The sequence below is a fragment of the Comamonas sp. F1-6 genome, assembly GCF_039581415.1.
GTDB classification, from domain to species: domain Bacteria; phylum Pseudomonadota; class Gammaproteobacteria; order Burkholderiales; family Burkholderiaceae_C; genus Comamonas; species Comamonas thiooxydans.
This window is the reverse complement of sequence record NZ_JBCPWN010000015.1, coordinates 1-57,146: the sequence shown is the minus strand read 5'-3', so window position 1 is coordinate 57,146 and position 57,146 is coordinate 1. Positions and strand designations below refer to the sequence as shown.

General features: G+C 62.3%; 49 protein-coding genes and 1 tRNA gene (1 of these 50 running past the window's edge). 18 read left to right on the top strand and 32 right to left on the bottom strand.

The window, feature by feature from the left end:
• Positions 1-1,954: the 5' portion of an EAL domain-containing protein gene (locus AAIL66_RS15805; RefSeq protein WP_343497170.1), read on the bottom strand. Its footprint begins 1,178 nt before the window's first position; the window shows 1,954 of its 3,132 coding nt (coding positions 1-1,954); its start codon is at positions 1,952-1,954; the stop codon falls past the left edge of the window.
• Between the two features lie 552 nt (positions 1,955-2,506).
• Here AAIL66_RS15805 and AAIL66_RS15800 point away from each other — a divergent pair.
• The gene (locus AAIL66_RS15800; RefSeq protein ID WP_034380827.1) at positions 2,507-3,007 is read left to right on the top strand and encodes an NAD(P)H-dependent oxidoreductase; all 501 of its coding nucleotides are present in this window, start codon (positions 2,507-2,509) and stop codon (positions 3,005-3,007) included.
• A gap of 171 nt (positions 3,008-3,178) precedes the next feature.
• Positions 3,179-3,817, top strand: a complete 639-nt coding sequence (locus AAIL66_RS15795) for a TetR/AcrR family transcriptional regulator (RefSeq protein WP_034354146.1) — start codon at positions 3,179-3,181, stop codon at positions 3,815-3,817.
• A gap of 125 nt (positions 3,818-3,942) precedes the next feature.
• Here the strand turns inward: AAIL66_RS15795 and AAIL66_RS15790 are convergent, their stop codons facing one another.
• From AAIL66_RS15790 to AAIL66_RS15770, 5 genes are all read right to left on the bottom strand, one after another.
• On the bottom strand, positions 3,943-5,385 hold the full coding sequence (locus AAIL66_RS15790) for an efflux transporter outer membrane subunit (protein ID WP_343497169.1): 1,443 nt from the start codon (positions 5,383-5,385) through the stop codon (positions 3,943-3,945).
• Positions 5,382-8,549 (bottom strand): efflux RND transporter permease subunit, encoded by a 3,168-nt coding sequence (locus AAIL66_RS15785; RefSeq protein WP_343497168.1) that lies wholly within the window; start codon positions 8,547-8,549, stop codon positions 5,382-5,384. Before AAIL66_RS15785 ends, AAIL66_RS15790 begins: the two co-directional genes overlap by 4 nt.
• Before the next feature lie 18 nt (positions 8,550-8,567).
• A complete protein-coding gene (locus tag AAIL66_RS15780) occupies positions 8,568-9,866 on the bottom strand; it encodes an efflux RND transporter periplasmic adaptor subunit (RefSeq protein ID WP_343497167.1) in 1,299 nt (432 codons plus the stop codon).
• A gap of 288 nt (positions 9,867-10,154) precedes the next feature.
• On the bottom strand, positions 10,155-11,588 hold the full coding sequence (locus tag AAIL66_RS15775) for an MFS transporter (RefSeq protein WP_343497166.1): 1,434 nt from the start codon (positions 11,586-11,588) through the stop codon (positions 10,155-10,157).
• A complete protein-coding gene (locus AAIL66_RS15770; RefSeq protein WP_034354161.1) occupies positions 11,581-12,780 on the bottom strand; it encodes a multidrug effflux MFS transporter in 1,200 nt (399 codons plus the stop codon). The genes AAIL66_RS15775 and AAIL66_RS15770 overlap by 8 nt, the downstream gene beginning before the upstream one ends.
• A 266-nt stretch (positions 12,781-13,046) precedes the next feature.
• Between AAIL66_RS15770 and AAIL66_RS15765 the strand changes: the two genes are divergently transcribed.
• Complete coding sequence (locus tag AAIL66_RS15765) at positions 13,047-13,604, top strand: DUF1566 domain-containing protein (protein WP_343497217.1); 558 nt, start codon at positions 13,047-13,049, stop codon at positions 13,602-13,604.
• 45 nt (positions 13,605-13,649) lie between these two features.
• Here AAIL66_RS15765 and AAIL66_RS15760 read toward each other — a convergent pair whose 3' ends face one another.
• The 5 genes from AAIL66_RS15760 to AAIL66_RS15740 all read right to left on the bottom strand — a co-directional run bounded on the left by AAIL66_RS15760 (position 13,650) and on the right by AAIL66_RS15740 (position 18,184).
• A complete protein-coding gene (locus AAIL66_RS15760; protein WP_343497164.1) occupies positions 13,650-14,555 on the bottom strand; it encodes an SDR family oxidoreductase in 906 nt (301 codons plus the stop codon).
• A gap of 201 nt (positions 14,556-14,756) precedes the next feature.
• Positions 14,757-15,773: an NADP-dependent oxidoreductase gene (locus tag AAIL66_RS15755; protein WP_343497163.1), complete on the bottom strand. Its 1,017-nt coding sequence runs from the start codon at positions 15,771-15,773 to the stop codon at positions 14,757-14,759.
• 135 nt (positions 15,774-15,908) lie between these two features.
• A complete protein-coding gene (locus tag AAIL66_RS15750) occupies positions 15,909-16,331 on the bottom strand; it encodes a PaaI family thioesterase (protein WP_012838708.1) in 423 nt (140 codons plus the stop codon).
• A gap of 126 nt (positions 16,332-16,457) precedes the next feature.
• A complete protein-coding gene (locus AAIL66_RS15745; RefSeq protein ID WP_003062433.1) occupies positions 16,458-17,249 on the bottom strand; it encodes an SDR family oxidoreductase in 792 nt (263 codons plus the stop codon).
• A gap of 218 nt (positions 17,250-17,467) precedes the next feature.
• Positions 17,468-18,184 carry an MGMT family protein gene (locus AAIL66_RS15740; RefSeq protein ID WP_343497162.1) on the bottom strand — a complete coding sequence of 239 codons (717 nt, stop codon included), beginning with the start codon at positions 18,182-18,184 and terminating at the stop codon, positions 17,468-17,470.
• Positions 18,185-18,301: 117 nt separating this feature from the next.
• Here AAIL66_RS15740 and AAIL66_RS15735 point away from each other — a divergent pair, with 117 nt between their 5' ends.
• The 5 genes from AAIL66_RS15735 (at position 18,302) to AAIL66_RS15715 (ending at position 22,662) form a co-directional block, all read left to right on the top strand.
• Positions 18,302-18,607 carry a hypothetical protein gene (locus AAIL66_RS15735; protein ID WP_034380842.1) on the top strand — a complete coding sequence of 102 codons (306 nt, stop codon included), beginning with the start codon at positions 18,302-18,304 and terminating at the stop codon, positions 18,605-18,607.
• 150 nt (positions 18,608-18,757) lie between these two features.
• Positions 18,758-19,714 (top strand): class I SAM-dependent methyltransferase, encoded by a 957-nt coding sequence (locus AAIL66_RS15730; RefSeq protein WP_343497161.1) that lies wholly within the window; start codon positions 18,758-18,760, stop codon positions 19,712-19,714.
• Entirely contained in the window at positions 19,711-20,712 is a 1,002-nt protein-coding gene (locus tag AAIL66_RS15725) for an alpha/beta hydrolase fold domain-containing protein (RefSeq protein WP_343497160.1), read from the top strand. The genes AAIL66_RS15730 and AAIL66_RS15725 overlap by 4 nt, the downstream gene beginning before the upstream one ends.
• Before the next feature lie 180 nt (positions 20,713-20,892).
• Positions 20,893-21,333 (top strand): nucleoside deaminase, encoded by a 441-nt coding sequence (locus AAIL66_RS15720; protein WP_224651163.1) that lies wholly within the window; start codon positions 20,893-20,895, stop codon positions 21,331-21,333.
• Between the two features lie 96 nt (positions 21,334-21,429).
• Positions 21,430-22,662, top strand: coding sequence for a cyanate transporter (locus AAIL66_RS15715; protein WP_343497159.1), 1,233 nt, complete (start codon positions 21,430-21,432; stop codon positions 22,660-22,662).
• 72 nt (positions 22,663-22,734) lie between these two features.
• On the opposite strand, the gene AAIL66_RS15710 is transcribed toward AAIL66_RS15715, so the two are convergent.
• Together AAIL66_RS15710 and AAIL66_RS15705 are read right to left on the bottom strand one after the other, a co-directional pair.
• Entirely contained in the window at positions 22,735-23,880 is a 1,146-nt protein-coding gene (locus AAIL66_RS15710) for an AAA family ATPase (RefSeq protein ID WP_343497158.1), read from the bottom strand.
• 73 nt (positions 23,881-23,953) lie between these two features.
• Positions 23,954-24,790 (bottom strand): RNA ligase family protein, encoded by an 837-nt coding sequence (locus AAIL66_RS15705; RefSeq protein WP_034380860.1) that lies wholly within the window; start codon positions 24,788-24,790, stop codon positions 23,954-23,956.
• Between the two features lie 488 nt (positions 24,791-25,278).
• On the opposite strand from AAIL66_RS15705, the gene AAIL66_RS15700 reads away from it, so the two are divergent.
• The 4 genes from AAIL66_RS15700 (at position 25,279) to phnE (ending at position 30,843) form a co-directional block, all read left to right on the top strand.
• Positions 25,279-27,255: a choice-of-anchor I family protein gene (locus tag AAIL66_RS15700; RefSeq protein ID WP_343497157.1), complete on the top strand. Its 1,977-nt coding sequence runs from the start codon at positions 25,279-25,281 to the stop codon at positions 27,253-27,255.
• Positions 27,256-27,479: 224 nt separating this feature from the next.
• Entirely contained in the window at positions 27,480-28,361 is an 882-nt protein-coding gene (locus tag AAIL66_RS15695; protein ID WP_034354197.1) for a putative selenate ABC transporter substrate-binding protein, read from the top strand.
• Between the two features lie 74 nt (positions 28,362-28,435).
• Positions 28,436-29,278, top strand: coding sequence for an ATP-binding cassette domain-containing protein (locus AAIL66_RS15690; protein WP_059439680.1), 843 nt, complete (start codon positions 28,436-28,438; stop codon positions 29,276-29,278).
• The gene (phnE, locus tag AAIL66_RS15685; RefSeq protein WP_343497156.1) at positions 29,269-30,843 is read left to right on the top strand and encodes a phosphonate ABC transporter, permease protein PhnE; all 1,575 of its coding nucleotides are present in this window, start codon (positions 29,269-29,271) and stop codon (positions 30,841-30,843) included. Before AAIL66_RS15690 ends, phnE begins: the two co-directional genes overlap by 10 nt.
• A 176-nt stretch (positions 30,844-31,019) precedes the next feature.
• Here phnE and AAIL66_RS15680 read toward each other — a convergent pair whose 3' ends face one another.
• The 6 genes from AAIL66_RS15680 to AAIL66_RS15655 all read right to left on the bottom strand — a co-directional run bounded on the left by AAIL66_RS15680 (position 31,020) and on the right by AAIL66_RS15655 (position 38,340).
• Positions 31,020-31,475: an Lrp/AsnC family transcriptional regulator gene (locus AAIL66_RS15680; protein ID WP_003062481.1), complete on the bottom strand. Its 456-nt coding sequence runs from the start codon at positions 31,473-31,475 to the stop codon at positions 31,020-31,022.
• A 370-nt stretch (positions 31,476-31,845) separates the two neighbouring features.
• Positions 31,846-33,225 carry a cytochrome c gene (locus AAIL66_RS15675; RefSeq protein ID WP_343497155.1) on the bottom strand — a complete coding sequence of 460 codons (1,380 nt, stop codon included), beginning with the start codon at positions 33,223-33,225 and terminating at the stop codon, positions 31,846-31,848.
• Between the two features lie 12 nt (positions 33,226-33,237).
• Positions 33,238-35,007, bottom strand: a complete 1,770-nt coding sequence (locus tag AAIL66_RS15670; RefSeq protein WP_343497154.1) for a GMC family oxidoreductase — start codon at positions 35,005-35,007, stop codon at positions 33,238-33,240.
• Between the two features lie 3 nt (positions 35,008-35,010).
• A complete protein-coding gene (locus tag AAIL66_RS15665; RefSeq protein WP_034406096.1) occupies positions 35,011-35,709 on the bottom strand; it encodes a gluconate 2-dehydrogenase subunit 3 family protein in 699 nt (232 codons plus the stop codon).
• 451 nt (positions 35,710-36,160) lie between these two features.
• Complete coding sequence (locus tag AAIL66_RS15660) at positions 36,161-37,627, bottom strand: HAMP domain-containing sensor histidine kinase (protein WP_054075121.1); 1,467 nt, start codon at positions 37,625-37,627, stop codon at positions 36,161-36,163.
• The gene (locus AAIL66_RS15655) at positions 37,624-38,340 is read right to left on the bottom strand and encodes a response regulator transcription factor (RefSeq protein ID WP_034382042.1); all 717 of its coding nucleotides are present in this window, start codon (positions 38,338-38,340) and stop codon (positions 37,624-37,626) included. Before AAIL66_RS15655 ends, AAIL66_RS15660 begins: the two co-directional genes overlap by 4 nt.
• Before the next feature lie 177 nt (positions 38,341-38,517).
• Here AAIL66_RS15655 and msrB point away from each other — a divergent pair, with 177 nt between their 5' ends.
• The 4 genes from msrB to AAIL66_RS15635 all read left to right on the top strand — a co-directional run bounded on the left by msrB (position 38,518) and on the right by AAIL66_RS15635 (position 42,086).
• Positions 38,518-39,009 carry a peptide-methionine (R)-S-oxide reductase MsrB gene (gene msrB / locus AAIL66_RS15650; RefSeq protein WP_343497153.1) on the top strand — a complete coding sequence of 164 codons (492 nt, stop codon included), beginning with the start codon at positions 38,518-38,520 and terminating at the stop codon, positions 39,007-39,009.
• Positions 39,010-39,022: 13 nt separating this feature from the next.
• Positions 39,023-40,855: a cytochrome c biogenesis protein DipZ gene (locus AAIL66_RS15645; protein ID WP_343497152.1), complete on the top strand. Its 1,833-nt coding sequence runs from the start codon at positions 39,023-39,025 to the stop codon at positions 40,853-40,855.
• A 4-nt stretch (positions 40,856-40,859) separates the two neighbouring features.
• The gene (gene msrA, locus AAIL66_RS15640; RefSeq protein WP_343497151.1) at positions 40,860-41,600 is read left to right on the top strand and encodes a peptide-methionine (S)-S-oxide reductase MsrA; all 741 of its coding nucleotides are present in this window, start codon (positions 40,860-40,862) and stop codon (positions 41,598-41,600) included.
• 129 nt (positions 41,601-41,729) lie between these two features.
• Positions 41,730-42,086, top strand: coding sequence for a hypothetical protein (locus AAIL66_RS15635; RefSeq protein ID WP_343497150.1), 357 nt, complete (start codon positions 41,730-41,732; stop codon positions 42,084-42,086).
• Positions 42,087-42,113: 27 nt separating this feature from the next.
• Here the strand turns inward: AAIL66_RS15635 and AAIL66_RS15630 are convergent.
• The 10 genes from AAIL66_RS15630 to uvrB all read right to left on the bottom strand — a co-directional run bounded on the left by AAIL66_RS15630 (position 42,114) and on the right by uvrB (position 51,067).
• A tRNA-Val gene (locus AAIL66_RS15630) sits at positions 42,114-42,188 on the bottom strand.
• Positions 42,189-42,204: 16 nt separating this feature from the next.
• Positions 42,205-42,936, bottom strand: a complete 732-nt coding sequence (gene dnaQ, locus AAIL66_RS15625; RefSeq protein WP_003067586.1) for a DNA polymerase III subunit epsilon — start codon at positions 42,934-42,936, stop codon at positions 42,205-42,207.
• Positions 42,937-43,109: 173 nt separating this feature from the next.
• Positions 43,110-43,448: an ISC system 2Fe-2S type ferredoxin gene (gene fdx, locus AAIL66_RS15620; protein WP_003054218.1), complete on the bottom strand. Its 339-nt coding sequence runs from the start codon at positions 43,446-43,448 to the stop codon at positions 43,110-43,112.
• Positions 43,449-43,463: 15 nt separating this feature from the next.
• Positions 43,464-45,323 carry a Fe-S protein assembly chaperone HscA gene (gene hscA, locus AAIL66_RS15615; RefSeq protein ID WP_034406145.1) on the bottom strand — a complete coding sequence of 620 codons (1,860 nt, stop codon included), beginning with the start codon at positions 45,321-45,323 and terminating at the stop codon, positions 43,464-43,466.
• Positions 45,324-45,417: 94 nt separating this feature from the next.
• Positions 45,418-45,936, bottom strand: a complete 519-nt coding sequence (gene hscB / locus AAIL66_RS15610; protein WP_003067580.1) for a Fe-S protein assembly co-chaperone HscB — start codon at positions 45,934-45,936, stop codon at positions 45,418-45,420.
• A gap of 147 nt (positions 45,937-46,083) precedes the next feature.
• Entirely contained in the window at positions 46,084-46,407 is a 324-nt protein-coding gene (gene iscA, locus AAIL66_RS15605) for an iron-sulfur cluster assembly protein IscA (RefSeq protein ID WP_003054214.1), read from the bottom strand.
• Between the two features lie 4 nt (positions 46,408-46,411).
• A complete protein-coding gene (gene iscU / locus AAIL66_RS15600) occupies positions 46,412-46,807 on the bottom strand; it encodes a Fe-S cluster assembly scaffold IscU (protein ID WP_003054213.1) in 396 nt (131 codons plus the stop codon).
• Between the two features lie 34 nt (positions 46,808-46,841).
• Complete coding sequence (locus tag AAIL66_RS15595) at positions 46,842-48,062, bottom strand: IscS subfamily cysteine desulfurase (RefSeq protein WP_034354231.1); 1,221 nt, start codon at positions 48,060-48,062, stop codon at positions 46,842-46,844.
• 173 nt (positions 48,063-48,235) lie between these two features.
• Positions 48,236-48,772, bottom strand: coding sequence for a Fe-S cluster assembly transcriptional regulator IscR (gene iscR / locus AAIL66_RS15590; protein WP_003054211.1), 537 nt, complete (start codon positions 48,770-48,772; stop codon positions 48,236-48,238).
• A gap of 228 nt (positions 48,773-49,000) precedes the next feature.
• Positions 49,001-51,067 carry an excinuclease ABC subunit UvrB gene (gene uvrB / locus AAIL66_RS15585; protein WP_012838731.1) on the bottom strand — a complete coding sequence of 689 codons (2,067 nt, stop codon included), beginning with the start codon at positions 51,065-51,067 and terminating at the stop codon, positions 49,001-49,003.
• 175 nt (positions 51,068-51,242) lie between these two features.
• On the opposite strand from uvrB, the gene AAIL66_RS15580 reads away from it, so the two are divergent.
• Entirely contained in the window at positions 51,243-52,439 is a 1,197-nt protein-coding gene (locus AAIL66_RS15580; protein ID WP_003067573.1) for an amino acid aminotransferase, read from the top strand.
• 190 nt (positions 52,440-52,629) lie between these two features.
• On the opposite strand, the gene ygiD is transcribed toward AAIL66_RS15580, so the two are convergent.
• The gene (gene ygiD, locus AAIL66_RS15575; protein WP_343497216.1) at positions 52,630-53,556 is read right to left on the bottom strand and encodes a 4,5-DOPA dioxygenase extradiol; all 927 of its coding nucleotides are present in this window, start codon (positions 53,554-53,556) and stop codon (positions 52,630-52,632) included.
• A 272-nt stretch (positions 53,557-53,828) separates the two neighbouring features.
• On the opposite strand from ygiD, the gene AAIL66_RS15570 reads away from it, so the two are divergent.
• Positions 53,829-54,722: a CoA transferase gene (locus AAIL66_RS15570; protein WP_343497149.1), complete on the top strand. Its 894-nt coding sequence runs from the start codon at positions 53,829-53,831 to the stop codon at positions 54,720-54,722.
• Between the two features lie 174 nt (positions 54,723-54,896).
• Here AAIL66_RS15570 and AAIL66_RS15565 read toward each other — a convergent pair whose 3' ends face one another.
• A complete protein-coding gene (locus AAIL66_RS15565; RefSeq protein WP_045839485.1) occupies positions 54,897-55,919 on the bottom strand; it encodes an aldo/keto reductase in 1,023 nt (340 codons plus the stop codon).
• Between the two features lie 146 nt (positions 55,920-56,065).
• Positions 56,066-57,025, bottom strand: coding sequence for a Gfo/Idh/MocA family oxidoreductase (locus tag AAIL66_RS15560; RefSeq protein ID WP_034392030.1), 960 nt, complete (start codon positions 57,023-57,025; stop codon positions 56,066-56,068).
• Positions 57,026-57,146 lie beyond the last annotated feature (121 nt).

The following is a 57,146-nucleotide window of genomic DNA, read 5'->3' as shown; positions in this document are numbered from 1 at the left end:
CCTGATCCAGGCCATAGGTCTCGTTGAAGGCTTTGAAGTTGTCGATATCCAGCAGCACCACACCGCCAAAATGGGCCTTGCGTTGCGCCACGGCCAGAGCCTGTTGCAGCCGATCAGCCAGCAGGCGCCGGTTGGGCAGGCCAGTCAAGGCGTCGTAGAAGGCCAGACGGCGGACCTCCTGCTCGGCCGCCATGCGCTGGCTCTGATCCTGGAGCACCATCAAGCACCCTTCAGCTTGCAACACGGCACTGACCGCGACCGGGCGGCGCAGACCGTCTACCCCACTGAGCATCAATGTCTGCGCAGACACCGTGCAGGCCGACGCCTCGGTGGCGAGCTCGTCCCACTGAGCCTGCACATCGTCGACACGCTCGGATTGGCGCAGCTGCAACGTCCGGCGGGCCTGAGCCTTGGCGACTTCCCAGCGCTGGATGACGCGCTCGCGCTCAGCGGCATCGGGGAACATGCGCTCCCACCACTGCTGGGTTGATACGCCGGGCTTGCCCCCATGGCCGGCCAGACGCAGAAACTCTTCGTTCCAGTAGACCAGGCGCCCATCCAGATCCTCCATGACCAGACCCACCGGAAGTCTTTGCATGAGATTGCGCAACTGCTGATGACCCAGCCGCTCCATCTGCTCGAGGCGCTTGCGCCCGCCGATGTCCTGCACCAGCACCTGCAGGCGCCGCGATTCATGACGTCCGGTCAGAAACGCATTGAGTTCAACCCAGACTGGCGCCCCCTCCCTGGAACGCAGACAGAACTCGCCCGCGTTGTGCTGGAACTGCTGCAAGTCCAGTCCTTCAAGCAGTTGCGCACAGTGCGCCTGGTCTTCGGGCATGACCAGCTCCAGCACGCTACGTCTGTGAATCTCCTGGGCCTCATAGCCCAGCAACTGACAGAAATGCTGGTTGACCTTGAGTACGCTGCGCGTGGCGATATCAAGCTCGAGCACGCCCATGGCAGCCTGCTCGCACATGGCATGAAAACGCGCATCACTATCCTGCCTTGCCTGAGCACTGAACTTGAGGCGCCGGCTCCAGCTCCAGCGGCTTTGCCACCAGCCCGAGACCCAGGCTGCCAGCACCAGCCCCGCCAGCAGACCCAGGCCCAATACCAGCCAGGGCAGATACCTCTCAAACCTTCTCTGAGTGCTGAGCGCTGGCTTGAACTGCAGCGACCAGATGCGGTCATACACCTGTATCTGCCGCTCCAGCGGCTTGATCAAGGCAAATTCAGGATGGGTTTCCGCCTCCGCCCACAGCGAGCCAGTGAACAAGATCTCCGAGCCGCCAGCAAGCATCGACAGCGGCGTGGTCAGTCTCCTGTGGTCCCCACCGGCCTTTGGCGATGGGTCGGCTGGGCTGAGATCCACCAGCTTGAAGGCGACCTGAGGGTAGAGGTTGGCCGGAACCAGCCCCCTCGCAAATTCGCCCAGACGGATCCGGGCATTGAGCGTCCCGAGCGGCTTTACTGAAGATTTGGCGGCGCCGCCCTCCTCTGCTGCAGCCCACAACGGAGCCCGCAACACCACGCCCTTGGGACTATCGGGCAGTTGCAGAAAGCGAAATGGAGCCGACATCGACATCTGGCGAGAGTTCCACGCCTGCATCAAGGAATGAAATGCCGCCGCCGGCTGACGCGCGTTGCTTCCCGCCAGTGCCTCGTTGCCTATCAGCGGCCAGACGTAGGAAACCTCGAAGGCCTGTGAATCACGCGCAAGATCGGTGTGCTGCTCCGCAGTCAGCGCACGGGTCAGACTCAGGGCCTGCAGCCCCACCAGACTATCCTGACTGAGCAGAGCATGGGCATGCTGGGCAAACACCTGCTGGCCCGCATCCGCATTGCTGGCCATTTGCTCGGCGAGCTTGACGAGCAGACGGTCATAGCTGCCCAGGCGTTGCTCCAGAGCTCGCGTCGCCATATCGGCACTGAGCTGCAAGCGCTGTTGCATGCGCGACTCCTGGCGTTGATGGAGCATCCAGCCCCCCAAACTGCCACAGGAAATTCCAAAACCCAATGCCAGCAGCGCCAACCAAGGTTTACGCACTTTCATCACTGGCTGCGTTGCGAATTGCGACATGCAAAAGACACAAGATTCCTGAGTTGCGAGGCGGCTCCAGTCGACAGTGGCACCTTGCAGCAAAGGCTGCAGCACCATGAGCCAACATGAGGAGCGACATAGTTTGTAGGAGCAAACCTACATCCAAAGAACATTCACACCAAGTGATTACCCTGAAAGCCTTGGCATGATTGCGTCTAGATTTAGATCAAATCATAGGCATAAGCTTGTATATCCATTACAAAGCGCTGCAAAATCAAGAGCAACCTCAGGTCGCAAAATTGACAAATGTCAATATTTGTCGGAGCTTAGTCCCATTCAGGCCGCATCACAAACCACGACAGCCCGTATCTTTTTAGCAACAATCAAGCAGAACCACAGCGCTGTACCCGGTTATTCCCGCCTGCAAGCGCCTGCGGTTCGTCCACCGGCAATAAAGCAACCATGTCACAACGCACGACCCTGCTGATCGTCTACCACTCACTGACCGGCGGCACGCTCCAGATGGTTGAAGCGGCCAGCACCGGCGCCCGGCAGGAGGAATCCGTCGAGGTCCGCGTGCTGCATGCCTCCCAGGCCGGCCCGCAAGACCTGCTGCAAGCTCAGGGCTATCTGTTTGCCACGCCGGAGAATCTGGCCGCCATCAGCGGTCTGATGAAGGATTTCTTCGATCGAAGCTATTACGGCGTGCTCGACCGGATACAGGGCCGCCCCTATGCCAGTTTGGTCTGCGCCGGCAGCGACGGTCATAACGCAGCAAGGCAGATGGAACGCATTGCCACTGGCTGGCGTCTGAAGGCCGTGGCAGAACCGCTCATCATCTGCACCCATGCCCAGACGCCGGAGGCCATACTCGCCCCCAAACAGATACCGGCCGCCGATTTGCAGCGCTGCGAAGAATTGGGGCAATCGCTGGCCACGGGACTGGCCTTGGGCATTTTTTAGAAAAACAAGGGTTTGCCCGCATCATTCCGGGCAGGACAGGCTCCATACAAAGGCAAGAATGGAGCCTTCGAATCGAGTTGTATAAATGTGCCATCATTGCTCGCGCATGCTTTGCCCCCGAAGCGCGCTCCCAAGCAGGCATAGTCTGCGACTTCACCAGCTCTTGCGTCCATGATTGAACCAGACACCGAACGCCCCAAGCGCACGCCACGCGGCCCCAGTCCGCAAAAGACCCAGGCCACACGCCGCTCCATCGTGGCGGCTGCGTTTGCAGAATTTCTGGAACACGGCTATGCGCGTGGCACCACGGCGTCGGTTGCACAGCGCGCAGGACTGTCCAAGGTCACGCTGTTTCGCTATTTCGACAGCAAGGAAGCCCTGTTCGAGGCCGTGATCCAGACACATATCGCCTCGGCCGCCGTGGCCTTGCAGTCCAGCCCCATGCACGAGCATGAATCCGTGGGCGAGTATCTGCTGCGCACAGTGGGAGCCGCGGCGGAAGTCATAGACAGCAGCGGCCGCTCCGCAACGGCCAGGCTGGTCGTCGCCGAAGGCCTGGAATTTCCACTGCTGGCGCAGATGTATCGTCGTTACGTGCACGATGCCTTGCTCGAGCATTTCACCCGGCTCGCGCAGCTGGCCGCCAAACGCGGCGAACTCAAGGCGCCGGAGCTGGTGCAGCACCCCGAATTGCTGCTTGCGCCGCTGTGGCTGGCCATGATGAACAACACCGTCATCCATCCCGAAGTGCCCATGAATGCCGGAACCCTGTTCCGGCTTCAGGTGGCTCTGCTGTTCAAGATGCCTTGAGTGTTGGCGCGTTGAAAATTCAATGAAATCCGGCTCAATCGCTTGCTGGTAAAGCGTGAGAAGCTATCAAAAACAAAGCCGCAGTCCGAAAGACTGCGGCTTTGTTCATCGGGCGAGTTCGTCCATCAACCCTGCTGTGCGGCCTCTTCTTCTCCACCCAGTGCCTTCCACAAGGTCACGCGGTTGAGCTGCTCCGACAGGCGCAGGCCTATCAAGGTCTGCTGCGCGGTATAGAGGCTGCGCTGCGCATCCAGCACTGTCAGATAGTTATCCACGCCGGCCTTGAAGCGAGCGTTCGACAAATCGAAGGCTTTCTGCGTATTGGCCACCATGCTGGTCTGGGCCGCCAGCCGCTCACCCCACTGGGCTCGGTCGGCCAGCACATCCGCCACCTCCTTGAAGGCTGTCTGCACGGACTTCTCGTACTGACTCAGTGCAATGCGCTGATTGCTTTCGGCCACCTGTACATTGGCGCGGTTGCGCCCACCATCAAAAATCGGCAGCTTGACCAGAGGGATGAAACTCCAGGTGCTGTTGTTGTTGCCGAACAAACGATCCAGCTCGTTGCTGCCGGTACCGACACTGCCGGTGAGCGTGATGCTGGGAAACAGCGCCGCTCTGGCTGCGCCGATATTGGCGTTCATGGCCTGCAGATTGCGCTCGGCGGCCTGTACATCGGGACGCTTGAGCAGTACCGATGATGGCAGAGGTACGGGAACGGCCTTGAGAGCCGCCGTGTCTGCCGCGCCCGCCAGGGTCTGCGCAGTGGGCAGCAGTTGCACGGGCACCGCGCCCCCCACCAGCAGTTGCAGGGCATTGCGGTCCCTGTCGACCTGGGAGGTGTAGCTGGCCACATCGCCGCGCGCCGTATCGACCGTGGTCTGGTTCTGGGCCAGCACCAGGCCGGAGGTCGAGCCCAGCTCATGCATGCGCCGTGTCAGCTCGAAAGCCTTGATGCGGCTGTCCAACGTGTCCCTGGCCAGCTGCAGGCGCGCCTGATCGGCCGCCAGCGTCAGCCAGGCATTGGCGACATCAGCCACCAGACCGATCTGCACATTGCGCCGGTTATCCTGGCTTTGCAGAAACTGCTGCAGCGAGGCTTCGCTCAGATTGCGGATGCGCCCCCACAGGTCCAGCTCGTAGCTGGCGAAACCCAGCTGGGCCGTGTATTGCTCGGTGACGCTGGAGCGCCCTGCCGTCGTCAGATCCCCTGCGGTGCGCGTGCGATTGCTCTGCGCCTGGGCCGTGATGCCCGGCAGCAGATCGGCTCTGGTGATGCCGTACTGGGCCCGGGCCTTCTCGATGTTTTCCAGCGCGATGCGCAGATCGCGATTGTTGCTCAGCGCCAGCGCCACCACCTCGCGCAGCTGCGGCGACTGCAACCATTGCAGCGCCTGGGCCTGTTGCAGCGCCGCCTCGCTGGCCTGGGCCGGCGCGGCGTTGCCGGACACGGTCTCTGGCACGGGCAGATCAGGCGTTTTATAGGCAGGGGCCAGATTGCACCCCGCCAGCAAGGCCGTCACTGCGGCGGCCGCCATGGTCGAAAATTTCATGCTCGGGCGCCTCATGCTGCGCTTTCCTTGTTGACGTCAGCCGCCTCATCGCTGCGCGAGCGGCTCTTGAACCAGCTGCGAACCAGCAGGAAGAACACCGGCACGAGGAAGATACCCAGCACCGTCGATGCCACCATGCCGCCCAGCACGGCCGTGCCGATGGCATTGCGACCACCAGCGCCAGCGCCGGTGCCGATGGCCAGCGGGATCACACCGAAACCAAAGGCCAGAGAAGTCATCAGGATGGGACGCAGACGCAGACGCACGGCTTCCACCGTCGCATCGAACAGCTTCTTGCCCTGCTCCTGCAACTGCACGGCAAACTCCACAATCAGGATCGCGTTCTTTGCCGCGAGACCCACGGTGGTGAGCAGACCGACCTGGAAATACACATCGTTGGTCAGGCCACGGGTATAGGTCGCCAGCAGCGCGCCCACCACACCCAGCGGCACGGCCAGCATCACCGACAGCGGCACCGTCCAGCTTTCATAGAGTGCGGCCAGGCACAGGAAGACGAACAGAATCGAGATGGCATACAGCATGGGCGCCTGCGCACCGGACTGGCGCTCCTGCAGAGAAGCGCCCGTCCATTCGTAAGCAATGCCGTTGGGCAGCTTCTTCAAGATATCTTCCACCGTCTCCATGGCTGTGCCCGAGCTGATGCCCGCTGCGGCACGGCCTTCGAACTCATAGGCCGGGCTGCCGTTGTAGCGCAGCAGCTGGGGCGAGCCGTAGGCCCAGTAGCTTTTGGAGAAAGCTCCGAAAGGCACCATCTCGCCCTTGTTGTTGCGCACCGTCCATTTGGCGATATCAGTGGGCAGCATGCGGTACTGGGCATCGCCCATGATGTAGACACGCTTGACGCGACCATTGTTCAAGAAGTCGTTCACATAGGTGCCACCCATGGCGCTGGAGAGCACGCTGTTGATGTCGCTGTACGCCAGCCCCAGCGCGGCGGCCTTGCGGTCATCCACATCCACGCGCAGCTCGCTGGCGTCTTCCAGATTGGTCGTGCGCACGGCAGTCAGCAGATTGTTGGCGCGCATTTCGCCAAGCACCTGATCACGCGCGGCGAGCAGTGCTTCATGGCTCACACCATTGATGTCCTTGATCATGAAGTTGTAGCCCGAACTCGAACCCAGGCCGCGCACTGCAGGCGGCAGCACCACTTGCACGCGTGCATCACGGATGCTGGCCAGCTCCCTGGTCGCCTTGTTTGCAATGGCCGCGGCCGATTGAGAAGGCAGCGGACGCATGCTCCAGGGCTTCAGACGGATGAAGCCGCGCGCCGAACTCTGGTCGCCGTTGAGACCGGACACCTGGTTGAAGCTGATTACATCCGGCTGCTTGGCCAGGTACTCGCGCACCTCGTCCAGCACTTCCTGAAGACGGGCATTCGAAGCACCGGAAGGCAGGTTCACGTTGACGTAGACAAACCCCTGGTCCTCATCGGGCAGAAAGGAAGTGGGCAGCTTGGCCATCAGCAGCCAGACCGCAGCCAGCACAGCCAGGAAGATCAGCATCATGCGCTTGGCCCGGCCCAGGCTGAAGGCCACGGTGCTTTGGTAGCGATTGGCGGCGGCATCGAAATTGCGGTTGAACCAGCGGAAGAACCGGTCGTTGATGCCCAGCACCCCGGAGCGTATGGGACGCTCATGGCTGTCGCCATGGCTGCGATCCGGTGCCTTGAGAAGCGTCGCGCACAGCGCCGGTGTCAGCGTCAGGGCCACAAACACGGACAGCGCCATGGCCGCCACGATGGTGATGGAGAACTGGCGATAGATCACACCCGTGGAGCCGCCAAAGAAGGCCATGGGCACAAACACCGCCGACAGCGTGACCCCGATGCCGACCAGCGCAGGCGTGATTTCCTTCATGGACTGGCGCGTCGCCTCCTTGGGAGACTTGCCCGTCTCGTGCATCACCCGCTCCACGTTTTCGACCACCACGATGGCATCGTCCACCAGCAGGCCGATGGCCAGCACCATGGCAAACATGGTCAGGGTATTGATGGAGAAGCCCGCGACGGACAGCACGCCGAAGGTGCCCAGCAGCACCACCGGCACGGCAATGGCGGGAATCAGCGTGGCGCGGAAGTTCTGCAGGAACACGAACATCACGATCACCACCAGCACCATGGCCTCGCCCAGCGCATGCACCACTTCGCTGATCGAGGCCCGCACGAAGGGCGTGGAGTCCGAGCTCACGAAATAGTCGATCTGATTGGGAAAGAAGGGCTTGAGCTCGGCCAGCTTGGCCGCCACGGCATCCGACACCGCCATGGCGTTGGCACCATCGGCCAGGATGATGCCCATGCCTGCGCCCGGCATGCCATTGAGCTTGGCCTGGATGGACAGATTGTCGGCCCCCAGTTCCACCCGGGCCACGTCCTTGATGGTGACGACAGAGCCGTCATTCGAGGATTTGAGCACGATGCCCTCGAACTGCTCCACGGTCTTGAGCTTGGTGCGCGCCGTGATGGTCGCGTTCAGCTGCTGGTTCTGCACCGCAGGCAAGGCCCCCAGCTGACCTGCCGAGACCTGGGCATTCTGCGCGTTGAGCGCGCTGCTCAGATCGGAGGGAATCAGCCCGTACTTCTCCATCTTGGCGGGGTCCATCCAGATGCGCATCGCATACGGCGTGCCGAAGACGTTGATGTCGCCGACGCCTTCGATGCGACCGATGATGTCCACCAGATTGCTGTTGATGTAATCGCCGATGTCCACTGCGGTCACATCTTCATCGGGCGAATAGAAGCTGTAGGTGACCAGAAAATCCTGGCCGCCCTTGTTGATGAATACGCCACGCGTCTTCACGGAGTCCGGCAGGCGGTTGACCGCGCCCTGGATCTTGTTTTGCACCTGCACCTGGGCCACGTCGACATTGGTGCCCGGAGCAAAGGTCAGCGTGATGCGAGCCTGACCGGAGGCATTGCTGGTCGAGCTCATATAGAGCATGTTGTCGATGCCCTTGATCTGCTGCTCGATGATCTGCGTCACCGAGTTTTCGACCGTCTCGGCCGAAGCGCCCGTGTACTGGGCGCCGATGGTCACGCGGGGAGGAGCGATCTCGGGGTACTGCTCCAGCGGCAGCAGCTTGATCGACAAAGCCCCGGCCAGCATGATGATGATGGCGATGACCCACGCAAAGATGGGCCGGTTGATGAAGAACTGAGCCATGTGTGTCGCCTGCCTTGCTTACTTCTTGGCAGGTGCATCGGCAGCGGCCTGCACGGGCGGCTCGCCCCGCTGGCTCTTGCGCTCGGCCTTGGCCTTCAGATCCACCTCCACGGTCTGAACCTTGTCGCCGGGCTTGATACGCTGAAAGCCATCCACCATCACACGCTCGCCTGCTTTCAGGCCCGTCTTGAGCAACCAGAAAGCGCCCACGGCGCGGTCCAGTTCCACATCGCGCTTTTCGACCACATCGCCGTCCTTGACGACCATGACGTTGGCACGCCCGGTCAGATCGCGGGTCACCGACTGCTGCGGCACCAGCAATGCATCGGGTGCCAGAGCCGTTGGCAGCAAGGCCTTCACATACATGCCGGGCATGAGCATGCCGTCGGGATTGGGCACCTCGGCGCGCAAAGTCAGTGTGCCGGTCGTGTCGTTGACGATCACGCCTGCAAAGGCCAGCTTGCCCTGATGCGGGTAGTCGCTGCCGTCGTCGAGCTGGATGTGCACGGGAATCTTGTTGCCTTCCACCTTCTGGTAGCGGCCGGAATCCAGATCGCGCTTGAGCTGCATCAGATCGGTGCTGGACTGGGTGAAGTCCACATACATGGGGTCCAGCCGCACGATGGTGGTGAGCGCCGTGGCCTGATTGGCCGTGACCAGCGCACCGGGCGTGACGGCAGACAGCGCGATGCGACCGCCGATAGGGGCTTCGATCCGGCTGTACTTGAGATTGATGCGTGCGGTTTCCAGATTCGCCTTGGCCACGGCCACATCCGATGCGGACTGGGCCGCCGCCGCCTGGCTTTCGTCAAACGCCTGTTTGCTGATCGCGTCGATCTTGACCAGCTCGGCATTGCGCCGTGCCGTTGCAGCCAGCGTGCGCTGGCTGGCTTCGGCCTTGGCCACGGCAGCCGCAGCGCTGGCCTCGGCAGCCTTCAACGATGCGGCGTCGATCTGATAGAGCTGCTGGCCCTGTTTGACCAGCGCACCTTCGGTGAACAAGCGCTGCTGAATGATGCCCGAGACCTGGGGACGCACTTCGGCCGTCATGAAGGCACGGGTGCGCCCCGGCAGGCTGGCATCCAGCTGCTGGCTTTGCGACTGCAAGGTAACCACGCCGACCTTGGGTTCGGACTTGGGCGGGCCTTTTTGCTCCGCCTCGGGCTTGGAGCAGCCCGCCAGAGCAGCGGCAATCAGCATGGCTCCCACAGCCAGTGTCCAGCGCTGCTGGCGATGACCTTGCTGGCTTGCACTGGGAAGGCAAGAAAAATGCGCCTCTCGGCGCGGGCTCAGCGAAGCGGGCTGGTCAATCTTCATACGTGGAGCGGTCTGAACTAAAGAACTTGTCAACATTGTGCGCCGACAATATTAATAAAATGTAAAGCAGCCAAAGGCGCAATGACATGCCGGCAATCACCCGCTTGCCATTCTCCTGTCATGCGGGCATGCGGCGTCGCAGCGGTCTCTGGCTTGAGACACCACTGTAGAAAACCTTGGCAGCAAGGCTCCTCGTCATAACGGACTAGAGCCAGAACCCGCAAAACCCCGGAATCGGCAACTGGCTGCGCTCTCAATATCAGGACAGAAGCCGCTTTTGCTGCCAAATCAATGCTGCTGCTTGCCCGGGCGTACGCGCAAGATGCTGAAAACTCCGGCCAGCGCCGCAAAACAGCCGGCCACAGCCAGCGCCAGCAGTTCAGCATTGCCACCATGCCCGCCCGAGATGGCAAAGATGGTGGCCAGCACCACGGCACCGAGCGTCTGCCCGGTCATGCGGGCAGAACTCAGCATGCCGCCCGCCGCGCCGCTGCGCGACATGGGCGCCGAGGTGACGATGGTGTGATTGTTGGGCGACTGGTAGAGCGCGAAGCCGCTGCCCGCCAGCAACATGCGCCAGACCATGTCCCAGTGCGCCACATCGACCGGCATGGCCGCCAGCAGCCACAGCCCGCAGGCAAACATGGCCATGCCGATGCCGCCCAGCAGCCCGTCGGGATACTTGCCGATCAGACGCCCGGCCACCGGCGCCGTCAGCACGGTGGCCAGCGGCCAGGCCGTAATCAGCATGCCTGCCTCCATGGGTGACAGACCGCGCGCCTCCAGCAGCAGAAACGGCAGGGCCAGATAGGACAGCATCTGCGCGCAGAAGGCAGAGACCGAGCCGCACATCGACAGTCGGAACACGGGAATGCGCATCAGATCGACGGGGAACAGCGGAGCTGTCTTGTGCCACTGGCGGCGCAGATAGACGTAGCCGACCATCAGCCCGGCGCCCAGCAGCCACCAGCCCGAAGGCATCAGCGGGCTGCCCGCAGCGTCCTGATCCTGCCCCATGCGCACGCCCAGTTGCTCACCGCCCAGGAAAAGCAGGGTGAACATCAGAATATTGAGCAAAACGTCAAGCGCCGCTATCGGCTCGCCATCCTTGCGCACCACGGGGTTGGCCGGCAGCGCCTTGCGCCCCATCCACAAGGTCATCAAGCCCAGCGGCACATTGATGGCGAACAGCCAGGGCCAGCTGGCAACCGACAGGATGGCAGCCGCCACCGAAGGCCCGGCCATGGACGAGGTCGCCACCACCAGCGAGTTGATGGCCATGCCGCGTCCCAGCATGGCGCGCGGATAGGTCAAGCGCACCAGCGCTGCATTCACGCTCATGATGCCGGCGGCACCCATGCCTTGAAACACGCGCGCTGCAATCAACGTGCTCAGCGAGCTGGCCAGCGTGGCCGCCACCGAGGCAATGACAAACACCGTCATGCCCAGCAGATAGATGCGCCGATAACCCAGGCGCTCGCCCAGGGCTGCCAGCGGCAGCAGAAGCACCAGGCCGGCCAGCTGATAGGCGTTGACCACCCATAGCGTCAGGGCCGAGCTGGCCTGCAGCTCGCGCGCAATGGCGGGCAAGGCCAGATTGACGATGCTGCTGTCCAGCACCGACAGCGTCAGTCCCAGAATGATGACCAGCATGGCGCGGCCACGCGCACCGTCAGGCAGGCCATCGTAGGCAGGGGAAGCTTGAGCAGTGCTCTCAGTCATGGGCGACTCGGTGCACACGGCCCAGCGTGATCCAGGTCAGCGCCACACCCACCAGTGCCCCTGTCGCCATGCCCACCACCATGGGCAGAGGCTTGCCGTTGGAAAAATGCCCCACGATCTGCATGGCGGCCGCGCCGCTCAGCATCTGCAGCGTTCCCAGCAAGGCAGAGGCCGTGCCCGCAATCTCGCCATGCTCTTCCAGGGCCAGCACCGAGGTCGTGGGAATCACCAGGCCCATGAAGGCGCTGGCAATGAAGTACAGCACGATCAGCACCGCCAGCTTCTCACCGCCCAGCAGGTAATAGAGCAGCAATGCGGCCATGGTCAGGCCCGAAGCAGAAGCCGCAGCCTTGACCACATTGACCAGGCCAAAGCGCTGGCCCAGCCGCCCCGTCAGCTGCGCCGCGCCGATAAAGGCGATGGAGTTCAGCGCGAACGCCATGCTGTACTGGGTGGACGAGAGACCGTAGTAGTTGATGAGCACAAAGGGCGAGCCCGCCAGGTAGACGAAAAAGCCCGCCATGGCGCAGCCGCCGATGAACACCAGGCCCAGGTAGTGCCAGTCACGCAACAGGACCAGATAGGCCTTGAGCGCACCGCCAAGGCTGCTGTCCAGCCGCGCCTCGGCCGTGCGGGTCTCTTCCACGCCACGCCACGTGGCAACCAGGCCCAGCACGGCTGCGCCCGCCACCACCCAGAACACGGCACGCCAGCCAGCCAGGGCAATCACGCCGCTGCCGGCCAGAGGCGCCAGAATCGGCGAGACGCTGAACACCAGCATCAGCAGCGACATCATGCGCGCGGCAGCATGGCCGGTATGTAGATCACGCACCACGGCACGCGGCACGGCCATGCAGGCTGCAGCGCCCAGGCCCTGCACAAAGCGAAACGCCACCAGTGTCTCGATATTCGGAGCCAGCGCACATCCCACGCTGGCGACGGCAAAGACCGTCAGACCAAAGTACAGCGGCGGCTTGCGGCCCAGCATGTCGGAGACCGGCCCATAGAGCAGCTGGCCCACACCAATGGAGAGAAAGAACGCGGTCAGACTGGCTTGCACGGCCCCGACCTGGGCATCCAGGCTGGCGCCGATCTGGGGCAAGGCCGGCAGATACATATCGATGGCGAAAGGCCCGATGGCCGACAACAGGCCCAGGATCAGAACCAGACGCAGGGAAACAGAAGCTTGCATAGGGGTGTGATTGTCGTGGTAACTTGATTTATGTGCTGAACAGCTGCCGGTTTCCTGCATGACCTTGCAGGCTCACGCCAGTCCGCCGGGCAGCGCCTGTGCCTAAGCCCTCAATTACAAGGCTTTAGACCCGGTCATCCAGGCCATGACCGCATGGACAACCAGCACAATGGGCTCAACCACCATTCCCTGCTCTCGCCGTGACTGCTGCAAGCTCCTTCCCACGTCTGCCCTTTTCACTCCTGACCACACTCGCTGCGCTATGTCTGGCGTCTCAGCCGGCCGGCGCACAGCCCGCGCCTGCTGCCCCGGCCTTTCAGCTCTCGCCCGATGCCAGCATGGTGATAGACACGCGCGCCAGGCTGGCCTGGCCGCGCTGCGCCGAGGGCATGAGCTGGAATGGCAAGGCCTGCGGCGGCCAGGCCGAGGTCTTCAGCTACAAGCAGGCCATGAGCCATGCCGCAGAACGCAGCAAGGCCGAAAACCTGCGCTGGCGCCTGCCGCGCGTCAATGAACTCAAGCGCCTGCTGGACCGCAGCAGCAAACCCCAGGGCCTGAACCCGGAACTCTTTCCCAATGCGCCACGCGACTGGCACTGGACGGGCACGGCCGCCGTAAATGCCCAGCGCCTGAACACCTACAACTACGCCCAGGTGGACAAATCCAGCAGCCTCTCCGGCCTCTCGGCCCAGCAGGCCTGGGCGGTCAACACCGAGACACTGCAAGCCGTGCCCGATATGGGCAAAGGCAATGCCTTGCTGCTGCGCCTGGTGCGCCCTGCCACCGAGGCCGAGCTCGGTCCCCAGACTTCGGCCACACCATGAAAAAAGCCTTGCCGCTTTGGCAAGGCTTTTTCAACTCCCGCACGCTTAGCCGGCGCGCAGTGCTGCCTTGAGGCTCTCGCCCAGTTCGGGCTTGTGCGCGAACGGATCCGTCGGGTTGCGGCCCTGAACCACATCTTCCAGCCGCACCTGCACCGAACCCAGGGCCTGCGGGTGGCTGTAGATATAGAACTGACCCGAGGCCATGGCATCGAACACCTTCTGCGCCACCTCGGTAGCCGTGACCTTGCCCGAGCCCACGGCCTTGTCGGTCATGGCCTGGCCGATCTTCTGGCTGGCCGTCAAAGGCTGCGCCTCCAGGCCCTGGGGACGGTTGCGCTCGCTATGGCCTATGCCCGTGGGCACGAAGAAGGGGCAGAGCAGACTGGCACTGACCTGGTCCGAGACCAGGGCCAGGTCCTGGTACAGCGTCTCGGTCAGCGACACCACCGCGTGCTTGCTGACGTTGTAGATGCCCATGTTCGGCGGCGCCAGCAGACCCGCCATGCTGGCGGTATTGACGATATGGCCTTCATAGGCGGGATCGGCCTTGGCGGCCTCCAGCATCATGGGCGTGAACAGGCGCACGCCATGGATTACGCCCCAGACATTGACGCCCAGCACCCATTGCCAGTCGGAAACGGTGTTTTCCCAGACCAGGCCGCCCGCGCCGACGCCCGCGTTGTTGAAGACAAAGTGCGGCGCACCAAAGGTCTCCTTGACTTCGGCAGCCAGTCTTTCCATCTGCGCCGCATCCGACACATCGACCCTGCGCGCCAGCACCTTGGCACCGGCAGCCTTGAGCTCGGCCTCGGCCTTGTCCAGCGCCTCCTGCTGCACATCGACCAGCACCAGATTCATGCCTCTGGCGGCTCCGATGCGCGCGCACTCCAGCCCGAAGCCCGAGCCCGCACCTGTCAGAACCGCCGTCTTTCCCGCGAAATTCGTGATCATTCTTGTCTCCGGATATTTTTTATATGGGAATAGCGCCTGCAACTGGCGCACTCCAGATTAGAGATGCCAAGCAAGGGCCACCTCGCTGCGGGGCCGCCCCGGCGAAGGCATCGTCCCCCTCCCGCGAAGCGAGAGAGGGGGAAGGCGCTGGGCCACCCAGGCAAAGCGCCTCAGGGGATGATTTTTTTCAGCCGCAGTGGGTTAAATCAGCTTCACCAGCTGCTTGCCGAAGTTCTTGCCCTTGAGCAGGCCCAGGAACGCGCCGGGCGCCGAGGGCAGACCTTGGGAAATCGTCTCGCGCGGCTTGAGCTTGCCGGCTGCCACCAGGCCGCCCAGCTCGGTCAGGGCCTCGCCCCAGACTTCCATGTGCTCGCTGACGATAAAGCCTTCGAGCTTGATGCGGTTGACCAGCAGCAGCGCCGGATTGGCCAGCGGCAGGGGCTGGCCGTCATAGCCGGCAATCATTCCGCACAGGGCCACACGCGCAAAGGCATTGGTGCGCAGCAGCACGGCGTCGAAGATATAGCCGCCCACGTTCTCGAAATAGCCGTCGATGCCGTTGGGGCAGGCATCCTTCAAGGCCTTGGCCATGGTCTTGACATCGGGGTGCTCGCGGTAATCGATGCAGGCATCAAAGCCCAGCTCATGCACGGCGTAGCGGCATTTCTCGGCGCCGCCCGCAATGCCCACCACGCGGCAGCCACGTGCCTTGGCCAGCGCCACAAAGGCGCTGCCCACGGCACCGGTGGCAGCGCTGACGACCATGGTTTCACCGGCCTTGGGGTTGATGATCTTGACCAGGCCATACCAGGCCGTCACGCCCGGCATGCCCACGGCGCCCAGATAGTAGGACAGCGGCACATGGGTGGTGTCGACCTTGCGCAGCGCACCGGGCACGCTGGGGTCAAGCAGCGAGTACTCCTGCCAGCCGCCCATGCCGACCACCTTGTCGCCAGCCTTGAACTTGGGGTGGCGGCTCTCGACGATCTCGCCTACCGTGCCGCCCTGCATGACCTCGCCCAGCGGCTGGGGCTGGGCATAGCTCTTGGAGTCGTTCATGCGACCGCGCATATAGGGGTCCAGGCTCAGATAGTGGTGGCGCACCAGCACCTGGCCCTCGCCCACCGTGGGCAGCGGCGACTGCACCAGCTTGAAATTGCTCTCCACCGCCTCGCCCTGGGGGCGGTTGTCCAGAAGGATTTGCTGATTGACCGTCATGTTTCGTCTCCTGTTTGAACTTCAGATTTCATAGCTTCAAGCGCTTTATATACCTCGCACTTGGAGCTGATAACACACAAAACAACGATAGGTAAAGCGGTAGCCGCTCATAAAAACAGAGCAACCGATCCGTACTCAATCCGTGGGCAGGGCTTGCAATCCGCCTTCGGCCGCAGGTCTGCGCTTCATGTACTTGAAGGTGCCCGTGGCATGTACGCAGAGTCGACCCTGCGCGTCATAGATACGGCCTTCGGTAAAAGCCATGGTGCCTGTGCGATGCAGCAGCACGCCCTTGCCCACCAGCGGGCCATTGGCCGCCTGCATGAACGATGTTTTCATCTCGATGGTGACCACGCCCAGATCGAAATCCACGCTGCGCGCAGCCACGGCCATGGTCACATCCATCAGCGTCATCGAAGCTCCGCCATGGGTGATGCCAAAGGAATTCAGATGTTCGGGACGCGGTGTGAAGTGCAGCTCGGACTCACCGTTCTCCATCTTGTGGAGGGTGAAGCCCAGCTCATGCACAAAGGGAATTTCAGGACCAAATGACAACACCGCGAAACCTTTCAGAAGAGTGATGCGCCGCAGACCGCAGCAGCTGAACCGTGAATGTAAGCGCGGCGGACAGCCTCAGAATGCTGCGCCGCACAAAAAACATGACTCACCCTTCATCCGCCACTATCAACCACCGACCAGAGCGCTCACGCCGCCATCCACGGCCATCCACTGGCCGGTGATGTGCTTGCCGGCATCGCTGGCATAGAGCAGCGTCAGGCCCTTGAGATCCTCATCGTCGCCCAGGCGGCGCAGCGGCGCATGGGAGCGCATTTCGTCCTCGCCCAATGTCTCGATCAGCACGGCTGCCATCTTGGTCTTGAAAAAGCCCGGGCAGATGGCGTTGACGGTGATGCCGTGCTCTCCCCACTCGCCGGCCAGCGCGCGCGTGAAATTGATGACTGCGCCCTTGGAGGTGTTGTAGGCAATGGTCTTCATGCCCGTGGGATTGCCGCCCAGGCCGGCGATCGAGGCCAGATTGATGATGCGGCCGCTCTTGCGCTCCAGCATGGACAGGCGGGCGATCTGCTGGCTCAGCAGAAAATAGCCGCGCACATTCAGGTTCATCACCTTGTCCCAGGCCGCTGTCGGGTGGTCCTCGGCCGGCGCGCCCCAGCTGGCTCCGGCATTGTTGATCAGAATGTCCACATGGCCGAGACGCTGCACGGCCTCCTTGGCCAGGCGCGTGATATCGGCCTCGTCCGAGCAGTCGGCAGCAATCCAGTCGGCCTCTATGCCAGCGGCCTTGAGCTCGGCTGCGGCCTCTTCCAGATCCTTGGCCTTGCGCGAGCTCAGCAGAATCTTCGCGCCGGCCTCGCCCAGCGCATGCGCCATCTGCAGACCCAGGCCACGCGAGCCGCCGGTCACCAGGGCCGTCTTGCCCGAGAGGTCGAAAAGTTGCTGCACCGTACGTGTCATTCTCATGTCTCCTGTTTGTTTTCAAGGTTCAAACCGGGTGCGCAGTGCCTTGCAAGGCCTGCCCGTCAAAAGCTGCATGAATTGTGCGGGCGCCTCAGGCCCGGTGTTGTCACCTGCGTGTCGGCGCTGTCCCGCAGGTGGCAGAGCCCGCCCTGACGCGGCTTGCAGGGCCTGCCGGCAGCAGCCAGGCAAAGCGCATCCGGCGCCTTCAATCGGCATCAATCGGCAAACAGCGACTGCGTGCCGCCCCAGGCCCCGCCTTCGATCTCCAGCATGCGCAGCTTGGTCAAAGCGCCCTGACCGCCCGAGAAGCCTCCCGGTGCCCGCCCTGCGGCCAGCACGCGATGGCAGGGAACAATCGGCGCAAACGGATTGGCTCCCAACGCTTGGCCCACGGCGCGCGCCGCACCGGGCTCGCCCAGCGCTGCGGCAACTTCGCCATAAGTGCTGGTCCGCCCTGACGCCAGTGCGCGCGTGAAGGCATAGACCTGGCTGTGAAATGCAGGCACGGCGAACTCGTCGAGTGCAATCTCCTGCAGGTCAGGCAGAACACCAACCGGGCCTTGCACTCTGTCCTGCCGCATATCTCCCAGCACGCCGGCAGCCACGGCCTCTGCGCTGGGCTGCGCCCAGCACGGCTCGATCTGCGCATTCACTCCGGCCAGCAGACACTGCACCCCGGCCATGGCCTGCACGGCAAAGCCCGGAACAGCGGAGATGGAGGTCACGGCACCATATGCCGCAGGCCCGCGCTGCGGCTGCAGCGCATGGCGTTTGGACAGACCCAGCAGCATGCGCTCCCGGGTCTCGCCCCAGCTGGCCTCGGGCAGTTGCACGGCGCAGATGGCAGCGGCATTCCAGGCCAGACCACAGGCACCGATGCGCGTGACAAACAGGGCATGCCCTGGCAGGGGCAATGAAGCAGCAGGATTCATTGCCACAGTCTACAAAACGCAGTCCATTTGTTTTTGCAAAAATTTCCAGAAAGACTGTATGCAAAAACAGTTAATTACTGTATATTTAAACAGTCAAAACACTGTGGATATACGGACATGCAAGAAGCCCATTTCACCGTCTCTCTTTGCGACTACCCCGAGCTGCCCGAGGACAAACGCCAGCAGGCCGAGGCACGCTATGCGCGTGTGCTGGCCCGCCAGCTCGGCGGAGAGGAACAGGTCGGCGAAGCCCTGTCGCTGGTGCAAGGCCTGGAAGACACCCCTCCCGAAGAAATCACCGACGACGCCAAGCTCACCTTCCAGCGCTGGATGAAAGCCGCCCGCGCCGCTGCCGAAGCCGGTCTGCAAGGCATTGGCGGCACCGAAAGCTGTTTTTTCGATGTGCGGCGCATCTACCACTGAGTGAACGGGCGCGGGCGGCGCGAGTCCCGAGGCCGTCAGCGCCGGCCCGGGCCGCCAACCATTGCAAGGGACATGTGCCGCCCTGGCCACCGGAGCTCGCTGCAATGCCTACACTGGCGGCTTGTTTGACCGTGTGACTGTTCTCTTTCCATGCAAGCCCTGCTAGCCGCCATTGCCCAGATGCCCTTCCCCACTGATGCCCAGCGCATCTTTCATGGCCGCGGCGGTCGGTATCCGGGCTGCGAGCAGATCTCGCTGGATGCTTTTGCGCCCGTCATCGTGCTGACCAGCTTTGCCCCCATGGAGGAAGCCCAGCTGAGCCAGATCGGTCAGGCGCTGGAGCGGCGCTGGCAGCAGATCGCCCCGGCCGGACTGCCTCTGACCTGGGCCTTCCAGACCCGCGAAAGCGGTGGCAAGGTCGAAACCCGCGTCATGGCCGGCGAGCTGCCCGAGCCGCATGTGGTCACAGAGAACGGCGCCCGCTATCTGATCCATATCGCACGCGGGCAGAACCACGGCCTGTTCCTCGACATGGCCGCCGGCCGCGACTGGGTGCGCCGGCAGGTGCTGGCCCATGAGCGGCCCGCGCGCATGAAGGTGCTCAATCTGTTTGCCTATACCTGCGCGTTCTCGGTCGTGGCCAAGCTGGCTGGCGCGGGCCAGGTTCTCAATATGGACATGAGCAAGGGCGCTCTGGCCACGGGTCAGCACAACCATCAGCTCAATGGCGTCAAGGCCGGCGCCAGCTTCGCCGCCCACGATATTTTCAGCAGCTGGGGCAAGATCAACCGCAGCGGACCGTACGACCTGATCGTCGTGGACCCGCCCAGCTACCAAAAAGGCAGCTTCATCGCCACCAAGGACTATGCGCGTCTGATGCGCCGCCTGCCCGATCTGCTGGTGCCGGGCGGCCAGGTCCTGCTGTGCCTGAACGCCCCCGAACTCGGCACCGACTTTCTGCGCGAGCAGATGGCGGAAATCGCACCCGAGCTGCAGTTCGTCGAGCGCCTGGCAAACCCGGCCGTATTTGCCGATGTGGACGAGGAGCGCAGCCTCAAGGTCATGGTCTATCGCGCTCCTGCACTGGCTGCGGACCAGCAGCCATGAGAGAGGGCACAGATCAGGGCCGCAGCCTGTCTCTGCAGCCCGTGGACCCGGCTCTGGCACGCACGCTGCAGCGCTTTGCCCGGCTCGATGCGGAGACGCCGACCCCGCAGCTCGACTATGTGCAACGCCGGCGTCTGCTCAGCGAGCTGCAGGCCGGGCTGATTCGCTCGGCCCTGCCCGGTATTTCCAGGGCCGAGCATTTCGTGGCGGCCGAGGGCCGCGAGATCTGCGTGCGCAGCTATCGCAAGCAAGGTGCGGGCAGCGGCCGGACGCTGGTCTGGCTGCATGGCGGCGGCTGGATGGTGGGCGATCTCAACACCCATGACGACCTGTGCGAGCATCTGGCCCAGTTCACCGGTCATGTGGTGCTGTCCGTACATTACCGCCGCACGCCGGAGAGCCGCTTTCCCGCGCCGCTGGACGATGTGATGGCCGTGCTGCAGTGGCTGAGCGATATGCGCGGACTGCTGCCTTTTGCGGCAGAGCAGGTCCTGCTCGGAGGCGATAGCGCTGGCGCCCATCTGGCGCTGGCAGCGGCCGTACGCCAGATTCAGCAACCCACCGATGCATCCCGCATCGCAGGCCTGCTGCTGCTCTACCCGCCGCTTGAGCCCGGTCAGGACAATGACAGCATGTGCCGCTTTGCCACGGGCTTCGGGCTCACGCCAGCCGCCATGCAGCGCTACTGGCAGGAACTGGGCAAGCCCGAGGGCCAGGCCGCGCAATGGCTGACGCCGGGCTGCTGCAGCGCAGCCATCGCCCATCTGCCGCCTACGCTTTTGATGACGGCCAGCCACGATATTCTGCGCGACGAGGCCGAAGCCTTTGCCCATGCAGCCCAGGCCCTGGGCGCACCGCTGCAGCTTTTGCGCGCGCCGGCCATGGTTCACGGCTTTGCGCGAATGCTGGCTGCCAGCCCGGCGGCACGCCAGCAGGTCGAGCTCGCCTGCTCGGCCTGGGCGGAACTAATCGGCCGCCAACGTCCTCAGAGCAAATAAGCTTTGCTCTGAGGGCGGGTAGCGGCATGGCCGTGCAGGTGTACGCTGCACGGCGCCGGGCGCCGCCCCGCCCCGCCCCTTTCAAACACAATACCTCGACGCCGATGCATCAAGCATCCGGCGCTCGCCGCCATATCTTTCTTAGTCATGAGCCCAACTTCCGCCACCCCACAACAACTGATGCGCCTGGCCGTGGACCTGGCCCATGCCAACCGCCTCAAGGGCGGCCGCCCGTTCGGCGCCGTGCTCGCCCAGGGAAATGAAGTCGTTGCCACCGGCGTCAACGAAATCATTGCCAGCCACGACCCCAGCACCCATGCCGAAATGCAGGCCATACGCGCGGGCACACAGCAGCGCGCCAACCCCAGCCTGGCGGGCCTGTCCATCTATGCCAGCGGCCACCCCTGCCCCATGTGCCTGGCGGCCCTGGTCATGAATGGCGCCGAACAGGTGTTCTTCGCCTTCGACAACCAAGACGCCGCGCCCTATGGCCTGTCCAGCGAGGGTACCTACCAGCGCCTGCGCCTGTCGCTGACGCCGCAGCCGCTGCCCATCACCCGCATCGACACCGGCATCCGCGCGGCCCAGCTCTATGGGGATGAGGCCTGGCCCGCCGCCTGATCCTCGTTGCCGCCAAAACCATAACAACAAACCGGGCTGCCCAGGACGAGCGGCGCGCACACCGGCGCGCCGCAGCGCAGCCAGCCCCCGAGCTTCATGACATCGACATCTTCCCGAACACATCGCGTGCCGCCATTGCTGTGGCTGGCCGTGGTGATACTGGTCACCATCAATCTGCGTCCCTTTCTGACGGCTCCGGGTCCCTTGGCACCGACCATACAGCAGGCCACGGGCATGGATTTGCGCAGCTTTTCCTGGCTCACGCTGCTGCCCATGGCGCTGATGGGCATTGGTGGCTGGCTCGCTCCCACGGCATTGCGACGCTGGGGCGCGCGCGCCGCCATCTGCGCCTCGCTGCTGCTGATTGCGCTGGGCTGCGCCCTGCGCCTGACGCCTGCTGGCGCCGCCACCGGCAGTCTGCTGATCGTCACGGCCGGCCTGTGCGGCGCGGGCGTGGCGCTGGCACAAAGCATTCTGCCGGGGCTGATCAAGCGCCAGTCTCCCCACAACGTGGCACCCATGATGGGCCTGTACTCGGCCGCACTCATGGGCGGCGGCGCACTCAGCGCCCAGCTCTCGCCCGTGGCCATGCAACTGGGTCTGAGCTGGCAGGCTTCGCTGGCCATCTGGGCCATCCCAGTGCTGCTGGCATTGCCGCTGGCCTGGCATGCGCTGACGCTGATGCACGAGCCCGTTGCCCCTGCACCCTCCGTGCCGCTGGTACAAGCCGATAGCGACACCGGCTGGCTGCTGCGCCGTGGCCGCACCTGGCTGCTGCTGATCAGCTTCGGCCTGATGAACGGCGGTTATGGTTCCACCGTTGCCTGGCTCGCTCCGTTCTATCAAACCCATGGCTGGACGGCCACGCAAAGTGGCTCGCTGCTGGCCATCTTGTCGATTGCGCAGGCCGCATCGGCGCTGGCCATGCCCGCTCTCGCGCGCCGCAGCCTGGACCGTCGCTGCTGGCTCATGCTGGCCTTGCTGCTGCAGATCATCGGCTTTGCCGGCCTCGGGCTCTGGCCCGATGCCATGCCCACACTCAATGCCATCGTGCTGGGTCTGGGTCTGGGCGGCTGCTTTTCGCTCTTCATGCTGGTGGCGCTGGACCATCTGCCATCGCCCACACAGGCCGGTGCCCTCAACTCGCTGATGCAGGGCGGCGGCTTCATCCTCGCCGCACTGGCCCCTCTGGTCATGGCACAGCTGCACCAGATCAGCGACAGCTGGATGACGGGCTGGCTTTATCAGGCCGGCGTCGCCGCGCTGGTCTGTATGCTGGTGACACGCTTCAACCCCCAGGGCTACCCGCAAGCCATGCAGCAGCCTTGAGCACGGCATTGCGATCCCCAAAAAAGGGCCTGGAAACTTCCAGGCCCTTTTTCCTTTTCGTTTTTGTGCGGACTACTCGTTGACCAGCAGTTGCAGCCCATGCGCCTCGGTCGGCAAGGGTACCTCCCATCGGTGCAACATGCCCAGCAATGCGGCATTGCCGAGCGTGGTGTCGCGCTTGCTGTTGCGCGCCAGCAAGGTGGACCTGCTTGCCTCCAGATGCACCAGCGCCACCTGCGCGCCATAGGCCAGGCACAGGTCCAGCGTCTTGCCGCGCATCTGCCTGGACAGATGCGTGGCATTCCAGACAAAAGCGGCCTTGGCGCGCAGCAGGCTCTTGGCCTTGTCCACCGCATGATGGGCCGCAGCGCCCTCGTTCTCGCCGTGGCGCAGACCCAGTTCGGTGCGCGCATCGTCAAACGACACCACGGGCAGGCCCGCATGATGCTGGGCGACCCAGTGGTTCTTGCCCGATGCAGGCAGACCGCACATGACGATGACGCGCGAGCCCGGCTCTTCGTGCAAGGCGTAGTCCGGGTGCAGCTCGGCACCGCGGAAATAGCGCACTGCCGTCTCGGCCGAAGCAAAGCTGCGCGGCTTGCGCAAACAGCCCTCTTCCAACGCAAGCTCCCTGAACAGCTCGATATTCACCAGCACATTGCCCACATCGGGGCAGATACGACCGCGAATATCGGCACGGGCCAGCAGCACCAGCAAATGCAGATCGACCTGCCAGGACAGCTCTCTGACCATGAACTCGGGCGAGACGCCTCGGCGCGAATCGGCAAAGGCAAAAAACGGCACCTGATGCACTGCAATCAGGCGGCAGACCGCCTCGCGCCGGGCCACCGGCGCGCCCGCCTCCCAGAGCATGAGCCGCGCATCGAGTGCACCCCGACGCGAATGGCCAGGCTGCGAGATGCGGCCGTCGTCGGCTATCTGCGTGGTCGAGCACTTGGCGACATCGTGCAGCAGCGCGGCCAGAAAGACTGTCTCGCGCTCCTCGTTGGTGAGCCCTGCATAGTCGCCGTCCTGCAGCAGCTCGGTCACCACCATCTGCGTATGCGTCCAGACATCGCCTTCTGCATGGTAGATCGGGTCTTGCGGCGTGGTCTTGGCCAGCTCCAGTTGCGGAAAAGCCTCCAGGCAGGCTGCCCAGTCCACCGCATGGCGAGCGGAATGCGGCACCAGGGCCGCAATCTGTTTCCAGCTCCACATAAATTCTCCTTTCACCGCAGCCTCTTCATGAAAACCACGGTTTTGATAGCTATCAACGCTTGTTGGACAGGCCTCACCAGCTTTTTTGAATCTTGTTGGCAAAGATATCGACGCCTGTGCGCAGACCGTTGGCGACAATGGGCCGCTCGCTGTGGTGCGAGCCCGACTCCAGGATCACCTGCACAAAGTCGGAGCGCACGAACTTGTAGCGCTCCACGGTCTGGCCGTTTTCCTCGACCTTGATGTACAGACCTTCGGCCAGCTCGGATCTGTCGGTCTGGCGCCAGGCCAGCGGCAGATCCAGCTTCTGTCTTTGCACCTGATCCTCGAACACAGCCTGCCAACGCGCACTACGCCCCAGAGACGGTGTCAGCAATGCCAGCAAATCCTGCATGCGCCTCGGTGCGATGCCCGCGTAGAGCACGGGCACGGACACCACGGGCACACCGTCCAGCAGCGCGTGGCGCTGCGGCGTGTCCAGAAACTGCTGCGCCGAGCGATCCCAGATATCGAACTCGCAAAACCAGTGCGGCAAGGCGTCGTAGTACAGAGAGTGCTTGGCATACAGCCATTCGCCATACATCACATAGCGATCGTCCAGCAGGGCCATCAGCGCGCTTTCATGGGCTCGGGCCCATTGCTTGTAGGCGTTGAACTGACGCTCGCGCCCGCCCATCTGATCGGCTTGCAGATAGTGGCCGCGCGACTGCAGCAGCAAGCTGCCGTCGGCACCAAAGCTCAGCGCCGCATTGGCGCCGTCCAGCTTTTCCTCGACCACGATATGGCGGCCGGCCAGCGCTTCATAAGGCACGGCATCGGCCTGATCGCCGACCTGCAGCCGCGAGCCACGCAGATGCGGCGTGCGCGGATATTTGAGGATCTCCAGATTGAATAGATGTGGTGAAGTCATGTTGTGCTTTCCTAAAAGGGAATAAGCCACGCGCAAAAAAGGCGCGGCAGACAAATCAAGGACATGGACAGCGCCGCTCTCCGCTGCCATCGGAAAAAGACAGAACCCAAGCCGCCAAGCAAAGGGCCGGCCTGGAGTTCAGAGAGTGGGAGGAGCTTGGAGCCTGAATGCAATTCAGGCCAGAGACGCCAAGCAGGAAGATTGCCGCCCTTCACAGAACGGGAGTTCCACACCGCAGCGCACACGCGAGAAGGATCAGCGTGTGACGAAGTCGTTTAGCTCAAACGAATACGGCGGGACATGGTGCACCTCGAAAATGAGAGCTAATAGCGCAAGTGGAGCAAGGCTGGCGAGTGTATTTGCTTGCAAGCCCAACTGCCAAGCGCTTGACCGAAACTTGTTGCGCAAAGAACACAAAACGGTTTCACAGAGATGAAACACAGGCTGGTTACAAATCGTATTTTCTTCCTGCACCTGCCAAACTCTCAATGACATCTGCACAGACCTTGCGCCAACCTCTTCTGATTTCCCTGATCGCAGCCGCTGCCCTGGCCGCCTGTGGTGGCGATGACAACAACACTAACACCACCACACCAGCGCCTGCTCCGGTTCCTGAAGTCCCGGCGCCGGCACCCGAGCCCGAGAAGACGCCCACCTCGCTCACACTGGAGAAAATCGGCAGCTATCAGTCGGGCATTTTTTTGCAGAGCGCCGCCGAAATTACGGCTTTCGATCCCGTCACCAAGCGCGGCTTTGTGGTCAACGCCCAAAAGGGTGCGCTCGACGTGCTGGACATGAGCAACCCCGCCGCACCGCGCATGCTGGCCAGCCTGGATGCCACAAAGCTCTCGCTGGGTGCGGGGGCCTCCATCAACAGCGTGGCCGTGCATGGCGGCCTGGTGGCTGCAGCCGTGCAGGCATCGGTCAAGACGGACAAGGGCATGGTCGTCATCTATGACGCCGACAAGCTCGGCGTGATCGCCGAAGTGCCCGTGGGCGCCCTGCCCGATATGCTGACCTTCACCCCCGACGGCAAGACCATTCTGGTCGCCAACGAGGGCGAGCCCAGCGATGACTACCAGATCGACCCCGAAGGCTCGATCAGCGTGATCGATGTGAGCACGCCCGCCAAGCCCGTGGCGCGCACTGCCGACTTCAAGGCCTTCAACAGCCAGAAGGCGCAGTTGCTGGCCAAGGGCGTGCGCATCTTCGGCCCCACCGCAGACGGCCTGGGAACGGCCGCCGTGGCCAATGACCTGGAGCCCGAATACATTGCCGTGGCCCCGGACGGCAAGACGGCCTGGGTGACGCTGCAGGAAAACAATGCGCTGGCCATCGTGGACATCGCCAGCGCCACCGTGACCGATGTGGTGGCTCTGGGCTTCAAGGATCATGGCGCGGCCGGCAACGAACTGGACTTCGCCGACAGCGACGGCAAGAGCCCGGTCATCAACATCACCCAGGCCGCCAATGTGTTTGGCATGTACCAGCCCGACTCCATCGCCGCCTATAAGGCCGCCGACGGTGCGACCTATCTGGTCACTGCCAACGAAGGCGATGCACGTGCCTGGGGCGAGGGCAACAAGAGCTACTTCGGTACGGCCGCCGACAAGACGGCTGGCACTCCGGCCACGGCGGGCGATATGAGCAAGGGCTTTGTGGAAGAGTGGCGCATCAAGCACCTGGTGCACAAGGACGGCTTTTTGCGCCGTGCGGGCGACGATCTGCCTGCCCATCTGGCTCAGTTGGCCAGCGGCGCCTATCTGAATGCCAGCAACTTTGCCTGGTGCGGTGCGTTCGGCACAGACCCCAAGACCTGCCGCGACGATGACAAACTGGGCCGCCTCAAGGTCACCTGGACCATGGGCTACCAGACCGACAGCAGCGGCAACCCCGTCAAGGATGGCAAGGGCTACCTGACCTATGACAGGCTATACGCCTATGGCGGCCGCTCCATCTCCATCTGGGATGCCAGGGGCAAGCAGGTCTGGGACTCTGGCGCGGCCATCGAAAAATTCATCGCTAGCCCCGAATGCAAGCTGGGCGCCAGACGTGACATTGCCTGCGCCACCTACTTCAACACCGGTCATGACGAAACGGCCAGGCTCGATGCGCGCAGCAGCGCCAAGGGTCCCGAGCCCGAAGGACTGACCGTGGGCCAGATCGGCACCAAGACCTTTGTCTTTGTGGGCCTGGAACGCATGGGCGGCATTCTGGTGTTCGACATCACCGACCCCAAGGCACCCAAGCAGATCGACTATCTGAACACTCGCGAGAACTGGACCGCCAGCTTTGACGGCAAGTCCGCGCTGGCAGGTACCGCACTCAGCGATGTGGGCGATCTGGGCCCCGAAGGCCTGCACTTCATTTCTGCCGCCAAGTCACCCAACGGCAAGCCCTTGCTGATGGTGGGCAACGAGGTCAGCGGCACCACGGCCATCTACCAGCTCAATCTGCAATATTGAAACCTGCAGACAAGCAATCGCTTTCATGCCAGGCCCCGTCCCCACGGGGCTTTTTGCTATTCAAATCAAGCAAAGACTGCGCCGAGGGTTTCTCAATTACGTAACAATAAGCGCCAGCGGTCGGTGTACCGCCTATGGGTTCCCATTCGCCGCAAGCCAGACGCTTGCGACCTACTAAACCGCCGTGTATCCGGACGGCGGTGGCTTTTTGAACGGAGCACTTAATGACGCACTCTTTCGCTCGCCGCCAGGCGCTGCGCGGCTTGGCCGTGGCAGCTCTCGCCTCCTCCTCCCTGCTGTCCGCAGCGCATGCAGACACCCCCGCCGTGCTGCGCGTCTCGGCCATTCCCGACGAGGCACCGACCGAGCTGCAGCGCAAGTTCAAGCCCCTGGGCGAATACCTCTCGCAAGCCACCGGCATGAAGGTGGTGTTCACCCCCGTATCGGACTACGCAGCCGTGGTCGAGTCCCTGGCCACCAAAAAGCTGGACCTGGCCTGGCTGGGCGGTTTCACCTATGTGCAGGCCAAGATTCGCACCAACGGCACGGCCATCCCCATCGTGCAACGGGCCGAGGATGCGGTCTTCACCAGCAAGTTCATCACGGCCGACCCCGCCATCAAGACGCTGGCCGACCTCAAGGGAAAGACCTTTGCCTTCGGTGCACCTTCGTCCACCTCGGGCAGCCTGATGCCGCGCTTCTTCCTGCAGCAGGACGGCCTGAATCCCGAAAAAGACTTCAAGACCGTGGCCTACTCGGGCGCGCATGACGCCACCGTGGCCTTTGTGGCCGCAGGCAAGGCCGAGGCCGGCGTGCTCAACACTTCGGTGTGGGACAAGCTGGTCGAATCCAAGAAGGTGGACATCAGCAAGGTGCGTGTGTTCGCCACGACACCCACCTACTTTGACTACAACTGGACGGTGCGCGGCGACCTGGATCCGGCCATCGTCAAGAAGCTGACCGCGGCCTTCCTGGCACTGGACCCCAGCAAGCCAGAGCACAAGGCCATCATGGACCTGCAGCGCGCCTCCAAGTTCATCGCCACCGACTCCAAGAACTACGACGGCATCGAAGCTGCCGCCAAGTCCGCCGGTCTGCTGAAGTAAGAAATTCAGCTTTTTTGACTGCCAACGCTTATCTATCAAGCGTTGGCAGCTATTATTTTCAGAGTATTCGTCTCATGAGCTTCATGCTGGACGATGTGGGCCTGACCCACAGCAACGGCTTTACCGCCCTGTCCCATATCTCCTTGTCCGCCATCCAGGGCGAGAGCATTGCGCTCATCGGCCCCTCGGGTGCCGGCAAGACTTCGCTGCTCAGCACCATAGGCACAGCCTACCTGCCCACGGCAGGTCGCATGCAGGTGCTGGGCCGGACCGCGTCTGCGCAATCCGCCGCCCGCGAACTCAAGGCTTTGCGCAGCCGCATCGGCACCGTGCACCAGGCCGCGCCCATTCCGCTGCGCCAGCGCGTGGTCACGGCCGTGCTGGCCGGCAAGCTCGGCCATTGGCCGCTGTGGAAGGCCCTGGCATCGCTGGCCTATCCGCAGGACATTGCGGGCGCGCGCGAAGCCCTGGCTCGCGTGCAGCTTGAGGACAAGCTGTTTGCACGCTGCGACCAGCTCTCCGGCGGCCAGCTGCAGCGTGTGGGCATTGCCCGCGTGCTCTACCAGCAGGCCGAGCTGATTCTGGCCGACGAGCCGGTCTCGGCCCTGGACCCGGCACTCTCGCAGGCCACGGTGCAGTTGCTGGTGCGGGAAGCCGCCGCGCGCAAGGCCACGCTGGTGGCCAGCCTGCATGCCGTCGATCTGGCGCTGGCCAACTTTGACCGCATCGTGGGCGTGCGCGATGGCCGCCTGGCCTTTGACCTGCCAGCCGCCCAGGTCAGCGATGCGCAACTGCAAGCCCTCTATGCCCATGCCGATGGCAGAGCGGCCGACCTGCCCATGCTGCACAACCGCCTGGCTCAGCGCGATCCCGCCAGCGCCACGCCCACTCCCATCCAGGTGAACGCATGCCGGTAGACATGGTCGAGCAAGCCTGGCCATCACGCCGCGACCCCTCTGCTCGCGGCCGCCTGAGTGGGCTGATCCTGGCACTGGTCGTGCTCTGGCCCATGCTGCAGACCTCGGGCTTTTCGCTCAAGCCGCTTTTCGATGCCGACAATCTCAAGGTCATAGGCGGCTTTCTCGCGCAGTTTCTGCCGCCCGAAACCAGTGGGGAGTTCCTGGCCTATCTGGCTCAGGCCACGCTGGAGACCCTGGCCATCGCCACCGCCGGCATGGCGCTCGCCTTTGTGATTGCCGTACCCATGGCCTACCTGTCCACGGGCGCGGCACGCGAGAGAGTCACGCTCAACCCCATCGCCCGCAGCGTGCTCACCATCCTGCGCGGCATTCCCGAGCTGGTCTGGGCTCTGGTGTTCGTGCGTGTCTTCGGCCTGGGTCCTGCAGCCGGCGTGCTGGCCCTGGGCCTGACCTATGGCGGCATGCTGGCCAAGGTCTATGCAGAAATTCTCGAATCCACCGATCCCGCCCCGGCCCGTGCCCTGCGTGCCAGCGGCACCGGCCGTATTCAGGCCTTGCTCTACGGCCTGCTTCCGCAGGCGGCCAAGGAGCTGACCTCCTACACCGTCTACCGCTGGGAATGCGCGGTCCGCGCCTCGGTGGTCATGGGCTTTGTCGGGGCGGGAGGCCTGGGCCAGCTCATGGATCAGGCCATGAAGATGCTCAACGGCGGCGAAGCCGCCAGCATTCTGCTGGCCTTCATGCTGCTGGTGGCTGCGGCCGATCTGCTTTCCTGGTGGCTGCGTCGCGCGCTCGACGCCGCGCCTGCCGCGCGCGCCCTGCCCTTCGGCTGGCGAACCGGCACATTTGTGCTGGCGGCCTGGGCGGCGCTATGGGCCAGTCTGCGGCTTCTGGATATTGATTTCTCGGCGCTGTTCACGGCGGATGCCGCCGCCAGCATGGGCGACTTCGTGCGTGGCTTTTTCCCGCCCGACCTGAGCCAGCCCTGGCTGCTCAAGGTGCTGCAAGGCATCTGGGAGACCCTGGCCATCTCCATAGTCGGCACCTTGCTGGCCGCGATCGCGGGCCTGCTGCTGGCCCTGCCGCGCTGGCGTGCGCCATGGAATGTGGTGCTCAACGTGCTGCGCTCCGTGCCCGAACTGGTCTGGGCCACGATTACCGCGCTGGCCGTGGGCCTGGGCCCGTTTGCCGGTGCGCTGGCCCTGGCCCTGCATACCACCGGCGTGCTGGGCCGCCTGTTTGCCGAGGCCTTGCAGAATGCTCCGGCCGCTCCCGCGAATGCGCTCAAGCTCAGCGGCAGCAATCGCCTGCTGGCATTTTGCTATGGCACCCTCCCTGGCGCAGCGCCGCAGTTGCTGGCATACACGCTGTACCGCTGGGAAATGAATATCCGCATGGCCGCGATTCTGGGCTTTGTGGGTGCCGGCGGTCTGGGCCAGTTGCTGTACTTCGAGCTTTCGTTGTTCCACTATGCCCAGGCCAGCACCGTGATCATGGCCATGCTTTTGCTGAGCATTGCCGTGGACTGGAGCAGCGCCGGCCTGCGCCGCGCCATGCGTTGAGACAGTTGACGCGGCGCCCTAGCACCGAATCAGCTTCATCCGTTCCTCCATCACATCCGCCGCGCAGCCCCCCAGATGGGCCAACGCGGCCGGCGATCCGGTCTGCATCCAAGTCTCGATGAGAGTTGAAACCTGAATGACTTCAGCCACACTTGGCACCGCTTAGCGATGCTGCTTCACACTCCCAGGGGCAGGTCGGCCTTCTTCAGCGTGCGCAGCACAAAGCTGGACTGGCTATGGCGTATGCCCTTGATCTTGTAGAGCTTCTCGCGCAGCAGGCGCTCGTAATCGCGCGTGTCCTTGACAACGATACGCAGCAGATAGTCGTACTCGCCCGAAACCAGATGCGCCTCCACTACCTCGGGAATGGTGGCCAGCACCTCACCGAACTTTTCCAGGGTGTTGTCCGAGTGGCTATCCAGCGTGACCATGACCAGAACCGAATCGGCCAGTCCCAGCGCCTGCGGGTTCAGACGCACGGTATAGCCCTCGATCACGCCGGCCTCCTCCATTTTCTTGATGCGTGCCCAGCATGGTGATGCACTCAGACCCACGGCCGCGCCAATCTCCTGCAGACTGGCGCGCGCGTTAGCCTGCAATGCAGCAAGAATCTTTTTATCTAGAGTATCCATATCTTGGAATTTACTGCCAAAAATTAAAAAACAGAAAAATTTTCTGTAGCAACACTGTATTTACAGAATTTGAAGCAACATTTTCTGCACTGCAACATGCACACTTGAGTCCATGGAAGCACGTTTACCGACGCAGCAAAACCATTCAACATACCGCGCCGTTTACCGTCAGCATCCGGTTGGTTGATCCGCAATACGCATATGCAACAGGCCGCATCACTTAAGCACAGTGATGCGGCCTGTTGATATTTGGACTGCTCAGTCACTCCGGCAAACGACAGCGGCATGAAAAAACCCGGCCGGATTTCCATCGGGCCGGGTTTCGGGAGCCGGCCCGGCGCACAAGGCACCTGGCGGACGCTCATGCTGTCTACAGGGCTCGCTGCGGAGCAGCATCGGCTTGCACATGCTTGCGCACCTTGCTGACCAGGCTTTCGCTCACATCCGAAGCCTGGTTGCCCCAGCCCGTGCGCAGGAAGGTGGCCAGTGCGGCCACTTCGCCGTCGGTCAGGCGGTCGGCATAGCCCTGCATCACCAGATGCATGGGACGGCGCTCCGTAGCGGGCGATGAAGCGCCCTTGAGAATCACCGACACCAGCGGGCTGGCATCCTTGCCCAGCACCATGGCATTGCCTTGCAGCTCGGGGAAGATCCCGGGAGCGCCCTTGCCGCTGACAAAGTGGCAGGCTGCGCAGTTGTCGAGATACAGACGAGCACCCAAGGGCATGTCGGGCGCTGCGGACTTCAGCAGCTTAGCCGTGACTTCACCAGCTTCGTCAGCCCTGGCAACCGCAGTGCTGCGAGGGCCTGGCGTGGCCACTATTTCAGGGGCTGCATCTGCGGCTTGGCCGTCCATGGTCTTGAGGAACTTGGCCATGGCGTTCAGGTCCGCGTCGGTCATGTACTGCATGGAGTGTTCGACCACCAGCGCCATTTCTCCGTTGGCCACCGCATGGGCATTGCGGCCGGTTGCCAGATAGGCTGCCACCTGCTCGGTGCTCCATTTCTGAACACGCGAGTCCTTGCCGCGCAGCGCAGGAGCAGACCAGTCATCCACCATGCCGCCAGTAAGAAAGCCGGAGTCGGACAGGCGTGTGCCTTTCTGCGCCATGAAGGCAGTGCGGGGGCTGTGGCAGGCTGCGCAGTGACCGGCGCCTTCGACCAGGTACTGACCGCGAATCTGCTGATCGTCACCAGCCATGGGCTTGAAGTCTGCGTCACCCGACAGCGCCAGCCAGTTCCAGGCACGGATGCCGAAGCGCATATTGAACGGGAAGCTCAGACTGGTGGCCTGTACCTCGTTCCTGACGGGCTTCACCTCGGTCTGGAGGTAGTCGAACAGCGCGCGAATATCGCTTTCCTTCATGAAGCGATAGTTCTCGTAGGGCATGGCCGGATACAGCTGCTGGCCATGACCACCGATACCGTCCACCATCGCGGCACGGAACTGCTCCAGAGTCCAGTTGCCGATGCCGGTTTCCTTGTCCGGCGTGATGTTGGAGGACCAGATGGTGCCCATGGGGCTGTCAATGCCGCGACCGCCGGCCATGGGCTCGCCCCCCTTGGCAGTGTGACAGGCCATGCAATCACTGGCGCGCATGACATATTCGCCGCGGCCGGCTTCGGCTTTCCAGTCGGCGGCCAGCGCTTCATTCGCGGGTGTGGGCTTGAAAGGGACGTAGATCAGCGCCAGCGCCGCAACAGCGCCCAGAACGATCAGCGCAATCAGAATGCTGAGGATTTTCTTCATGTCTTGCTCTCCTCAGACCAGCGGACGTGGGTTTTTCAGATACATGGTGCGGATCGCATGCAGCGTCCAGTACGCCAGGCCGCCGACCATGCCGGTGGGGTTGTACTGGGTGTTCTGCACGAAGTTGCCGGCACCGAAGACGAACACGTTGTGCTTGTCCCAGGCCTGGCAGTAGCGATTGACCACGCCGTCCGTGGGCTTGTCGGACATGATGTGACCGCCGGTGTTGTGCGTGGTCTGGTAGGGACGCACGTCGAACTTGGCACCGATATTCTTGAAACCCGACTGCAGCAGATCCGGTTTCAAGGCGTTGCCCACCTCCTCGGCCTTGATCTTCTGGTACTGGGTCATCCGGATGTCGTTGTCCTGCCAGTTGAAGCTCATGCGCATCAAGGGACGACCATGTGGATCCTTGTAGGTGGGGTCCAGATCAAGATGGTTGTTGCGGTAGGACATGTGCGAGCCGTGCGTGCCGATCGACATGGAATGGCCATACCACTCGCCAATGCCCTTCTTCCAGCCTGCGCCCCAGCCCGGCGTGCCCTTGGGCAGCGGCATGGAACGGATGGGCTGGCCATTCATGGTGCCCACGCGCCAGTAGGCGCCGCCAATGAAGCCCAGCTTGCCGAAGTCGTTCTGGTTGATACCGTAGTCGTCGATACACATGCCGTTGGAGCCGTGACCGATGAAGGGATTGAAGTTCTCTTCCTTGAAGAACAGGGTCACGCCACCATTCATCTGGTAGGCGTAGTTCTTGCCTGTCACCCCGGTGTTGGTCTTGGGGTCGTAAGGTTTGCCGATGCCGGAGACCAGCAGCAGGTGCACGTTGTTGAGCTGATAGGACGACAGAATCACCAGGTCGGCGGGCTGGAACACTTCCTCGTTCGTGTTGGAGTCGAAGTAGGTCACGCCGGTTGCGGTCTTGCCGTCTTCCGAGCTCTCCACACGCAGCACTTCGCAGTGCGTGCGATAGGAGAAATTCTTCTTGCGCTTGAGCGCATCCAGCACCGCCGTCTGGGGCGAGGACTTGGAATACTGGTAGCAACCAAAACGCTCGCAGAAGCCGCAGAAGTTGCAGGGAGCCATCTGCATGCCGTAAGGGTTCACGTAGGACGTGGACGCAATGCCGGCAGGCGCCGGGAAGGGATGCAGGCCCATGCTCCTGGCACAGGCTTCGAACTTGCTCGCGTCGTAGGTCGATGGCAGAGCAGGCATGGGGTACTCTTTCGAGCGCCAGCCTTCAAACGGATTGCCGCCGGCCTGGATCTGGCCCTTGATATTGCCGGCCTTGCCCGAGACGCCGGCCACTTCGTCAAACCGGGTGAAGAAAGGCTCCAGCTCGTCGTAACTGACGGGGTAATCCATCAGGTTCATGCCTTCCGGAATGATGGACTCGCCCCATTTTTCCCTCACATAGCTGCGCAGCTTGATTTCCTCGGGCTGAGGGCGCCACAGCAAGCCATTCCAGTGCGTGCCGGCACCGCCCACTCCATTCGCTGGCAGGAAGGAGCCCATCGAACGGTAAGGCAAAGCGATTTCGCTGTCGTCGCGGCGCACCGTCACGGTCGCCTGACGGGGATGCTGCATATTCTTCAGGCGCACGCCATAGGTCAGCTCGTCGATCTGATTGGGGTACTTGAATTCGGGCACCGTGTTCTGGTCGCCGCCGCGCTCCAGCGCCACGATTTCCAGGCCCTCAGCGGCCAGTTCCATGCCGGCGATGGAGCCTGTCCAGCCCAGGCCAACGATGACCACGTCTTTTTTCTTTTCAATGCGTGCCATGACTCAAGCCCTTTCGCCCTTGATGGATACCGGTCCCAGCGGGTACTTCACGTTGTGCTGATCGACCCATTCGGCATAGCTGGCGCGGGCGCCAGGGAAGCCGATGTATTTCCAGGACTGCATGCCGTGGTTGCCGCCATGCAAGGGGTCGGCGAAATAGCCTTCCTTGGTATTGGCCAGCAAGGTGGTAAAGAAAAAGCTCAGTTCAGGGTCTAGCTTGATTTCGCCCTTTTGCAACGCGGTCAGAGCTTCGTCCTGCTGCTCTGCGGCAAGGCTTTTGAACTCCTTGCCAAAGCGCTTCGTGCAAGCCGCATTGAAGGCGGGAATGGCCTTGCGATAGAGCTGCGCAGGGTTCAGAGGCGATTGCCAGCCGCGATCGGGCGTGGCGGCCGGATCGTGCGGGCCTTCCATGTACCAGATCTCGGCATTGCCGTAGTAGCCCTTGAGCTGGCGATCGATGAACACCGGCACATGAGCTTCGATCGCTCCAGGTCCATCCCCTTCGGACGGGATCAGGCGAGCTGTTGCCGCCAGAACAAAAGCCCACTCGTCCGCATTGAAGTACTCGGGCTTGTATGCATCCAGTTTGAGCGCAGGCTCTTTGGAGTTGGCACGCATTGCCACGGCCGTTCCAGCCAGTGCGACGCCAGCACCGGAGGCGAACAGAAAGGATCTGCGGCTTGGTGGGGAAAAGTTGGACATTGTGCGATTCCTACATCGTGTGAACCTCGGCCATGCACAGCCAGTTGCGCGATGACCGAGTGTTCAGGTTTTTTGAATCAGCGGTGGGTTTGAGGTCGGGCAGAAAGAAGCACACACCCCAAAGAAAATGCCCGCAAAGCGGGCACTCATACGCAGAGCCAAAGTCTTTTTTCAAGCCGGCCCATACCGCCTTAACAATTTGATAATAGTTGCGCTGGCAAGTATCTGTACCAGGCAAGCTACTTGCCTGCCAGCAGGTCGTGGTTTTTCATTGGAGTGCGCAACTGGGGTTTTCACTTAGATATAAGACATAAGACCGCCTACCTACTACTCTGCGGCCCAAGACGCTGCCAGGCAGTGATGCCAGACTCAAGACGATGGAGAAGCCCTGACTCGCCCTTCACTGCTTACACGGCCAAAAGAGGGAAGGTGACGGCGCACTTTGTCGACACTAAGCCGGAGTCCGTGGCAATGAAAACCGGAACGTGGTGCCCTGTCCGCCACTCTCGACAAGATGAATGGAGACTCCGTGCAGCTCCAGCATCTGGTGCACGATTCTCAAGCCCAGGCCACCGTCACGGCGGGCACCACCTACGGTAAATGGACGCCTGAACAGGCCTTCGCGCAACTCTGGCGGGATGCCCGGGCCGGAGTCGCTGATCGTCACCTCCAGCTCTTGGCCCACTGCTCTTATGGCGATCCTGATCACCCCGCCTTCAGGGGTATAGCGCAAGGCGTTATCCAGCAGATTGCTCAGGACGCGCTCTATCATTCCCAGATCCGCACGAACTGCCGGAAGTTGAGGAGCAAGGTCCGCCTGCAAGGCGATATGGCGCGACTCTGCCGCAAGCTCGAATTTCTGGAAAACGTCCTGCACCAGATCAGCCAGGAAGAATGATTCGAGCTCCGGTTGCACAAAGCCGTATTCCAGTCTGGCCAGCTCGAACAGGCTTTGGGACAGGGCCCCCACCCTTCGACTCTGGTCGAGCGCAATGCCAAGGTAGCGCCTGCGCTCTGCAGGCTCCAGGCTTGCATCCTTGAGCAGCATGGTCTCCAGATATCCATGCAAGGATGACAGCGGTGTGCGCAGATCGTGGGAAATATTCGCGATCAATTCCCGGCGCTCCTGATCCTGCCGCGTGAGAGCTTCCCATTGCTCGCTGATGCGCAGCACCATTTGCCGATAGGCAGCGTCCAGTACTGCAATCTCGTCACGGCTGTGATCGGCCACATCCGGGGAGCGTTCCGGCATCTCGGGAGGAGCGCCATGCATGTCAAACTGCCGAACCGACTCGGTCAGACGCCGCAAGGGACGCGTGATCAAGGTGAAGGCGACAAGGCCCGCAGCGAGACAGAGCAGCCCGACCATGCCAATCGACAGCAGTGCCGTCTTCAACACCGCATCTGCCGAGCCTCTGGCTGCAAGAAGATCATGGGCCTCGCCAAGCAGCACCACATAGATGAAGCCGACTTGCCGCCCGTTCACGCTCAAAGGGGCCGCACTGAAGACCTTGCGGCCATCGCGGCTGCGAGGATCATCGCCCAGAATCGGCAGCATCTGTCCATCGATGAATCGATGCACCGGCTCAAGATCGACCCGGTCGCGACGCAAACGCCCCTCGGGTGCCGCGTGGCCGGCAATGCGGCCGTCAGGCTCCAGCAGATAGACCTCCACACTCGGGTTCACCATCATCAGCTGGTTGAAAAGATTTCGCACCGCGTTAGGCATCAAGCCATTCGCATCGGTCAGCTGGGCATCGCGGGCAATACTCTCTGCGACGTCCCGGGACAAGGCTTGCACCACCTCCAGTTCATGCATGCGGTTGGAGCGAAGCTGCAGCCAGGCCGAGGTACCGCTGCAGACCAGTAGCAACACGGCAAACACGATCGCCAGCCGCTGGGTCAGAGTCAGATTCATTCGCCCTCTCCAGTTTCAGCGAACTTGTAGCCGCGCCCCCAAACCGTGAGGATCCGCGTCGGCTGTGCTGGATTGACCTCCACCTTGGCACGAAGCCGGTTGATATGGGTGTTGACGGTGTGCTCGTAGCCCTCGTGCTGATAGCCCCAGACCGCATTGAGCAGGTCCATGCGCGAAAACACCTTGCCCGACTGGCGAGCAAAGAAATACAGAAGATCGAACTCACGGGGCGTGAGATCGAGACGGCGTCCGTTCAGGCATGCATCTCTTGCAACCGGATCCATGACCAGCCCATTGACCGACAGGCTACCTGATTCCAGGCGCGCACTCAGAGCCAGAGCATCGACCCGGCGCAGCAGAGCCTTCACCCGTGCCACGAGCTCCAGAACGGAAAACGGCTTGGCCAGATAGTCGTCCGCGCCGATCTCCAGCCCCAGAATGCGATGCACCTCACTGGAGCGGGCACTGATGATGATGATCGGCGTGTAGCGGGTCATGGCACGCGCACGCCTGCATATCTCCAAGCCGTCCACGCCAGGCAACATCAGATCCAGCACCAGCGCATCCCAGCCACCGCGCTCCAGATGCGCGAGGCCGTCATCGCCGCGGGCGCAATGCACCACCTCCAGCCCTTCGTCCCGAAGGTGGAGCGAAAGCAGATCGGCGATGTGGGCATCGTCCTCGACCAGCAGAATGCGACGGGCGAGAGTCATGGGTAATCAGGTCTCCGGCAGGGGTGGTTGATGCAGCACCGTGGAGCACAGCCACATGATTTCACATTGTGCTCAAACTGCTCGCGGGGAGTTATCACGTTTTTTTTAACTTTGCGTGAGGACTTCGGGATCGCCACTCCATAAGCTCAATGTCATCGAACCCAGAAAGCCGATGCCATGACCACCCGACGCCATATGCTGCTGGGCGCAGCAGCCTCCGCCGCAGCGCTTGCCACCGGAATCTTCCAGCGCCACGCGACTGCAGCGACAGAGACCTTCGAAATCAGCTATACCGACGCCCAGTGGCGTGCCCGGCTCAGTCCTCAGCAATATGCCGTGCTGCGCCAGCAGGCCACGGAGCCGCCCGGCAGCAGCCCGCTCAACAAGGAGCATCGTCCTGGAACATTTTCCTGCGCAGGCTGTTCCTTGCCCTTGTTTGCCTCCTCCACCAAGTTCGACAGCGGCACCGGCTGGCCCAGTTTCTGGAAGCCGCTGGACAACGCCGTCGCCACCCGCAAGGACCGAAGCTACGGCATGGTGCGTGTCGAAGCGCACTGCCGGCGCTGCGGCGGCCATCTCGGCCATGTCTTCGAAGACGGACCGCCTCCCACAGGTCTGCGCTATTGCATGAACGGCCTGGCCTTGGCTTTCACACCCAAACCTGCCTGAGGAGAAACAGGCCATGCTGCTGATCGTCCTTGCCTATCTGGGTGGTGTGCTGACCATCGTCAGTCCCTGCATCCTGCCCGTGCTGCCTTTTGTGTTCTCTCGCGCGAACCAGCCCTTTGTGCGCAACGGCCTGCCACTGCTGGCAGGCATGGCATTGACCTTTGCGATCGTTGCCTCTCTCGCCGCCGTCGGCGGCGGCTGGGTGGTGGCGGCCAATCAGTATGGCCGCTGGCTGGCACTCGCTCTGGTGGCGGTTTTCGGGCTGACACTGCTGCTGCCGCATCTGTCGGAGCGGCTGACCCGCCCATTGGTGGCAGTCGGCGCACGCCTGTCGGAATCGGCACAGACCGGCGGTGCACCGCAAACAGGATCCTCTGTCTTGCTGGGAGTCGCAACGGGGCTGCTATGGGCTCCATGTGCCGGGCCCATCCTGGGACTGATATTGACCGGTGCCGCCCTGCAGGGCGCCAACACCACCTCGACCCTGCTGCTTCTGGCCTATGCCGCCGGGGCTGCGACTTCCATGGCTGCGGCTTTGCTGCTGGGGGGGCGGGTATTTGCCGCGCTCAAGCGTTCGCTGGGTGCCGGTGAATGGGTACGTCGCGGCCTCGGTGCAGCCATGCTCGCGGGCGTGGCCGCCATCGCCCTGGGGATCGATACCGGCATGCTGGCTCGACTGTCAACGGCATCCACCGGCGGCCTGGAGCAGAAACTGGTCGAGCGCCTGAACCAGCCTCATGGAGAAGACCCCACGACCATGCGCGGCAATCCGGGCACGATGATGCGGGGAGCATTCCCGGCACCCGCTGAGGGAGCCGCCATGATGTCTGCAGGAGCCGCAATGCGCATGAGCGGACCATCGAATAAAGCCCCTGCACTGCCCGATGAAGGCATCGCACCATCGCTGGGCGGGGCAACCCAATGGCTCAACTCCAAGCCTCTGAGCGGGCAAGACCTGCGTGGCAAGGTGGTGCTGGTGGATTTCTGGACCTACTCCTGCATCAACTGCCTGCGCACCCTTCCCTATGTGAAGGCATGGGCAGAAAAATACCGTGATCAAGGTCTGATCGTGGTCGGTGTGCACGCCCCCGAGTTTGCTTTTGAGCGCGACATAGGCAACGTGAGCAAGGCCATGAAAGACCTGGGCATCAACTATCCGGTGGCCGTTGACAACCAGTATGCAATCTGGCGCGCATTCAAGAACCAGTATTGGCCTGCTCACTACTTCATCGATGCCACGGGACGCATCCGCCACCATCACTTTGGCGAAGGCGGCTACGCCGAGTCGGAGCGGGTGATACAACAGCTTCTCCAAGAGGCGGGCAGCTCCCAGTCAACCATGGGCCTGACGGAGGTAGATGCCGGGGGCGTTCAACTGGCCGCCAACATGGATGAGGTCGCGTCCCCCGAAACCTATCTGGGTTATGAGCGTGCCGAGAACTTTCTCTCCACACCCAAAGCCGTTCCCGACAGGACGGCAACGTATCGGGAACCGGAACGGCCCAGGCTGAACACCTGGGGCCTTGCCGGGCAATGGATGGTTGGAGCGGAAAGCGCCTTGCTGACCGGTCCATCAGGCAGCATCGTCTACCGGTTCAAGGCACGTGACCTGCATCTGGTGTTGAGCCCCGGCCCTGACGGAAAGCCCGTGCGCTTCAAGGTCCGCATTGACGGCAAACCACCCGGCACCGCCCACGGCGTGGACGTGGCCGCCGACGGCAGCGGCACTGTCTCCGGCCAGCGGCTTTACCAGCTGGTGCGCCAATCCGGAGTCATTACCGAGCACACCTTCAGCATCGAGTTCCTGGACAGCGGCGTTTCTGCCTATGCCTTCACTTTCGGATAGCCATATGAACACACGCATCATCTCAGGGGCCGCCTTGAACCGGCGCGGCCTGCTCCAGACACTGGCCGGCAGCATCGTTTTGCTGGGCGGCGGACTGTTCTGGCAACCAATGGCCTTCTCGGCCGAAGAAGCGGTTCGCCTTCCTGTCCCTGTCCTGGACCTCCCGGCCACCGGCCCCTCCCCGCAGCGTGCAATCTTTGCTGGCGGCTGCTTCTGGGGAGTACAGGGCGTATTCCAGCACGTCAAGGGCGTGCAACGCGCGGTCTCCGGCTATAGCGGAGGTGCTGCATCCACCGCCTCCTACGAGCTGGTCAGCCGCGGCAACACCGGCCATGCAGAATCCGTCGAGATCACCTTCGATCCGACCCAGGTGAGCTATGGAAAGCTGCTGCAGATATTTTTCTCTGTCGTCCACGATCCCACCCAGCTCAACCGACAGGGTCCGGACACAGGAACGCAGTATCGCTCGGCAATTTTCACGACCAGCCCGGCCCAGCTCAAGACAGCGCAGGCTTACGTCGCGCAGCTCGATGCAGCGCGCCTGTATCCCAAACCCATAGTCACCCGCCTCGAGGACAAGGCCAGTTTCTATCCGGCCGAGCTCTACCACCAGGACTTCATGACCGAAAACCCGCGCCACCCCTATATCGTCTTCAACGATATGCCCAAGGTGAACAGCCTCAAGCGCCTCTTCCCCGACAGCTACCGCAGCGAACCGGTTCTGGTAAAGAAAACGCGCCCATAGCGACTCCATCTCAGCGATGCTGCGGCAGAGCAGCAATTGTCGGCGCAGCTGATGGCCTGCTGCACGCCCTGACGATCCTGCCGCATCAAGGGCGCCCTATGAATACCATCCTGCCCATCGGCTTCGGTCATGTCCGGCACCACCGCCAGCAGCCTGTGCAGCATGTCTTCGCTCCCCCTCTGCCTCCTCATGCAGCCACCGCTTAGCCAGCGCACGCAGCAGGACGAGGTACTCAGGCACAGCCGGTGCGGCTGGATCAGCGTCCACGATTGCCACCACGGCAAGGTCGGGGTCAATGCGCTGGCCTGGCTCGAACAACTTCCGCACGGCGAAGTCTGGTTGCACGCCTTCCGCGCGGTCATCCAAGAATCATCAGGGCTGAGCTTGCTCCGGCCGGAAGGGCTGCTGCCACGCCATCCAATTCAAGCTGCAAAGCCCGTGCCAACGGGATGTACGCAGTACGCACACAAACAAAAAACCTCTTAGGTCAATGACCTAAGAGGTTTTCGTATTTGGTGGGTGATACATGGATCGAACATGTGACCCCTGCCGTGTGAAGGCAGTGCTCTACCGCTGAGCTAATCACCCGATAGACGTGATTATATCAAGGATTGGCGCTCACATTTTCAAAGTTGCGCCAGGCAGTCTTGCCACCGCTGGATTTATCCATCTGCTTGAGCACATCATCGTGGGATTGCTGCTCCTGCTCATTGGCGCGCAGCACTGGCAACTTGAAGCTGCTCAGGTCCACCGAGGGAACGACAATCGCTCCAGCCGCCGGAGCATCTGCCGGCTCCTCGGTCATGAGCAAGGCATCTTGCCCGCGCGTGAGATTGATGTAGACATCCGCCAGCAGCTCCGCATCCAGCAAAGCGCCGTGCAGCGTGCGGTTGGAATTGTCGACACCCAGGCGATCGCAGAGCGAGTCCAGCGAGTTGCGCTTGCCCGGATACATCTCCTTGGCCATGACCAGGGTGTCGAGGACTCCGCCCACACACTGCTTGAGCGGCGGGCGCTTGGCCAGTTTGAGCTCGTTGTTCAGAAAGCCCAGGTCGAACGGCGCATTGTGGATGATGAGCTCTGCGCCCTGCAGATACTCCCAGATCTCGTCGATCTTTTCCTCAAAGCGCGGCTTGTCCTTGAGGAACTCCGTGGTGATGCCGTGCACGCGCAAGGCATCTGGATGGCTGTCCCGACCCGCATTGAAGTACAGATGCAGATTGTTGCCGGTGAGCTTGCGGTTGACCAGCTCCACGCAGCCCAGCTCGATCAGACGATCGCCATCGATGGCCGACAGGCCGGTCGTTTCCGTATCCAGAACAATTTGGCGCGACATTCAATTTCTCCCAATTACCTGCGGCGCTCACATCGCCCAACAATTTCTAAAACAAGCGCGCACCAAAGCCAGGACACCGAGGAAGCGCCGCCGCGCACCGAGGGTGTCGTCCCCCTCCCCTAGCGCGAAGCGCGTAGAGAGAGGGGGAAGGCGCAAAGCGCCTCAGGGGGTGCTCAGTGATTTTCCTTAGCGTGGTTGATGGAGTACTTGGGGATCTCCACCGTCACATTCTCGCGCGCCAGAATCGCCTGGCAGGACAGGCGCGACTGAGGCTGCAGACCCCAGGCCTTGTCGAGCAGGTCTTCTTCCTCTTCCTCCGCCTCGTTCAGGGAGTTGAAGCCCTCCTTGACGATGACATGGCAGGTCGTGCAGGCGCAGCTCATATCACAGGCATGCTCGATATTGATGCCGTTGTCCAGCATGGCTTCACAGATCGAAGTGCCGACGGGAGCTTCGATTTCCGTGCCATTGGGGCAGTACTCGGCGTGAGGAAGAATTTTGATGATGGGCATTGTTCTGTTTATGAATTAAATGGTGTTGACACTCTTGCCGGCCAGCGCCTGCTGGATGCTGCGATTCATGCGTTCGGCCGCAAACGACTCGGTTCCCTTGGCCAGGGCCTGTGTTGCGCCCTCCACGACGGCCGGATCATCGCTGGCGACGGCCGCGCGTAGCGCTGTCATCAGGCCGTCGATGCTGTCGCGCTGCTCGGCGCTGAGCACATCCCCATCCACGTCCAGCGCGCTCTGCGTGGCCAGCAGCATGCGATCGGCATCCACGCGGGCCTCGACCAGGGCGCGGGCTTTCATGTCTTCCTGGGCCGTGGCAAAACCGTCCTGCAGCATCTGGGCGATCTGGTCGTCGGAGATGCCGTAGGAGGGCTTGACGTTGATATGTGCTTCGACGCCGCTGGTCTGCTCCTTGGCGCTGACGGACAGCAGGCCGTCGGCATCGACCGTGAAGGTCACGCGGATGCGCGCCGCACCGGCAGCCATGGGCGGAATGCCGCGCAACTCGAAACGCGCCAGGCTGCGGCAGTCCGCCACCAGATCACGCTCGCCTTGCACCACGTGAATGGCCAGAGCGGTTTGCCCGTCCTTGTACGTCGTGAAGTCCTGTGCGCGGGCCGTGGGGATGGTCTCGTTGCGCGTGATGATGCGCTCGGACAGGCCACCCATGGTTTCCACACCCAGCGACAGCGGAATCACATCCAGCAGCAGCAGGTCGCCGGCGGTATTGTTGCCGGCCAGCTGATTGGCCTGAATGGCAGCGCCCAGGGCCACCACTTCGTCAGGGTTGAGATTGGTCAGCGGCTCGCTGCCGAAGAAGTCGGCCACGGCCTGGCGAATCTGGGGCATGCGGGTGGAGCCGCCGACCATGACCACGCCCTGCACCTCATCGCGGCCCAGGTCTGCATCCTTGAGCGCGCGGCGCACAGCCGCAAGGCTCTTGCTGGTTAAGTGAGCAGTCAGCGCAATGAATTCCTCACGCTTGACATCAAAAGACACTGAACCCGAGGAAATATCAGCGGTAAACGCTACAACTTCTGATTCAGTCAGGGCCTGCTTGCAATGGCGCGCGGCAATACGCCAGGCGGTCTTGTCTGCTGCCGACTCCAGCTGCGTGCCGGTCTTTTCCGCCACCCAGGCCGCCAGCGCGTCATCGTAGTCGTCGCCGCCCAATGCCGAGTCACCACCTGTGGCGATCACTTCGAACACACCCTGTGCAAGACGCAGCACCGAGATATCGAAGGTGCCGCCACCCAGATCGTAGACGGCGTAGACGCCCTCCGCCGCGTTGTCCAGGCCGTAGGCAATGGCTGCTGCCGTGGGTTCGTTGATCAGGCGCAGCAAGTTGATGCCTGCCAGCTTGGCTGCATCCTTGGTGGCCTGGCGCTGGGCATCGTCAAAGTACGCAGGCACGGTGATGACTGCACCATAGAGATCGTCGTCAAACGTGTCTTCGGCACGGAAACGCAAGGTTGCCAGAATTTCGGCACTGATTTCCACGGCCGTCTTGGCGCCGTCCACGGTTTCGACGGAGATGACGCTGCTGTCATCGGTCTTGAAGCGATAAGGCAGCTTCTCGGGCGATTCGATATCAGCCAGGCTTCGCCCCATGAAGCGCTTGGCCGAGCTGATAGTGTTGGCAGCATCCTGCGCCTGCGCGGCCTTGGCATCAAAACCGATCTGTCGGCGGCCCATTTCCATGTAACGCACCACCGATGGCAGCAGCACACGCCCCTGATCGTCGGGCAGGCATTCGGCCACGCCGTTGCGCACTGCAGCGACCAGAGAATGCGTGGTGCCCAGGTCGATACCTACAGCAATGCGTCGCTGGTGGGGATCGGGGGATTGGCCGGGCTCGGAAATCTGCAAAAGCGCCATGAAATTCTTCTTTTGAAACATCAGAGGCCAGCGTGGCTGGCCCGCTCAAGGTGGATACGCTGCGTGCCTAGGGCACAGCGCGTTGCTCTGGCTCTTATTGTCCCAGTTGATCGCGACGGCGATCCACATCTTGCGCAAATCGCGCAACAAACATGAGGGCTCTCACCTGCTGCACGGCAGCGGCGGCATCTCCAGCCTCGTCCAGCAGACGACCGCATTCGCCAAGCATCTGCTTTTTGGCGGCGAGCATCTCGCCCTCCAGAGCATCCAGCTCCTGCTCGCTGGCAGCGTCTTCCAGCGCTTCGCGCCACTCCATCTGCTGCATCAGAAATGCCGCAGGCATGGCCGTGTTGTCTTCAGCCCGCACTGGCGCTCCCGCCAGCTCGCACAAATAGGCGGCGCGCTTGAGCGGGTCCTTGAGGCGCTGATAGGCCTCGTTGATGCGTACCGACCATTGCATGGCCACGCGCTGCGCGGCTGCGCCCTGGGCGGCAAAACGGTCGGGGTGCGCTTCGCGCTGCAGCTCTTTCCAGCGTGCGTCGATCTGGCTGCGCTCCTGCGCAAACTTGCGCGGCAGGCCAAACAATTCAAAGTCGTCAGATTGCAGATTCATGGCATTAAAAAACCGCCTGCAGCAGCGCTGAGGCGGTTCTGTTCTTACGCTTGGGCGCTACACACGCCAGGGACACCGAGCAAGAGCCGCCTCGCAGCGAAGGTGTCGTCCCCTTGGGGGGAAGGCGCGAAGCGACTCAGGGGAAAATCAAATCCTGAAGCTCTCGCCACAACCGCAGCGATCACGCTCATTGGGGTTGTGGAACTTGAAGCCCTCGTTCAGGCCTTCGCGCACAAAATCCAGTTCCGTGCCGTCGATATAGGCCAGGCTCTTGGGGTCGATCAACACCTTGATGCCGTGGTCTTCAAACACCACATCATCGGGCTGGACTTCGTCCACATATTCCAGCTTGTAGGCCAAGCCGGAACAGCCCGTGGTCTTCACGCCGAGGCGCACGCCAATCCCCTTGCCGCGACGCGAAAGGTAGCGGTTCACATGACGGGCAGCCGCCTCGGTCATTGAGATGGCCATGGCCTCAGGCTTCCGTCGCCGTGCGCTTTGCGCGGTAGTCGTTCACAGCAGCCTTGATGGCGTCTTCAGCCAGGATGGAGCAATGAACCTTGACCGGTGGCAGCGCCAGTTCTTCGGCGATCTGGCTGTTCTTCAGGGCGGCAGCCTCATCCAGCGTCTTGCCCTTGACCCATTCGGTCACCAGCGAAGACGAGGCGATGGCAGAGCCGCAGCCATAGGTCTTGAAGCGTGCATCTTCGATCACGCCAGTGGCAGGATTGACCTTGATCTGCAGCTTCATCACGTCGCCGCAAGCGGGCGCACCCACCATACCCGTGCCCACAGAGTCATCGCTCTTGTCGAACGAGCCCACGTTGCGGGGGTTTTCATAGTGGTCAACAACTTTTTCGGAGTAAGCCATGGTGTCTACCTCTTGAACTCTTTGTAATCTATGCTTAGTGTGCAGCCCATTGAATAGTGCTGAGGTCGATGCCGTCTTTGTACATCTCCCACAGAGGGCTCAGCTCGCGCAGCTTCAGCACGTTTTCGCGGATCGACTTGATCGCGTAGTCAATTTCTTCTTCCGTCGTGAAGCGACCAAAGGTCATGCGCAAGGAGCTGTGTGCCAGCTCATCGCTGCGGCCCAGGGCACGCAGCACATAGCTGGGCTCAAGGCTGGCGGATGTGCAGGCGGAACCCGAGGACACGGCCAGACCCTTGATGCCCATGATCAGCGACTCGCCTTCGACGAAGTTGAAGCTCATGTTCAGGTAATGGGGAACGCCGTTCTCCATATCGCCGTTCACGAACACCTGCTCCAGATCCTTCAGACCATCGAGCAGACGCTTGCGCAGTGCACGTGCGTGCTCCATATCCTTGGCCATCTCTTCCTTGGCAATGCGGAAGGCTTCACCCATGCCCACGATCTGGTGGGTTGCCAGCGTGCCGGAACGCATGCCGCGTTCATGACCGCCGCCGTGCATCTGAGCTTCCAGGCGCACGCGCGGCTTGCGGCGCACGTACAGCGCACCGATGCCCTTGGGGCCGTAGGTCTTGTGCGAAGCCAGGCTCATCAGGTCGATGGGCATGGTCTGCATGTTCAGATCCATCTTGCCCGAAGCCTGAGCGGCGTCGACGTGGAAGATGATGCCCTTCTCACGGCACAGGGCGCCAATGGTGTTCAGATCCTGAACCACACCGATCTCATTGTTCACGGCCATCACGCTGGCGAGGATGGTGTCGGGACGGATCGCGGCCTTGAACACTTCGATGTCCAGCAGACCGTTTTCCTGCACGTCCAGATAGCTGACTTCAAAGCCCTGGCGCTCCAACTCACGCATGGTGTCCAGCACAGCCTTGTGCTCGGTCTTCACGGTGATCAGGTGCTTGCCCTTGCCCTGGTAGAAATGCGCTGCACCCTTGATGGCCAGGTTGTCGGACTCGGTCGCGCCGCTGGTCCAGACGATTTCACGCGGGTCGGCGCCAATCAGGTCGGCGACCTGCTTGCGGGCCTTCTCGACGGCTTCTTCGGCTTCCCAGCCCCAGGCATGGCTGCGCGATGCGGCATTGCCAAAATGTTCACGCAGCCAGGGAATCATGGCGTCCGCCACGCGGGGGTCCACCGGAGTGGTTGCACCGTAGTCGAGATAAATGGGAAAGTGCGGGGTCATGTCCATGACTGGCTCGTCTTGTTTTTGGCTGACAAATCGTGAGGAATCGATGCACCTTGTGGTGCCATCAGGGCGAAGAAACATGCCGCACAGCCATGCATGCATCCAGGCCCTGACTATCGGAGTCGGGCTTCATGCCGATCTGGTTGCCGCCCGAGCACTGCTCGAGCGGCCCCGGATCAGGATTTCGCGAAGGCGTTACCCAGGGCGAACACCGAGTTCGGTGCGTTCACACGGATGGGCTTGACCACGGGTGCTGTGGAGATGGCGCGGCGCACCACGGGCTTGTCCTCGATCTGGATGCCCTTGGCCAGTTGCTCGTCCACCAGCTTTTGCAGAGTGACGGAGTCCAGGAATTCCACCATGCGCTGATTCAGTGCAGCCCACAGCTCATGGGTCATGCAGCGGCCGGCTTCGCCCAGACAGTTTTCCTTGCCACCGCACTGGGTCGCATCAATAGGTTCATCCACCGAGACGATGATGTCAGCCACGGTGATGTCCGTTGCCTTACGGGCCAGGGTGTAGCCGCCGCCGGGGCCACGGGTGGATTCCACCAGTTCGTGGCGACGCAGCTTGCCAAACAACTGTTCCAGATAGGACAGCGAAATCTGCTGACGCTGGCTGATGGCAGCCAGAGTCACAGGGCCATTGTTCTGGCGCAGTGCCAGGTCGATCATCGCGGTGACCGCAAAGCGGCCTTTGGTCGTAAGACGCATACGAGCTCCTTCAGTCAGGATTGTTCGTTACAGAAACGCACGCCCGGTCACAGTACCTAGACGAGCACAGTCTCCGCCCTTACTCCGTCCTGTGATTAGGTTCAGAGCCCTTCTGTGAGGGAAGTTTGTTGTTGAGTGTTTGAGGCGAGTATATCACATTCCCCATCAATTTTGTCGGGTAACAGCGTGCACTCACGTAATAACCCCGAGATTTGCGAAGAAATATTCCTACGGTGCCGCCCCGAACAATTGCTGTTTGAGAAGCGAAAGCTGGTCTCGCACACGCGCTGCCTGCTCGAATTCCAGGTTCCTGGCGTGCTCCAGCATTTGCTTCTCCAGACGCTTGATCTCCTTGGCGATGTCTTTCTCCGACATATCCTCGACACGTGCCTGTTGTAGAGCCTGCTCCTGCAGACGCTCGGCCTCTTTGCCGCTTTTTTCGCTGTAGACACCATCAATCAGGTCTTTCACCCTCTTGACAATCTGTTTTGGCACGATTCCGTTGGCCTCATTGAAAGCCATCTGTTTTTCGCGGCGTCTTTCGGTTTCGCCGATGGCTTTCTTCATGGACTCCGTGATGCGGTCCGCGTACAGAATCGCCTTGCCGTTGACGTTGCGCGCCGCGCGACCTATGGTCTGGATCAGGCTGCGCTCGGCACGCAGAAAACCTTCCTTGTCGGCATCCAGAATCGCCACCAGCGAAACCTCGGGAATATCCAGGCCTTCGCGCAGCAGGTTGATGCCGACCAGCACATCGAAGGCTCCCAGACGCAGGTCGCGGATGATTTCCACGCGCTCCACCGTATCCACGTCGGAGTGCAGATAGCGCACCTTCACACCGTTGTCGGTCAGATATTCGGTCAGTTGCTCGGCCATGCGCTTGGTCAGCGTGGTGATGAGCACGCGCTCCTCCAGCTCCACGCGCTGGCGGATCTCCTGCAGCACGTCGTCGACCTGATGGATGGCCGGCCGCACTTCGATCTCGGGATCGACCAGGCCCGTGGGGCGCACCACCTGCTCCACCACCTGCCCGGCATGAGTCTTTTCATATTCGGCGGGCGTGGCCGAGACGAACACCACCTGGCGCATGCGCTGCTCGAACTCCTCGAACTTGAGCGGCCGGTTGTCCAGCGCCGAAGGCAGGCGGAAGCCATATTCCACCAGCGTGGTCTTGCGCGCCCGGTCGCCGTTGTACATGGCGTTGAGCTGGCCGATCATCTGATGGCTCTCGTCGAGGAACATGATGGCGTCGCGCGGCAGATAGTCGGTCAGCGTGCTGGGCGGATCGCCGGGCTTGGAGGCCGAGAGATGGCGCGTGTAGTTCTCGATGCCCTTGCAGTGCCCCACTTCGCTGAGCATTTCCAGATCGAAGCGCGTGCGCTGCTCCAGGCGCTGCGCCTCCACCAGCTTGCCCATGCCCACGAGCTGCTTGAGGCGCTCGGCCAGCTCTTCCTTGATGGTCTCCACGGCCGCCAGCACCTTGTCGCGCGGCGTCACATAGTGGCTGCTGGGATAGATGGTGAAGCGCGGAATGTTCTGGCGCACCCGGCCCGTGAGCGGATCGAACAGCTGCAGGCTCTCGACCTCGTCGTCGAACAGCTCGATGCGCACGGCCAGCTCCGAATGCTCGGCCGGGAACACATCGATGGTGTCACCGCGCACGCGGAAGGTGCCGCGCGAGAAATCCTGGTCGTTGCGCTGATACTGCATGCGGATCAGCTGCGCAATCGCATCGCGCTGGTTGAGCGTGTCGCCCGCGCGCAGCGTCATGATCATGCGGTGGTAGCTCTCGGGCTCACCGATGCCGTAGATGGCAGAGACGGTGGCCACGATCACCACGTCGCGCCGCTCCATGATGCTCTTGGTGCAGGACAGGCGCATCTGCTCGATGTGCTCGTTGATGGCGCTGTCCTTTTCGATGAACAGGTCGCGCTGGGGCACATAGGCTTCAGGCTGGTAGTAGTCGTAGTAGCTGACGAAGTACTCGACCGCGTTTTTCGGGAAAAACTCCCTGAACTCCGAGTACAGCTGTGCCGCCAGCGTCTTGTTGGGCGCAAACACGATGGCGGGCTTGCCCAGACGCGCGATCACGTTGGCCATGGTGAAGGTCTTGCCCGAACCGGTCACGCCCAGCAGCGTCTGGAAGGACTCGCCGTCATTGACGCCTTCGACCAGTTTTTCGATGGCCGCAGGCTGATCGCCCGCCGGTGGATAGGGCTGGAACAGCTCGAACGGCGAGTCCGGGTATTGCACGAAACGGCCTTGCGGCTCGGCATTCATATTTTGTTCTTGCATGATCTCATGTCCATGACGCATAGGGTAAGCGCGGAGTAGAATGGCAGCCCAACCCTCAAGCCTAACCTAGGCTGATGCGTTTTTTCGAGCACCGGGCAATGCCCTGCCCGTCTAACGCGCTCGGAGCAGTAGCTGGGGGTGACCTGACTTATTTCCATCCATCAAGGATTTTTTCATGTCTCTGTTTACCGCCGTCGAAATGGCCCCCCGCGACCCCATCCTGGGTCTGAACGAGCAATTCAACGCTGACTCCAACCCCAACAAAGTGAACCTGGGCGTGGGCGTGTACTTCGACGACAACGGCAAGCTGCCCCTGCTGGAGTGCGTGCAGGCCGCCGAGAAGGCCATGATGGAAAAGCCCACCGCCCGCGGCTATCTGCCCATCGACGGTATTGCCGCCTATGACAACGGCGTCAAGGCCCTGGTGTTCGGAGCCGAGTCCGACGTGGTCAAGTCCGGCCGCGTGGCCACCGTGCAAGCCATCGGCGGCACCGGCGGCCTGAAGATCGGCGCCGACTTCCTCAAGAAGCTCAACCCCAACGCCAAGGTCCTGATCTCCAACCCCAGCTGGGAAAACCACAAGGCCATCTTCACCAACGCTGGTTTTGAAGTCGGCACCTACGCTTACTACGATGCAGCGACCCGCTCCATCGACTTCGCCGGCATGCTGGCCGACCTGAACGCTGCCGCTGCCGGCACCGTGGTCGTGCTGCACGCCTGCTGCCACAACCCCACCGGCTACGACATCACCGCCGCTCAGTGGGATGAAGTGATCGCCGTCGTCAAGGCCAAGGGCCTGGTCGCCTTCCTGGACATGGCCTACCAGGGCTTTGGCCACGGCATCGCCGAAGACGGCGCCGTGATCGGCAAGTTCGTGGCTGCCGGCCTGAACATCTTTGTCTCGACTTCCTTCTCCAAGAGCTTCAGCCTGTACGGCGAGCGCGTGGGCGCCCTGTCCGTGGTGGCCTCCGACAAGGAAGAAGCCGCTCGCGTGCTGTCGCAGCTGAAGATCGTCATCCGCACCAACTACTCCAACCCTCCCACCCATGGCGGCGCCGTCGTGGCAGCCGTGCTGAACAACCCTGAGCTGCACGCTCTGTGGGAGAAGGAGCTGGGCGAGATGCGCGTGCGCATCAAGGCCATGCGCCAGAAGCTGGTTGACGGCCTGAAGGCTGCCGGCGTGACCCAGGACATGTCCTTCATCACCACCCAGATCGGCATGTTCTCGTACTCCGGCCTGTCCAAGGACCAGATGGTGCGCCTGCGCTCCGAGTTCGGCGTGTACGGCACCGACACCGGCCGCATGTGCGTGGCTGCGCTGAACAGCAAGAACATCGACTATGTCTGCAAGGCCATCGCCGCCGTGATCTAAGCTCACGATTCGGGGCTTCGGCCCTGAAGACCAAAGAGCAACGGACTTTTAATCCGTTGCTCTTTTTTTATGGCTGCTTCAGTGTCCACCTATTAATTGATAGCTGCCAGCGCTCTTCCCATATCGCTTTCAGGCAGAAAATTATCTAAAAACCTTGTAAACCAAGCGCAGCAAGCTATCAAAATCTTTATCAGGCGCTCAGTCCCCAGATGGCCGAGCGCATGGACAGCGCCGCATACTGGTAGGCCGTGTTGAACACGCGCGGCGCTTCGCCCTCCTGCACGGCACCTGCCGCATACAGCAGAGGCAGATAGTGGTCGTGCGTGGGATGGGCCAGACGGGCCTGCGGACCCCAGTCCAGAAAGGTGCTCAAATCAGCCAGATTGCCGCTGTCCAGACGCTGCTGCACTTCGGTGTCGAACTGTATCGTCCAGTCATAGGCCTGGTTGTCGCTGGCACTGCGCTGCATGGCGCGCAGGTTGTGCACGATATTGCCGCTGCCCACGATCAGCACGCCGCGGTCGCGCAGCGCGCGCAGTTGCCGGCCCATCTCGAAATGCTTTTCGGGCGCCAGCCCATAAGGCATGCTCAGCTGCATGACGGGAATGCTGGCCTCGTGGAACATGGGCAGCAGCACCGACCAGGTGCCATGGTCAAAACCCCATTTCTGGTCCACCAGCAAGGCCGATCCGTCCAGCGGCGAATGCAGCTCGGCCGCCAGTTGCCTGGCCACCTCGGGCGCACCGGGGGCCGGATATTGCTGGTCGAACAGCTCTTGCGGAAAACCGCCGAAGTCATGAATCGTGCGCGGCTGGGCCATGCCGGTCAGCGCCCAGTCGGACTCGGTCAGCCAGTGGGCCGAGACGCAGAGAATCAGCTGCGGCTCAATGCCCTTGGCCGTCAGTTCCTGGCCCAGCGCCTTCCAGCTCTGGCGCCAGTGCGTGTCCTCGATCACATTCATGGGACTGCCGTGGCCCAGGAACATCACCGGCATGCGCGGCGAAGGCTTGAGCTGCTGCAACAGTTGCTCGGGCAACAGGGAAGAAGAAGTGGAGTTCATGGAAAAAGCCTTCCAGCCCCCGCCGGCGGCCAGCACGGAGGCAGCGCCCAGGGACAAAAGCGTACGTCTACGCATCTCGGTCAATCGAACACGCCCCTAGGGGCGTTTTACAGATAGGACAAGCTTGCCACAGCGCAACAGCGCCTGAAAGCACCGCCTCCGCAACAGACTGTCCTGAAAGTGCCAGGGTCAGGGCCCGGCTTGCACTACAAAAGCAGTTGTACAAGCACGACTCACGCCAAACAGGCTCAGGCAAGGGCTTCGCTTCAAGCAAGCCATCCTGATGCCACCCTGGCTTGCACAAGTCCAGACAAGGAATACTCCCACTCATGCCCAGAACCGCCATTCAACCCCTGCAAGGAATTCGCATACTGAGCCTGGCTCTGAACCTGCCCGGCCCCGCCGCACTGTGGCGCTGCGCCGGCATGGGAGCCGATTGCCGCAAGCTCGAGCCTCTGGCACCCGGCGCAAGCCGCAGCGCCGACCCCATGGGCCTCTACTGCCCCGATGCCTACGCGCAGATGCATGACAGGGTGCAAACCCTGCAGGCCGATCTCAAGACCGCCGAAGGCCAGGCCAGTCTGCATGCGCAATTGGCCCAAACCGATGTGCTGCTGACCTCGTTCCGTCCATCGGCCCTGAGCAAGCTGGGCCTGGGCTGGGAAGCCCTGCAGCAGCGCTACCCTGGGCTGTCGCTGGTGCGCGTGGTCGGCAGCGCGGGCGAGCTGGCCGATGTCCCCGGCCACGATCTCACCTATCAGGCCGAAGCGGGCCTCGTGCACAGCACCGCCCTGCCCCCCAGCCTGTTTGCCGATATGGCGGGGGCGCTGATGGCCAGCGAAGCCGTGCTCCAGGCCGTGCTGGTCAGCAGCCGCAGCGGGCGCGGCATACTGCGCGAGGTCGGACTGGCCCAGGCGGCGCAGTGGCTGGCCCTGCCCTGGCACTGGGGCCTGACCCAGCCCGCAGGCGATGTCGGCGGCGCCCATGCGGGCTACCGCATCTATCCCTGTGCCGACGGCATCGTGGCCGTGGCCGCGCTGGAGCCTCACTTTGCCCAGCGCCTGTGCGAAGCGGCAGACCTGCTGTTCAGCCATCCCGCCGATATGCGCAAGCCCGAGATCCATCAAGGCGTGGCCCGGTTTCTGGCCGCCCGCAGCTGCACGCAACTGATGCAGCTGGCGCAGGAGAAGGATATTCCCCTGCACGCCCTGCCCCAAACCTGAAGCAAACCAGAACCTGTTTACGCTCCCCCTGCGCGCTAGGGCCTTCGCGGAATGGGATGCTAGGGGGCGGCCCCCCCCGCGCGATACCGCAGCAATAGTGGTGCTATTGCGAGGATTTGCGCGGCCGGTGAGGCAACGCCGCAGACCGCCCCTGACCGGGCGTCCGCAAAGGCACTAGCCTGGGCGTTTTTCAAACGCGTATTTCTCGGTATCGACCTCGCCCTGGCCTTGCAGCGCATAGCGGTCGCCCGCAATGGCTTCGGGCTTGAAGATGTCATCGAGCTCGGCCAGCAGCTCGGCATCGAGCTTGACGCTGCCGCCGCGAATGTCTTCGTGCAGATGCTCCACGCTGGTGGTGCCGGGCAAGGCAATCACATGCTCGCCCTGGTGCAGCACCCAGGCGATGGCCAGCTCGGCCAGCGTGCAGCCAGCCTTTTCCGCCACGGCCTGCATGGGCGCGAGCAGGCGCAGATTCTGCGCATAGGCCTCGCCGGCAAAGCGCGGCATGGTGGCGCGGATATCGCCCTTGACCAGGTTGTCCACCTGCTGCAGCTTGCCGCTGAAGAAGGCGCGGCCCATGGGACTGAATGCCACATAGGCAATGCCCAGCTCCTTGCAGGCGGCGAGCGTGCCCAGCTCCGCATTACGCGACCACAGCGAATATTCGCTTTGCAGCGCGGCAATCGGGTGCTCCTTGTGCGCGCGGCGCAGCGCATCGACGCCCACTTCCGACAGACCCAGAGCGCGAACCTTTCCCTCTTCCTTCAGGCGTGCCATCTCGCCCACCGACTCCTCGATGGGCACGTTCCTGTCCCAGCGATGCAGATAGTAGAGATCGATCACATCGGTGCCCAGGCGCTTGAGGCTGTCTTCGCAGTTCTGGCGCAGGGTTTTGGGACGACCGTCGATGACGCGGCGCATCACGCCGTCTTCGCCGCGCACGCCGGCCATGCCGCATTTACTGGCCAGGGTGATGTGGTTGCGATGGGGCTTGAGCACGGGTCCGATCAGCGATTCGCTGGCGCCAAAGCCATAGAGCGCGGCAGTGTCGAACAGCGTGACGCCCGCGTCCAGTGCCGCATGCAGCACGGCGTGCGATTGCTCGGTAGAGACGGGGTTGCCGTAGGCATGGCAGAAATTCATGCAGCCCAGCGCGACATTGGCGACGCTGAATGGGCCTAGTGGTCGGTTTTGCACGGATGCTCCTTGAGGATGGCAAAGTTAAAGCATTTATAGCCTATAGCCCATATGAACAGAGCGTTTAAAGCTATAAATTTCAAAGCAAAAACAGCAAAGGCCGGAGCATGCCCCGGCCTTTGTCTGTCTCAATCGATCACCGGGACTTATTCGGCGTTGAGTTGCTGCTCCAGGTCGTGCAAGACCTTGTAGCAGTTGAACACCTGCTGCACGCTGGAGTTGGGCTCGCGGCCTTCACGGATGGCGGCGAAGAATTCGCGGTCCTGCAGCTCGATGCCGTTCATGGACACATCGACCTGGGACACGTCGATCTTCTCGTCCTTGCCGGTGTACAGATCGTCGTAGCGGGCCAGATAGGTGCCGGTGTCGCCGATGTAGCGGAAGAAGGTACCCAGAGGGCCGTCATTGTTGAACGACAGGCTCAGCGTGCAGATCGCGCCGTTGGCGGCCTTGAGCTGGATGCTCATGTCCATGGCGATGCCCAGATCCTTGTGAATCGGGCCTTGCACGGCGTTGGCCTTGACGATGGGGCTGCCGGCCTGGTAGGCGAACAGGTCCACGGTGTGGGCGGCATGGTGCCACAGCAGGTGGTCGGTCCAGCTGCGGGCCTGGCCCAGCGCGTTCATATTGGTGCGGCGGAAGAAGTAGGTTTGCACATCCATCTGCTGGATGTTGAACTCGCCGGCTGCTATCTTCTTGTGCACCCACTGGTGGCTGGGGTTGAAGCGGCGGGTGTGACCCACCATGGCCACCAGACCGGTCTGCTTTTGCAGCTCGGCCACTTCCTGGGCGTCCTTCAGGGCATCGGCCAGAGGAATCTCGACCTGCACATGCTTGCCGGCCTTCATGCAGGCAATGGCCTGCTCGGCGTGCATCTGCGTGGGCGTGCAAAGGATCACGGCATCGACCTCGGGCAGCGCCAGGCTTTCGGCCAGATCGGTTGCCACATGCTTGATGCCGTATTTGTCGGCCACTTCCTTGGTCTGGTCAAAGCGGCGACCGACCAGGGAGACGACTTCCACGCCGTCGATGTTCTTGATGCCGTCCAGGTGCTTGATGCCGAAGGCACCTGCGCCAGCCAGCGCTACTTTGATGGTCTTGCTCATGATTGGGATCTCCGTAGAGCCGCCTCAAGGAGGCGAAGCCCCCACAGGGGGCAGTGAATACGCGAAGCAGCGAACGTGGTGAAACGTTTACTGATTCTCGAGGATCAGATGGCCCACCGCG

What these genes read in the sequence shown, in the direction of transcription:
- AAIL66_RS15655 (WP_034382042.1), bottom strand. Translation starts at nt 38,340, where the DNA reads ATGACTCTCGCCCGTCGCATTCTGCTGGTCGAGGACGATGCCCACATC.
- AAIL66_RS15645 (WP_343497152.1), top strand. Translation starts at nt 39,023, where the DNA reads ATGCTGCTGATCGTCCTTGCCTATCTGGGTGGTGTGCTGACCATCGTC.
- AAIL66_RS15660 (WP_054075121.1), bottom strand. Translation starts at nt 37,627, where the DNA reads ATGAATCTGACTCTGACCCAGCGGCTGGCGATCGTGTTTGCCGTGTTG.
- AAIL66_RS15700 (WP_343497157.1), top strand. Translation starts at nt 25,279, where the DNA reads ATGACATCTGCACAGACCTTGCGCCAACCTCTTCTGATTTCCCTGATC.
- hscB (WP_003067580.1), bottom strand. Translation starts at nt 45,936, where the DNA reads ATGAATCTGCAATCTGACGACTTTGAATTGTTTGGCCTGCCGCGCAAG.
- AAIL66_RS15665 (WP_034406096.1), bottom strand. Translation starts at nt 35,709, where the DNA reads ATGTCCAACTTTTCCCCACCAAGCCGCAGATCCTTTCTGTTCGCCTCC.
- iscU (WP_003054213.1), bottom strand. Translation starts at nt 46,807, where the DNA reads ATGGCTTACTCCGAAAAAGTTGTTGACCACTATGAAAACCCCCGCAAC.
- AAIL66_RS15560 (WP_034392030.1), bottom strand. Translation starts at nt 57,025, where the DNA reads ATGAGCAAGACCATCAAAGTAGCGCTGGCTGGCGCAGGTGCCTTCGGC.
- AAIL66_RS15595 (WP_034354231.1), bottom strand. Translation starts at nt 48,062, where the DNA reads ATGGACATGACCCCGCACTTTCCCATTTATCTCGACTACGGTGCAACC.
- AAIL66_RS15785 (WP_343497168.1), bottom strand. Translation starts at nt 8,549, where the DNA reads ATGGCTCAGTTCTTCATCAACCGGCCCATCTTTGCGTGGGTCATCGCC.
- AAIL66_RS15715 (WP_343497159.1), top strand. Translation starts at nt 21,430, where the DNA reads ATGACATCGACATCTTCCCGAACACATCGCGTGCCGCCATTGCTGTGG.
- uvrB (WP_012838731.1), bottom strand. Translation starts at nt 51,067, where the DNA reads ATGCAAGAACAAAATATGAATGCCGAGCCGCAAGGCCGTTTCGTGCAA.
- AAIL66_RS15695 (WP_034354197.1), top strand. Translation starts at nt 27,480, where the DNA reads ATGACGCACTCTTTCGCTCGCCGCCAGGCGCTGCGCGGCTTGGCCGTG.
- msrA (WP_343497151.1), top strand. Translation starts at nt 40,860, where the DNA reads ATGAACACACGCATCATCTCAGGGGCCGCCTTGAACCGGCGCGGCCTG.
- AAIL66_RS15775 (WP_343497166.1), bottom strand. Translation starts at nt 11,588, where the DNA reads ATGACTGAGAGCACTGCTCAAGCTTCCCCTGCCTACGATGGCCTGCCT.
- AAIL66_RS15670 (WP_343497154.1), bottom strand. Translation starts at nt 35,007, where the DNA reads ATGGCACGCATTGAAAAGAAAAAAGACGTGGTCATCGTTGGCCTGGGC.
- AAIL66_RS15720 (WP_224651163.1), top strand. Translation starts at nt 20,893, where the DNA reads ATGCGCCTGGCCGTGGACCTGGCCCATGCCAACCGCCTCAAGGGCGGC.
- AAIL66_RS15740 (WP_343497162.1), bottom strand. Translation starts at nt 18,184, where the DNA reads ATGAATCCTGCTGCTTCATTGCCCCTGCCAGGGCATGCCCTGTTTGTC.
- AAIL66_RS15580 (WP_003067573.1), top strand. Translation starts at nt 51,243, where the DNA reads ATGTCTCTGTTTACCGCCGTCGAAATGGCCCCCCGCGACCCCATCCTG.
- AAIL66_RS15690 (WP_059439680.1), top strand. Translation starts at nt 28,436, where the DNA reads ATGAGCTTCATGCTGGACGATGTGGGCCTGACCCACAGCAACGGCTTT.
- AAIL66_RS15755 (WP_343497163.1), bottom strand. Translation starts at nt 15,773, where the DNA reads ATGACGGTCAATCAGCAAATCCTTCTGGACAACCGCCCCCAGGGCGAG.
- AAIL66_RS15795 (WP_034354146.1), top strand. Translation starts at nt 3,179, where the DNA reads ATGATTGAACCAGACACCGAACGCCCCAAGCGCACGCCACGCGGCCCC.
- AAIL66_RS15735 (WP_034380842.1), top strand. Translation starts at nt 18,302, where the DNA reads ATGCAAGAAGCCCATTTCACCGTCTCTCTTTGCGACTACCCCGAGCTG.
- iscA (WP_003054214.1), bottom strand. Translation starts at nt 46,407, where the DNA reads ATGGCCATCTCAATGACCGAGGCGGCTGCCCGTCATGTGAACCGCTAC.
- AAIL66_RS15705 (WP_034380860.1), bottom strand. Translation starts at nt 24,790, where the DNA reads ATGACTTCACCACATCTATTCAATCTGGAGATCCTCAAATATCCGCGC.
- AAIL66_RS15710 (WP_343497158.1), bottom strand. Translation starts at nt 23,880, where the DNA reads ATGTGGAGCTGGAAACAGATTGCGGCCCTGGTGCCGCATTCCGCTCGC.
- AAIL66_RS15745 (WP_003062433.1), bottom strand. Translation starts at nt 17,249, where the DNA reads ATGACACGTACGGTGCAGCAACTTTTCGACCTCTCGGGCAAGACGGCC.
- AAIL66_RS15780 (WP_343497167.1), bottom strand. Translation starts at nt 9,866, where the DNA reads ATGAAGATTGACCAGCCCGCTTCGCTGAGCCCGCGCCGAGAGGCGCAT.
- AAIL66_RS15770 (WP_034354161.1), bottom strand. Translation starts at nt 12,780, where the DNA reads ATGCAAGCTTCTGTTTCCCTGCGTCTGGTTCTGATCCTGGGCCTGTTG.
- msrB (WP_343497153.1), top strand. Translation starts at nt 38,518, where the DNA reads ATGACCACCCGACGCCATATGCTGCTGGGCGCAGCAGCCTCCGCCGCA.
- iscR (WP_003054211.1), bottom strand. Translation starts at nt 48,772, where the DNA reads ATGCGTCTTACGACCAAAGGCCGCTTTGCGGTCACCGCGATGATCGAC.
- AAIL66_RS15725 (WP_343497160.1), top strand. Translation starts at nt 19,711, where the DNA reads ATGAGAGAGGGCACAGATCAGGGCCGCAGCCTGTCTCTGCAGCCCGTG.
- AAIL66_RS15675 (WP_343497155.1), bottom strand. Translation starts at nt 33,225, where the DNA reads ATGAAGAAAATCCTCAGCATTCTGATTGCGCTGATCGTTCTGGGCGCT.
- hscA (WP_034406145.1), bottom strand. Translation starts at nt 45,323, where the DNA reads ATGGCGCTTTTGCAGATTTCCGAGCCCGGCCAATCCCCCGATCCCCAC.
- AAIL66_RS15635 (WP_343497150.1), top strand. Translation starts at nt 41,730, where the DNA reads ATGTCCGGCACCACCGCCAGCAGCCTGTGCAGCATGTCTTCGCTCCCC.
- dnaQ (WP_003067586.1), bottom strand. Translation starts at nt 42,936, where the DNA reads ATGTCGCGCCAAATTGTTCTGGATACGGAAACGACCGGCCTGTCGGCC.
- phnE (WP_343497156.1), top strand. Translation starts at nt 29,269, where the DNA reads ATGCCGGTAGACATGGTCGAGCAAGCCTGGCCATCACGCCGCGACCCC.
- AAIL66_RS15730 (WP_343497161.1), top strand. Translation starts at nt 18,758, where the DNA reads ATGCAAGCCCTGCTAGCCGCCATTGCCCAGATGCCCTTCCCCACTGAT.
- AAIL66_RS15800 (WP_034380827.1), top strand. Translation starts at nt 2,507, where the DNA reads ATGTCACAACGCACGACCCTGCTGATCGTCTACCACTCACTGACCGGC.
- AAIL66_RS15680 (WP_003062481.1), bottom strand. Translation starts at nt 31,475, where the DNA reads ATGGATACTCTAGATAAAAAGATTCTTGCTGCATTGCAGGCTAACGCG.
- AAIL66_RS15790 (WP_343497169.1), bottom strand. Translation starts at nt 5,385, where the DNA reads ATGAGGCGCCCGAGCATGAAATTTTCGACCATGGCGGCCGCCGCAGTG.
- AAIL66_RS15760 (WP_343497164.1), bottom strand. Translation starts at nt 14,555, where the DNA reads ATGATCACGAATTTCGCGGGAAAGACGGCGGTTCTGACAGGTGCGGGC.
- AAIL66_RS15570 (WP_343497149.1), top strand. Translation starts at nt 53,829, where the DNA reads ATGCCCAGAACCGCCATTCAACCCCTGCAAGGAATTCGCATACTGAGC.
- fdx (WP_003054218.1), bottom strand. Translation starts at nt 43,448, where the DNA reads ATGCCCATCATCAAAATTCTTCCTCACGCCGAGTACTGCCCCAATGGC.